Below are 56,713 nucleotides of genomic sequence, written 5' to 3' on the forward strand. Positions count from 1 at the left end.
GTAGGGCCCATGTCCAAACGCGATTATTACGAAGTCCTGGGTGTCGAAAAAGGGGCCGATCAGAAAGAGATCAAGAAGGCCTATCGCCGTCTGGCGCAAAAATTCCACCCTGATCGAAACCCGGACGATAAAACCTCTGCGGAAAAATTCCGCGAAGTGTCCGAAGCGTATGAAGTGCTTAGCGACGGCGAAAAACGCGCTGCCTACGACCAGTTCGGCCATGCGGGTGTTGATGGCCAAGGTGGCGGCGGTGGTTTCGGCGGCGCAGGTGCCGGCGATTTCAGTGACATTTTCGGCGATGTGTTTGGCGATATTTTTGGCGGAGGCGGTGGCCGCCGCCGTGGGCCCAATGCCCCGGCACGCGGTTCCGACCTGCGCTATAACCTAGAGCTGGATCTAGAGAATGCCGTTTCAGGCACCACGGTCGATATTCGTGTGCCGCGGCATATCGAGTGTGACCGTTGTGATGGCGGCGGCGCTGAGCCCGGCTCTTCTAAAGAGACCTGCCCGACCTGCCACGGTCACGGTCAAGTGCGTATGCAGCAAGGCTTCTTTGCCGTGCAGCAAACGTGCCCGACCTGTCATGGCTCTGGTCAGCACATCAAAGTGCCCTGCCATAAGTGTAATGGCGAAGGGCGCGTTCGTGAGACGCGCACGCTGTCCGTTAAGATTCCGCCCGGCGTCGATACCGGCGACCGTATTCGCTTGAACGGCGAAGGCGAAAGCGGCGTGAACGGTGGCCCGCCTGGGGATCTGTATGTGCAGGTGGCGATCAAGCCGCACCATATCTTCCAGCGTGACGGTAAGCACCTGCAGTGCGATGTGCCGATCAACTTTGTTGATGCCGCGCTAGGTGGCGAGCTTGAAGTGCCGACGCTAGATGGCCGCGTGAAGCTGAAGATTCCACCGGAAACCCAAACAGGCAAGCTGTTCCGCCTGCGTGGTAAAGGCGTGAAGCCCGTGCGCGGTGGTATGCCCGGCGACCTGCTGTGCAAGGTGGTAGTGGAAACACCGGTGAAGCTTAACGACGAGCAGCGCGATTTACTGCGCCAGCTGCAAAAGAGCTTCGACGACAGCAATAGCCACAACCACTCGCCGAAGAAAACCGGCTTCTTTGACAGCGTGAAAAGCTTCTTTGAAGATATGAAGCCGTAAAACTGTAATAATGGTAAGCAGTTAGTTGTTTTGTTCAAAAACCCTCGGTTCGCCGGGGGTTTTTGCTGTTTAAGGAATGATAAGCGCAATGGATCACCTTGAAGAAAGGCCCACCATGGGCATTTTGCTGCGGGTACTGTCTGGCTTGCTGTTTACCGGGATGTTGGTGTGTATTAAGGCAGTCAGTGATGAAGTGCCGGTGGGGCAGTCGGTGTTTTTTCGCTCGCTGTTTGCGCTGCTGCCTATTGTTGTTTTCCTTCTGCTGCGGCGTGAGTTCCCCCAGGGGTTGGCTACGCGCCGCCCGCTGGGGCATGCGCTGCGTTCTGGGCTGGGGGCGGCGGCGATGTTTGCCTCTTTTGCGGCGGTGGCGCTTCTGCCCGTCGCTGAGGCAACCCTGTTAGCCCAGCTTACGCCGGTCTTTATGGCGGTGGGTGGTGTGCTGCTGCTTGGGGAGCGCTTCTCGCTTAATCGCGCGGGTGGCGTGGTGCTGGCGCTTGCCGGGGTGGCCCTGCTGATTTTGCCTGGGCTCAATGCCGGTTCCAGTAATGGCCAAGTGGTCGGGTACGCGCTAGGGGCGTTGAGCGCGCTGCTAACGGCAGGTGCTTTATTGACCGTCAGGCGTATTTCGCGCACTGAGACGGCTGCTTCAATCGCCTTCTACTTTATTTTGGTGGCCGCGCTAGCCGGGCTGGCGACGCTTCCGCTGGGCTGGGCCGCGCTTAGTCGGGTGGAGTTTGCGCTTTTAGTGCTATCGGGCCTGTTTGGCGGCGCTGCGCATATCGCGATGACATTAGCGCTACGCTACGCCGAGGCGTCGCGTTTGGCACCTTTCGAATATATTGCCCTGGTGTGGCCCGTGTTCGCCGATTGGGTGCTGTTTGGAATCCCTGTCTCCAGTGGCTTCCTGCTCGCGCTGCCGCTGATGCTATCTGGAGTAGCACTTGCGGCGATGGAGGGGCGACGGCTTAAATGACTATTTCGCCGATAAGCTGCAGCTGCGCGGAAACATGCCGTTCCAGTGTATTGTTAATCGCTGCTTGGTGCTGGTCACTGCGGGCATTACGCTGGTAGGTATTTTATGAATGCTTTTCTGGAGGAGTCATCATGCCTTTATCTCGTGTTGAAATTGTCACGCCTTCCGCCGAGCGTTTGATCAATCGGCTCTGTAAACACTGGGCGCATAAGTTGGACGTCGAGCAAAGCGACCAGCAAGCCACCATTACGTTTGCCACCGGCACCTGCGTCATGGTGGCTGAGGCCGATAAGTTGGTGGTGGCCCTCGAAACCCTGGAAGAGGAGCATCTGGATGAACTGGAGGGGGTAGTCGAGCGCCACTTGGTGCGTATGGCCGGTGACGAAGAGCTGGCGATTGTATGGGAGAACTAGACCACGACGGGTCTGCTATAATCGCGCTGATTTTGAAAACATAAGTCTTACGCACCGAAACCGAGAGCGCAGGAGTTCGCATGACCCGAATTGCCATTGTAGGCGTGGCTGGCCGCATGGGCCGTACGTTGGTAAATGCTGTAGAGCAAGAGGCTGAGGCAACGCTAGCCGGTGGAATTGTGGAGCCAGGCAGCTCCTTGGCGGGCGCTGACATTGGCGAGCTTGCTGGCGTAGGGAAGCGCGGCGTTGTTGCGGTCGATTCGCTCGCGTCGATTGTCGATGACTTTGATGTGCTAATCGACTTCACGGCTCCCCAGGTCACGCTGGGTAACCTGGCGTTCTGCGCAGAGCACGGCAAGCGTATCGTGATTGGCACTACCGGCATGAGCGATGATGAATTGGCTCAGCTCGATAGCTACCGTGACAAGGTCGCCATGGTGTTCGCGCCGAATATGAGCGTCGGGGTTAATTTGACCCTGAAACTGCTCGAAACCGCTGCCAAAGCACTCGGCGATGAAGGCTACGATATTGAAGTGATCGAGTCTCACCACCGCCATAAGGTTGATGCGCCTTCCGGCACCGCGATCAAAATGGGCGAAGTCATTGCCGACAGCCTGGGGCGTAACCTTAAAGAGCACGGCGTGTTCGAGCGAGTCGGGCAGTGCGGTCCACGCACCGACAAAGAGATTGGCTTTGCCACCGTGCGTGCGGGCGATATCGTGGGTGAGCACACGGTAATGTTTGCCACCGAAGGCGAGCGCATCGAAATCACTCACAAGGCCTCCAGCCGAATGACCTTTGCCAAAGGCGCTGTGCGTGCGGCGCGCTGGGTCGCTGGCAAAGAGAGCGGTCGTTACGATATGCAGGATGTGTTGGAGCTGAGCTAGGATCGATAAAGGCGCATTTATCGTTTGCGGGCGAGAAGGGGTGAGAGCCCCTTCTGGGCATCTAAACAGCGAGCCTTAAAACAGGCTGAGGCTCGGCTGCGGCACTTTTTGCTGTCGCTCGAAGGCTTGGCTCCACTCGTAGTGAGAGGTCTCCCGGTAGCGTGAGAATTTAAAATCTTCCGGCGGTGCCGTTGCTTTATTGTCGAGCAGGTCTTTGATCAGCTTGCCGACCGCGTAACCTAAGCTGGCAGGTACGGCGTTGCCCACCTGTTTATATTGCTGCACTAACGGCCCCGCCAACTGCCAGCCATCGGGAAATTCCTGGATTCGTTTGTACTCTTCTATGGATAAGGGCCGGTCTTCTTCTGGATGAGCCAAGTCTGTGGCGGGCATGGCGGGGTGGGTAACCAGGGTGGGAGAGGGTTTGTCCCAGCTTAGGCGCCTCAAAAAGCCCGTTTTGCCGCCGCCGGAAAAATAGGATTTACCCAATGCTTCTTGCTGCAGGGCGGTGGGTAGCGCGCGCCAGTTCTGTCCCGCCTTTAGCTGCCGATAATACTTCAAGCGTTTTTCTGGAAAATTAAGGTGGGTGTGACTCTCCAGGCCCGCGACTGCGTCTTTAAAGGTTTTCCATCTGGGGAGCCCATGGCTACCGTGCTCCGAGTGGGTAGGCTGCAAAAAGGGTGCTGCGCTGCCATCACGTGAGCAGATGATAATGACTCTTTCCCGGGTTTGCGGGGTGCCAAAATTCGCCGAGTTATATAGATTGAAGGAGCATGAGTAGCCGGCTTTCTGCAGTAGGCACAGCACGAAATTAAGCGCTCCGCCTTTCATCTCGTCCAGTGATAGATCGGGGAAGCCAGGGCCGCGTTGGCTATGTGGCCTGTGATCCATCGGGCAGGAGAGCAGTCCGCGTACGTTCTCAATGACCAGAAAGCGTGGCTGTATCTCAATCGCCAGATCGATAAACTTTAGAAAGGCGTTGCCGCGATCATCATTGAATGCCTTTCGTTTGCCCGCGGTGCTAAACGCTTGGCAGGGCGGGCCGCCGACCATCAAGTCGACACTCTCTGCCTCTAGCTGCGCCGCTACTAAAATTTGTGCCGCTGAGTAGTCATTGATATCGCCGAGCAAGGCTGTATTGGGGCGATTGAGCAGAATCGTTTGACGGCAGTACTTGTCGAATTCGCAGGCCAGGCGAATATCAAACCCCGCAGCTTCAATGCCCAGATCCAGCCCCATGGCGCCGGAAAAAAAGCTCAAGGCGACTGGCTTATCCGTGTTGGCGGATGTGTCAAAGTAGGCGGGGTGATCCTGTGCGATGCGCTGCTCGGCTTCCTGCTGATACCGTTGGACGCTTTCAGCATCGACTACCCAGGTGCTACCAATTCTTTCTGCTCTTAGCGTCTGTTTCCGGCACAGGGATCTTGCATGCTGAGGGCTTACCCCAAGCGTTAACGCGGCGTCTTCAATGCTGATGTGGGTACTCAATCTTGTTTCCTTTGCGAAACCTGAGGCAGGTACCTATGGTCGACGCCTAGCGGGTTAGTGTCAATGTGCGCTTAAGGGGGTAGTTTTGGGTCAAGAATTCCTGTAACATTTCAAAAATTTTGGCCGGGTGGCCTGGAAATCCTAGACGGCGCGCTTGTTGCGTTGGCCAGCCCAAAGCCTGCCCCGAGCCCGCTAGCAGTTTTGATGGTTAGCGAGCGGCTCTGAAGGCATCGAACAACAAGCGGGATGAAACCGATTCTTTTTATCGGCTTCGTCCCGCTTTTTTACGACCCCAGTTTTACTAGTGATAGTTGTTATTGGCGATAGTTTTACGTCGTGGATAATCAAGAAATTGCTGAGCCTGCGCCCCACAGGCTCCCACCAGCATGGGAGGATCTTGTTTTGAATAACCCCGCATTGAGCAAACCCGCAATATTGGCCCTGGAAGATGGCAGTGTGTTCCACGGTATCGCCATTGGCGCGGACGGATTAACAAGCGGTGAGGTGGTGTTCAATACGGCCATGACCGGCTATCAAGAAATCCTCACCGACCCCTCCTATACCCGCCAAATCGTTACCCTCACCTATCCCCATATCGGCAATACCGGCATTAACGCTGAAGACGTTGAGTCAGCGTCTATTGCCGCCGCTGGCTTGGTGATTCGCGACTTGCCATTGATGGCCAGCAGCTTCCGCTCTGAGCAGTCGCTTTCAGACTACCTGAAAAGCCAGAACGTGCTGGGCATTGCCGATATTGATACCCGCCGCCTAACGCGCATTTTGCGCGATAAGGGCGCTCAGAACGGGGCGATTCTGGCAGGTGCCGACGCTGAGGGCGATGATGCGGTGGCGCGAGCGCTGGAAGCCGCCAAGGCTTTCCCTGGTCTGAAAGGAATGGATCTGGCCAAAGAGGTGTCGTGTAAAGAGGCTTACGAGTGGTCGGAAGGTGAGTGGACGTTGGGTGAAGGCTACGCCGATGCGACTAAAAGCGAGCGCCCCTACCATGTGGTGGCGTACGACTACGGGGTGAAATTCAACATCCTGCGCATGCTGGCCGCACGCGGCTGCCGTTTAACTGTGGTGCCCGCGCAAACGCCCGCCGCTGAGGTGCTGGCGATGAACCCGGATGGTATCTTTTTAGCCAACGGCCCGGGTGACCCGGAACCTTGTGATTACGCGATTAAAGCCATCCAGGAAGTACTGGAAACCGATATTCCGGTGTTTGGTATCTGCCTGGGCCACCAGCTGCTGGCGCTGGCATCCGGTGCGAGAACCGTCAAGATGAGCCACGGCCACCACGGTGCCAATCACCCGGTGCAGGATTTGGATAGTGGCACTGTGATGATCACCAGCCAGAATCACGGCTTTGCGGCGGATGAAGCGACCCTGCCTGCTAACGTGCGCGCAACGCACCGTTCGTTGTTCGACGGCACCTTGCAGGGAATCGAGCTTACTGACCGCCCGGCGTTCAGCTTTCAAGGCCACCCGGAAGCGAGCCCTGGGCCGCGTGATGTGGCGCCGCTGTTTGATCGCTTCGTCGCGATGATGCAGGCCCGAAGCTAACGCATCGCGCTGCCAGATCGCCCTTTTGTCGCTCATCGTCACCATTTTTTGCGGGAACCGTTATGCCTAAGCGTACCGACATTAACAGTATTTTGATCATTGGCGCTGGCCCGATTGTGATCGGCCAGGCCTGCGAATTCGACTACTCCGGCGCCCAGGCGTGTAAAGCGCTGCGCGAGGAGGGGTACCGGGTTATTTTGGTTAACTCCAACCCCGCCACTATCATGACCGATCCGGCCATGGCCGATGCCACCTACATCGAGCCGATTACTTGGCAGGCGGTGGAAAAGATCATCGAAGCTGAGCGCCCGGATGCGATTCTGCCCACTATGGGTGGCCAGACAGCGCTCAACTGCGCCCTTGAGCTAGAGAAGCACGGCGTGCTGGAGAAGTTCGGCGTCGAGATGATCGGTGCCAACGCCGATGCGATTAACATGGCCGAAGATCGCGATCTGTTCGATCAGGCCATGAAGCGTATTGGCTTGGAGTGCCCGAAAGCAAAAGTCGCCCACACCATGGATGAAGCCTGGGAGATTCAGGCGGAGCTGGGTTTCCCGACCATTATTCGTCCTTCCTATACCATGGGCGGCTCCGGCGGTGGCGTGGCGTATAACAAGGAAGAGTTCGAAGAGATCTGTACCCGCGGCTTCGAGCTTTCCAACAACCACGAGCTGCTCATCGATGAGTCGCTGCTGGGTTGGAAAGAGTACGAGATGGAAGTTGTGCGTGACAAAAACGACAACTGCATCATCGTCTGCGCGATTGAGAACTTCGACCCCATGGGTGTGCACACCGGTGACTCCATCACCGTGGCACCGGCGCAAACGCTGACGGATAAAGAGTATCAGATCATGCGTGACGCCAGCCTCGCGGTGCTGCGCGAGATTGGTGTAGAGACCGGTGGCTCTAACGTCCAATTTGGTATGGATCCCAAAACCGGCCGTTTGGTGGTTATCGAGATGAACCCGCGGGTGTCACGCTCTTCAGCGCTGGCCTCTAAAGCGACCGGTTTCCCGATTGCTAAAATCGCTGCGAAATTGGCGATCGGCTATACCCTGGACGAGCTGCAGAACGATATTACCGGTGGTCAGACGCCGGCATCGTTCGAGCCCTCTATCGACTACGTGGTTACCAAGATTCCGCGCTTCACCTTCGAGAAATTCCCCCAGGCTAACGATCGCCTGACCACCCAGATGAAGTCAGTGGGGGAGGTGATGGCGATTGGCCGCACCTTCCAGGAGTCGCTGCAGAAAGCGCTGCGTGGCCTGGAAACCGGCAACGATGGTCTTGATCCGATCATTACCGATTTCACGCCGGACAACATGGCGATTATCCAGGGCGAGCTGCAGGCCGCTGGTGCCGAGCGTATTTTCTACGTGGCGGACGCCATGCGTTCCGGCATGAGCGTCGACGACGTCTTTGCCCTGACCAATATCGACCCCTGGTTTCTGGTGCAGTTGGAAGATCTGGTGCTGACTGAAAACGCCGTCGCCAAACGCACGCTGGCCGATTTCTCAGCCCGTGAACTCTATCAGCTCAAGCGCAAGGGCTTCGGCGATGCGCGCCTGGCCAAATTGCTGAATGTCAGCGAAAAAGAGTTCCGTCAAACCCGCCAGGCCGCCGGTATTCGTCCGGTTTATAAGCGTGTCGATACCTGTGCCGCGGAGTTTGCCTCGGACACCGCCTATATGTACTCCACCTACGAAGAGGAGTGCGAGGCGGATGTTTCTGACCGTCAGAAGATCATGGTGCTGGGTGGTGGCCCCAACCGGATCGGCCAGGGTATCGAGTTTGACTACTGCTGCGTTCACGCCGCCTTCGCCATGCGCGACGACGGCTATGAGACCATCATGGTCAACTGCAACCCGGAAACCGTCTCTACCGATTACGACACCTCTGATCGTCTCTACTTTGAGCCGGTAACGCTGGAAGACGTGCTGGAAATCGCCGACAAAGAGAAGCCGGTGGGCGTGATCGTTCAGTTCGGTGGTCAAACGCCGCTGAAACTGGCCCGTGAGCTAGAGGCTGCCGGTGTGCCGATCATTGGTACCACGCCGGATGCCATCGACCGCGCCGAAGACCGTGAACGATTCCAGGTGATGATCGACAAGCTGGGTCTGAAGCAGCCGCCCAATGCCACGGCGCGCAGCTTTGCGGAAGCCTTCGATAAAGCCGAAGCGATTGGCTACCCGCTAGTAGTGCGCCCCAGCTACGTGCTGGGTGGCCGGGCCATGGAGATCGTCTACGACGCCTCCGAGCTTGAAAATTACATGACCCACGCGGTGAAAGTCTCCAACGACTCGCCGGTGCTACTGGATCACTTCCTGAGTGCCGCGATCGAGATCGATATCGATGCGGTGTCGGACGGTCAGCAGGTGGTGATCGGCGGCATCATGCAGCACGTAGAGCAAGCGGGCGTTCACTCCGGTGACTCCGCCTGCGCACTGCCGCCTTACTCCCTGCCTGCCGATGTGCAGGACGAGATGCGCCATCAGGTGAAACAGATGGCGGTTGAACTGGGCGTGAAAGGCTTAATGAACGTGCAGTTGGCCTGGCAGGATGGCGAGATCTACGTGATCGAAGTCAATCCCCGTGCCTCGCGTACGGTGCCCTTTGTGTCCAAGTGCATAGGCACCTCGCTGGCGCAGATTGCGGCCCGCTGCATGGCCGGTAAGACCCTGGCTGAGCAGGGCTTTGAGAAGGAGATCGTGCCGCACTTCTATAGTGTTAAAGAGGCGGTCTTCCCGTTCAATAAATTCCCCGGTGTCGATCCGATTCTGTCGCCGGAAATGAAGTCTACCGGCGAAGTAATGGGCTCCGGTGACACCTTCGCAGAGGCCTTTTTCAAAGCCCAACTGGGCGCTGGTGAGGCGATTCCTGCGCTAACTGGCGAGCGTAAAGCGTTTCTCTCTGTGCGCGAACCGGACAAGGCGGGGATTATCGAAGTGGGTCGATCTCTGTTAGCATTAGGCTTTACGCTATGTGCAACACGGGGAACAGCGGCTGCTTTGGAAGCTGCCGGGCTTGCCGTGGAACACGTCAATAAAGTCTACGAAGGTCGTCCCCATATCGTCGATCTGCTTAAGAACGACGAAATCGCCTACATTGTGAACACTACTGAAGGTCGTCAGGCTATTAACGACTCTTCGGTCATTCGCCGTACTGCTCTCTCGCGCAAGGTGCCCTATGCGACCACCTTGGCGGGCGCTAATGCTGTTTGCATGGCGCTTGAGTACGGTAGGGAGATTACGGTGCGGCGCCTTCAGGATCTGCATGCAGGAGCAAGTCAATGAACAAGGTCCCGATGACAGTTGCGGGAGAAAGAAGCCTTCGTGAAGAGCTCGACCACCTGAAAAGCGAAGCTCGTCCGCAGGTGATCGCGGCCATCGCCGAAGCGCGTGAACACGGCGATCTTAAAGAGAACGCCGAGTACCACGCCGCTCGCGAGCAGCAAGGATTCATCGAAGGGCGCATTCAGGAGATCGAAAGTAAGCTCTCTGTTGCGCAAGTGATTGATGTCACCAAACTGCCGAAAACCGGCAAAGTGATTTTTGGTGTGACCGTGTCCCTGATGAATCTGGATACTGATGCAGAGGTGACTTATCGTATCGTCGGCGAAGACGAGGCGGATATTAAGTCTGGCCGTATCTCGGTCACCTCACCGATTGCCCGTGCTCTGATCGGCAAAGAGGAGGGTGATGTCGTGGTGGTTAAAACACCCGGCGGTGACGTGGAGTACGAAGTCGGTAGCGTCGAACACGTGTGATACAAAACGCCCCTTCGATTGGCCTGCATTAGGTCGGTCGAAGGGGCGTTTTAGTGCAGCGGCGCTCTTTTTTAAGTGCGCACCTTAAGTGCGTGTCTTAAGTGAGTGCAGATTAACGGTTAATGTCTGCCGTGGTGGTTCTCGAAGCGGGTAACGTTAGAGAGCTTCGGGTTCACCTGCGGGTTTCTGCGATAGAGCAGTGCCATTTTGCCAATGGTTTGCACCAGGTCTGCACGGCTGTTGGCGATCAGTTCGGCGATCATGGCCGCACGATCATCCCGCTCAGGAAGGGCGAGTTTCACTTTGATCAGTTCGTGATCGGTGAGTGCGCGGTTGAGTTCTGCGAGCAAATTTTCGGAGACGCCGTTCTCAGAAACGGTGACCACTGGGTTAAGATGGTGGCCAATGCTACGAAATGCTTTCTTTTGTGCCTGTGACAAGCTCATGGTATCTTGCGGTATCCCGGTTAGCGCTTAACGCTCCATCTTACGGTGAAACGTCACCGAGTGAAAGCGATCGCGTGAATGCGCCCATCTCTAATTCCAGTGTTAGATTCCCACATGCAGCAAAAGCCCCCGAACCGAAAACATTCTGTCAGCAAGACCAGCAATAACTGGAAGAAGGAGCATTTTGACGACCAGTACGTGAAGCAGAGCTGGCAAGATGGCTACCGCTCCCGTGCCAGCTATAAGCTGATTGAATTGGATGAAAAGGATAAACTGCTGCGCCCTGGCATGACAGTGATTGATCTGGGCGCCGCCCCCGGCGGGTGGAGCCAAATCGCAGCGGAAAGGGTCGGGCCGGAAGGGGTGGTGATTGCCTCTGACATCCTGGAGATGGATGCGCTAGCAGGTGTGGACTTTATTCAAGGTGATTTCACTGAAGAGGCGGTGCTAGAGGCGATACTAAAACGCCTGGATAATCGCCGGGTAGACCTTGTGATGTCGGATATGGCCCCCAATATGAGTGGCATGGCAGCGATTGATCAACCTCAGGCGATGTACCTAGTGGAGCTAGCGTTAGAACTCGCTCGTGAAACGTTGTCACCTGGTGGTCGGTTTTTAGCTAAAGTGTTCCAGGGGGAAGGGTTTGACGCCTATTTGAAAGAGCTGCGCGGCAGCTTTAGTAAAGTGGTGACTCGCAAGCCAGATGCCTCCCGGGCGCGTTCCCGTGAGGTCTATTTTCTGGCCGAAGGGTTTCGCGGGTGAGTCTCCTTAAAATGAGACGCTGACCGCGTGGTTCATAGCCAAGATTTATTAGCGCGATTGCCAGACAGGCATGCGCAACGTGTGTCACATTAGTCGCCATAAGTGCGCGTGACGCAGATGGCCCGAGGCATAAGACGCTTTGGCAATGGTTGAACGCTTGATGTTGATGTAATGTCTTAATACTAAGCTTATGGGTAGAAGGCTTTATGACGCATCAGCGTTTAACTGACAGATTCTTGTAATGAGGGTAGCCCCTTGAACGATATGGCGAAGAACCTGATTCTGTGGTTGGTCATCGCGGCCGTCCTACTGACAGTGTTCAATAATTTCAGTACGGAAAGCGCACCGCAAAACACAAACTACTCTCAGTTTGTGCAGCAGGTGCAAAATCAGCAGGTACGTAGCGTGACCATCGATGGTTACACCATCAGTGGTGAGCGCACGGACGGCTCTCAGTTTCAGACCATCCGCCCTGCGGCGGAAGATCCTAAGCTGATGGACGACCTGCTGAGCAACAATGTAACGGTAGTGGGCAAAGAGCCAGAACAGCAAAGTATCTGGACGCGGCTACTGATCGCCAGCTTCCCGATTCTGCTGATTTTGGGCATCTTTATGTTCTTTATGCGCCAAATGCAGGGCGGAGCCGGTGGTGGTAAAGGCGGTCCGATGAGCTTTGGTAAATCGAAGGCCAAGCTGCTCTCACAAGATCAGATCAAAACCACCTTTGCCGACGTGGCGGGCTGTGATGAAGCCAAGGAAGAAGTCGAAGAGTTGGTCGACTTCCTGCGTGATCCGACCAAGTTTCAGCGTCTTGGCGGCACGATTCCCCGCGGCGTATTGATGGTAGGCCCTCCAGGTACTGGTAAAACGCTGCTGGCAAAATCCATTGCCGGTGAAGCGAAAGTGCCATTTTTCTCTATTTCGGGTTCTGACTTCGTTGAAATGTTTGTCGGTGTTGGTGCATCTCGTGTGCGCGACATGTTCGAGCAGGCCAAGAAGCAGGCGCCGTGCATTATCTTTATCGACGAAATCGATGCGGTAGGCCGCTCACGCGGCGCTGGCATGGGGGGCGGTAACGACGAGCGCGAGCAGACGTTGAACCAGCTGCTGGTTGAAATGGATGGTTTTGAAGCCAACGAAGGCGTCATTGTTATTGCCGCGACCAACCGTCCGGACGTACTTGACCCTGCCTTGATGCGCCCTGGCCGTTTTGACCGTCAGGTCACCGTCGGCTTGCCGGATATTCGCGGTCGTGAACATATTCTGGGCGTTCACCTGCGTAAGGTGCCGCTGGGTGATGATGTAAAACCGCAGCTGATTGCTCGCGGTACGCCGGGGTTCTCCGGCGCTGACTTGGCCAACCTGGTTAACGAAGCCGCTCTGTTTGCCGCACGCCGTAACAAGCGCCTGGTCAGCATGGAAGAGCTGGAGCTCGCCAAGGACAAGATCATGATGGGCGCTGAGCGCAAATCGATGGTCATGACCGACAAAGAGAAGCTCAATACGGCTTACCATGAGTCAGGCCACGCTATTATCGGTCTGGTCGTGCCTTCCCATGACCCGGTCTATAAAGTCACGATTATTCCCCGCGGTCGCGCCCTGGGGGTCACCATGTTCCTGCCGGAAGAGGATCGCTACAGCCTCTCCCGTCAGCAAATCCTGGGGCAAATCTGTTCGCTGTTTGGTGGCCGTATTGCCGAAGAGATGACGTTGGGCCCGAATGGTGTGACAACGGGGGCCTCTAACGACATTAAGCGTGCTACTGAGCTGGCTCACAACATGGTCGCCAAGTGGGGCTTGTCGGAGGAAATGGGGCCGATCATGTACGACGAGGATGAGTCACATCAGTTCCTCGGTGGCCCGGGCCAGGGTGGCGGTAAGATGAAGTCGGGCGATACCACGACGCGTCTTGATAAGGAAGTGCGCAAAATCATCGACGATTGCTACGAGCAGGCGCGCCAGATCCTGACCGATAATCGCGATAAGCTGGATGCCATGGCCGAAGCGCTGATGAAGTACGAGACCATTGATGCCGCGCAGTTGAAGGACATCATGGAAGGTCGTGAGCCGCGCCCGCCGGAAGGCTGGGACGACGGTGACTCATCCGGTGGTGGCACGCCTATCAATGATGATAAGCAGAAGACAAAGGCCGAAGACGATGCCTCTAGCACGTCAGGAAGCGATGCTTCTGGAGGTGGTGATGGCGAAGAGGATGACGACGAGCCACGTCGCCGCCCCTCAGACCCACTAGGCGGCCCTGCTGGCCCATAACCGCCAGTCATCCCCTATGAGCAAAAGGCGCCCCGTCATGGGGCGCCTTTTTTGGTATGCTGTGTACACATCACTGCAATGTTTCTTTTCTTGATCAGGCTGCAGCATGAAATCAATTCTGGATACGTCCTCTTCACGAAGCGTAGAAAATGCTCGCCAACTGCGTTGCGGGCGTCATCTGCTGGATCTCTCCTTTCCCAGGGTAATGGGGATTCTTAATGTCACCCCAGACTCTTTTTCTGACGGTGGCCAGCACGTGGCATTGGATGACGCTTTGCGCCACGCTGAGCGGATGCTGGCTGAGGGGGCGGCAATGATAGACGTGGGCGGCGAGTCGACCCGTCCTGGGGCTACCCCGGTTAGCGCCCAGGAGGAGTTGGATCGGGTAGCGCCGGTAGTGGAAGTCCTGGTGCGCGAACTGGATGCGTTGGTGTCGGTAGATACCAGTTGCCCGACGGTGATACGCGAGGCGAGCGAGCTGGGCGCGGGTATGATTAACGATGTCCGCGCATTAGAGCGCGAAGGTGCCCTGCTGGCCGCAGTAGGGAGTGGCTTGCCTGTCTGCTTGATGCATCGCCAGGGCGAGCCCCAGGATATGCAGCAGGCACCCGCTTATCAGCGTCCGATTGAGGATGAAGTGACAGCGTATTTGGCCCGTCGGGTTGCCGAGTGCGAGGCGGCCGGCCTGCGCCGCAGCCGGCTATTGGTTGACCCTGGTTTTGGCTTCGGCAAAACCGTCGAACACAATCTACGCTTACTCAAATACATGGAGTCTCTGCAATCGCTGGAGCTTCCAGTGCTGGTGGGTATGTCACGCAAAAGCATGATTGGCAAAGTGTTGGGCCGCCCGGTAGAGGAGCGTCTCTCCGGTGGTTTAGCGCTCGCTGCCATGGCAGTGGAGCGTGGGGCAAATATTTTGCGCGTGCATGACGTGGCTGCAACGGTCGACGCAGTCAATATGGCGTGGGCGGTACTACAAGAAGGCTGCGAGCCGCCGCTTAACAAGGAGTTTGACGCATGACAAGGCGCTATTTTGGAACGGATGGCATTCGCGGGACGGTGGGGAAATCACCGATTACCGCCGACTTTATGCTCAAATTGGGCTGGGCGGCGGGACAAGTGCTGCGCCGTGATAAGGGGCGAACGCGGGTGCTGATCGGTAAGGATACGCGGATCTCCGGCTATATGTTCGAGTCCGCCCTGGAGGCTGGGCTTTCGGCCGCGGGAGTCGATGTATCGCTGCTGGGGCCAATGCCCACGCCGGGTATTGCCTACTTAACCCGCACCTTCCGTGCCGATGCAGGCATTGTTATTTCGGCATCGCATAATCCGTTTGATGATAACGGCATCAAGTTCTTCTCCGCCGAGGGTAAGAAACTCCCTGATGAGACGGAAGATCGCATTGAAGCGATGCTGGAGGCGCCGCTGACTACGGCGGAGGCCGCCCAGCTGGGTAAGGCAACCCGTATCGACGACGCCGCGGGCCGCTACATCGAGTTCTGCAAATCGACACTGCCCGATCGGCTCAGCCTTCATGGGCTCAAAATCGTTCTGGATTGTGCTCACGGCGCCACTTACCATATTGCCCCCAATGTGTTTCGCGAGCTGGGAGCCGACGTTACCACCATTGGCTCGGCGCCTGATGGGTTGAACATTAACCAGCAGGTAGGCTCTACCCATCCTGCCGCACTACGCGCTGCCGTTATTCAACAAAATGCGGATTTGGGGATCGCCTTTGATGGCGATGGCGACCGCGTGCTGCTGGTAGACGGCGACGGGCGTGAAGTGGACGGCGACGATATTCTCTATCTGATTGCCCGTGATCGCCGTGAGCGTGGCTTGCTTCAAGGCGGGGTAGTGGGCACGCTGATGTCTAACTTTGGCTTGGCGATGGCGCTGGATAAGCTGGGGATTCCCTTTGAGCGCGCTAAAGTCGGTGACCGCTTTGTGATGGAGCGCATGGCTGCCAATGGTTGGGAGTTGGGTGGAGAGTCGTCGGGGCATATTGTCTGTGGTCATGTGCAGACCACCGGGGATGGTGTCGTCTCTGCGCTGCAGGTGCTGGCGCTAATGATGCGCGAGCAGAAGAGTCTGCCGACACTGTTAAAAGAGCTGGAGAAAGTCCCCCAGGCGCTGGTTAATGTGCGTTTGCCCGCGGGCACCAGCGCCAACGAAGTGATGGCATCTGCGCCACTTCAACAGGCGGTAGCTGCGTTAGAGCACGAGTTAGGCGATGAGGGCCGCGTGTTGCTGCGTCCGTCAGGTACTGAGCCGCTCATCCGTGTGATGGTGGAAGGGCGTGCCCATTTGGATGTCGATCAATTGGCGCGCACCCTGGCCGACCAGGTACAGGCACTGCTTAACTAGCTTCGCCCCACCCGTCAGCACAGAAAACCGGTTCCGTCAGCAGGTTTAGTAAATAAGTTTAGTAAATAGGTTTAGTAAACAGGTTGGGTAAACCCAACCTGTCACTATAACAGCGGTTGTCTTGACAAGGCCGCTCCTATACCATTTCGCTCCACCTTGAGTGAGGAGAGTCGATGCGTACGCCTTTAATCGCCGGCAACTGGAAAATGAACGGTTCCGTGGCGTTGATCAATGAGTTCGGCCAGGCCTTCTCTGCCGCCGTATCGCCAACGAACGTGGATGTGGTTATTATTCCGCCGTTCCCCTATTTGGATGCGGCGAGACATGCGTTTGAAGGGACGGTGCTGTCGTTGGGCGCACAAACATTGAATCCCATTCACTCTGGGGCGCATACCGGTGAAGTCAGTGGTCGCATGCTAAAAGAGTTTGCGGTCTCTTATGTGTTGGTGGGGCACTCCGAGCGACGCCAGCTCTACAAAGAGAACGATGAACAAATTTTAGCGCGCCTTTTGGCAGCCTTAAGTGTTGATCTCAAGCCGATCCTTTGTGTAGGTGAGTCTCTAGAGGAGCGCGACGCAGGCCGCACGATGGATGTAGTGCTTCGTCAAGTGGGCTATGTAATGTCTCGCCTAGAGCCCGATCAGCGCAAGCAGGTCGTGATTGCCTACGAGCCCGTTTGGGCCATTGGCACTGGGCGTACCGCGAGCCCTGAGCAGGCCCAGGAAGTGATGGCAGGCATCCGTGCCTACCAAGCGGGCTTCGATAAGGGGCTCGCTGAGCAACTGCGCTTGCTTTACGGTGGCAGCATGAACGCAAGCAATGCGGCTGAGCTGCTCGCTCAGCCAGATATCGACGGCGGTCTAGTGGGCGGAGCCTCACTCAAGATCGATGATTTTTATGCCATTTGTCAGTCAGCAGGATAACGCCATGCAAGTTGCAATTCTTATGATCCATGTGGTGATTGCGGTCGCCCTGGTGGTACTCATTCTGCTTCAGCAGGGTAAAGGTGCCGAGGCAGGCGCTGCCTTCGGGGGCGGAGCTTCACAAACGGTATTTGGCTCGCGGGGCAGCGGTAACTTCCTGTCGCGCACGACGGCTGTGTTGGCGGCGGGCTTTTTCGCCACCTCGATGGCGTTGGCTTATTTTGCTACCCAGGCAGGCCAAGCGCCAGAAGCCGGGATTCCCGACTCGCGTCTGATCGAGCAGCAGCAAAGCGTTCCAACGCTTGACGACAGGCCAGCAGACGTGGATAATGCCGCGCCAGTGCTAGAGGAAAGCAGCGAGTAAGTAGCTGTCTGTTTTTTAGCCTCCCCTGTTGCCGAAGTGGTGGAATTGGTAGACACGCTATCTTGAGGGGGTAGTGACCGTATGGTCGTGCGGGTTCAAGTCCCGCCTTCGGCACCATCTGTTTTGCTGGTTCACCAGCTTCCCAGAATGTTTCTTTTGTTACCAGAATGCCAATTTTGGCACCTGAGGCGAAAAAGACAGCTTGACGCAAGAAGTTCTTGACGTAAGTAGTGTTTGTGTCTATTATCGTCGACCTAGATTGATGCGGGGTGGAGCAGTCTGGTAGCTCGTCGGGCTCATAACCCGAAGGTCATCGGTTCAAATCCGGTCCCCGCTACCATTTTCTAGTAACGTGTTCTAGATTGTTATTTTGAAGTTATATAGAAAATAACAGTCGTTTCAGGCACAGCCTGTTACATGTTGCTAAGACGGTACTGGAAGTAGTACTTAAGAAATGGTACACAAGGTTTCTTTCAAAAAGCCCCTTCCAGTGAAGGGGCTTTTTGTTAGCAGCTTTTGACTGGCAAGTGCGCTTGTTCGCTGTTCTATTGGCGCCCGCCTTGTTAGTAAGAATATCGTTAGCACGAATACCTTAATAGCGGATGTCGTCCGGAAAAGCGGAGACACATTCCCGAGTAACGCCAATCAGCCACCTAGCTTATCTAATAACTCCTGGCCAGGTGCCTGATGCAACGGCTATAGGAGCTTTGTCTGTGGCCACTAAACACGCTGCGCTTCACGCGCTGATAGAACCTGTTGTTGCTGCCATGGGCTTTGAACTATGGGGCATTGACCATCTTTCCCAGGGCAAAAATTCGCGTCTGGTGATCTATATTGAGCGCGAGAGTGGCGTCAGCGTGGAAGACTGCGCAGATATTAGCCGCCAAGTCAGTGCCGTTATGGATGTAGAAGACCCCATTGCCGGTGAGTACCGGTTGGAGGTCTCCTCGCCCGGTATGGCACGCCCCTTGTATTCCCTGGATCAGTTTTCCCGCTTTCAAGGTCATCACGTCGCGCTGAAACTGCGCACTGCCTTTGACGGGCGGCGCAAGTATCAGGGGCTTTTGGTCGGTGTAGAGGGGGATGAAGTGCTCCTGCAACTGGATGGCGAAGAGTATTGCTTTCCAATTGAGAGTATTGATTCTGCTCACATTGTACCGCAGTTCGACGATTGACCGAGTGGCGGCGCTGCCGGCAGGCTGCCGGGGTGATGCACATAAGGATAGGTTTTCTGGCGAGGCATACGCATGAGTAAAGAAATTTTAATGGTCGTTGACGCGATCTCCAATGAGAAGGGCGTCCCGCGTGATGTCATCTTCGAGGCGGTAGAAGCCGCTCTTGCGAGCGCGTCACGCAAGCGTTTTGAAAGAGAAGAAGCCAATGTGCGCGTGCATATTGACCGTCGCACTGGCGAATACGAAACCTTCCGCACCTGGACGGTGGTGGAAGATGACGAATTCGAAACGCCAGATTACGAAATTAAACAGAGCATTGCCGAACAGCGCGATCCACCGCTGAAATTGGGCGATGTGGTGGAAAAAAGCATCGAAAATGCCTCGTTTGGCCGTATCGCTGCACAAACCGCCAAGCAGGTCATCGTACAAAAAGTGCGCGAAGCCGAGCGGGCCGAGGTGGTACGCCAATATGCCGATCGCGAAGGCGAGCTGGTGGCTGGCATTGTTAAAAAGACCACCCGTGATGGCCTGATCATTGATTTGGGCGAAAACGCTGAGGCGTTCCTGCCGCGCAATGAAATGATTCACGGCGAGCGTTACCGCATGAACGAGCGGGTACGTGCCCTGTTGGTCAAAGTGGATCCAGACGCACGCGGTGCTCAGCTGCAGCTATCGCGGACGTGTCCCGAGCTGATCATCGAGCTGTTCAAAATTGAAGTGCCAGAGATCGCAGAGCAGTTGATTGAGATCAAAGGCGCTGCACGTGACCCCGGTTCACGCGCGAAAATTGCGGTGAAAACCAATGATCGCCGCATCGATCCGGTGGGTGCCTGTGTGGGTATGCGCGGTTCGCGCGTTCAGGCGGTCTCTTCGGAGCTGCAAAACGAACGTGTCGATATCGTGCTGTGGGACGACAACCCTGCACAATTGGTGATTAACGCCATGGCGCCTGCCGATGTTGGGTCTATCCTTGTGGACGAAGACGCCCACGCAATGGATGTGGCGGTGGCGCAGGACAACCTTGCTCAGGCCATTGGTCGGAGTGGGCAGAACGTGCGTTTGGCTTCTGAGCTTACCGGCTGGCGAATTAATGTCATGACCGAAGAGGAAGCGGAGTCTAAGCGCGATCAAGAGATTGATAGCCTGGTGGACTCTTTTATCCAGCACCTTGATGTGGATGAAGATGTCGCTCGCCTGTTGGTGGAAGAGGGGTTCACTACCCTGGAAGAAGTCGCCTACGTGCCGATGGAAGAGATGCTCGAAATCGAAGAGTTCGATGAAGATTTGGTAGAGCAGCTACGCGCACGGGCGAAAGACGAGCTGCTGACGATGGCCATTGCCTCGGAAGAAGCGCTAGACGGTGCCCAGCCAGCAGCTGATCTGCTGGAGATGGATGGCATGGAGCGCCACCTGGCCTTCATTCTCGCCAGCCGCGGCATTGTCACTATGGAAGATCTCGCCGAGCAGTCTGTCGACGATCTGGTCGATATCGAGGAGTTGGACGAAGCGCGCGCAGCGGCACTGATCATGACTGCCCGTGCGCCCTGGTTTGAAGTCGATGACGCATCGGATTCGAACACACAGTAAACAGGTCACGGGCTGAGGAGGGTCAATATGTCAGATATGACAGTTAAAGATTTCGCAGGAAAGGTGGGCCGTGATGTGCCCCGCCTACTAGAACAAATGAAAGAAGCGGGTTTAAAGCACGCTTCTGAAAGTGATGCCGTGTCTGAAGAAGATAAGCAGAAGCTGCTGAGTTTTTTGAAGAAGAGCCACGGTGGTAGCGACACCGCTGAAGCGGGCAAAAACCGCATCACGCTGACACGCAAAACCCGTAGCCGTATCAATACCGGCGAGCGCGGTAAAACCATCGAAGTGCAGGTACGTAAGAAAAAGACTTACGTCAAAAGCGCTGAAGAGGAAAAGCCGAAAGCGCCGGAGCCTAGCTACACCGGCCCGCGCCAGCTAGTGGGCGATATGGCGGAAGCCGAAGCTGAGCGTAAAGTAAGCGATGCGCGTGCAGCTGAAGAAAAGGCGGCTGCGCAGAAGGCCCAGGCAGCTAAGGAAGCTGAAGAGGCGGCGATCAAGAAAGAGGCCGCCGCGAAGAAGCCGGCTGAGGCCAAGCCAAAAGCTGAAAAAGCGCCTGCAACGCCGGATATCCCCGTGCCCGATCTTGAGATCGACGACACGCCTTCCGGTGACGATATGCCGCCAGCGCCGCCGAAAGAGGGCCGCACTGACCGTCGTACCGCTCCGCCCAAGAAGACGGCAGCGAAGAACAAAGGTCGCCGCGACGATGAAGATCGTGGTGATCGTGAAGAGCGCAAACGCGGTAGCGGCAAGAAGGTGAAACGTGCCGAGCAGCGTCGCGGTGGTCGCCGTGGTGGCAACCAGAGCGGCAATGGTAAGCACGCTTTCCAGAAGCCAACTCAGCCCATCGTGCGTGAAGTGTCGATCCCTGAGTCGATCAGCGTGGCGGAATTGGCCGACAAAATGTCGATCAAGGCCAACGAAGTCATCAAGGCCATGTTTAACATGGGCGCTGCGGTGACCATCAACCAAACCATCGATCAGGATACCGCTGCGATCGTGGTGGAAGAGATGGGCCATACGCCGAAGCTGGTGAAGGATGACGCGCTGGAAACGGAAATGCTCGAAGGCATCTCCTATGAAGGCGAAGAGATTACCCGTTCACCCGTTGTTACGGTGATGGGTCACGTTGACCACGGTAAAACCTCGCTGCTGGATTATATCCGTAAAGCGAAAGTGGCGACCGGTGAAGCGGGTGGTATTACCCAGCATATCGGTGCCTACCACGTGGAAGATAACCACGGTGGCGTCACCTTCCTGGATACCCCAGGCCACGCGGCGTTTACCGCCATGCGTGCCCGCGGTGCCAAGGCGACCGACGTGGTAATCCTGGTCGTTGCGGCGGATGACGGCGTGATGCCGCAAACCATTGAAGCGATTGAGCACTCTAAAGCCGCTGAAGTACCCATGGTGGTCGCGGTCAACAAGATCGATAAAGATGGTATCGATCTTGATCGCATCAAGAACGAGCTTTCGCAGCACGGCGTGATCTCCGAAGAGTGGGGCGGTGATACTCAGTTTGTTCACGTTTCCGCCAAGACCGGTGAAGGCATCGAAGAGCTGTTGGAAGCGATCCAGCTGGTCTCTGAAGTGCTTGAGCTTAAAGCCGTACCGTCTGCGCCCGGTAAAGGCGTGGTGGTTGAATCGCGCCTTGATAAAGGCCGCGGCCCGGTCGCTACCGTACTGGTTCAAAACGGTACGCTGAAAAAGGGCGATATCGTCCTGGCTGGTCTGCACTACGGTCGTGTACGTGCGCTGACCAACGAACTTGCCCAGCAAGTCGATGCGGTTGGCCCGGCCATGCCGGTTGAGATTCAAGGCTTGGGCGGTACGCCGGATGCCGGTGATGACTTCATGGTCGTTGCCGACGAGAAGAAAGCCCGCGAAGTGGCTAACTTCCGTCAAGGCAAATACCGCGAAGTGCGCCTGGCGCGTCAGCAGAAGGCCAAGCTGGAGAACATGTTCAGCCAGATGGGCCAAGACGAAGTGGCCAAGGTCAACATCGTCCTCAAAGCCGACGTTCAAGGCTCGCTGGAAGCGATCAAAGGCGCTCTGGAAGAGCTCTCCACCGGTGAAGTTGAAGTCGCCGTGGTCTCTTCGGGTGTGGGTGGTATCACCGGTACCGATGCCAACCTGGCGCTTGCGTCGGAAGCCATCGTCGTCGGCTTTAACGTCCGCGCTGACGCCGCTGCCCGCGAGATCGTTGAGCGTGAAGGCCTGGATCTGCGTTACTACAGCGTTATTTACCAGCTGATCGACGAGGTCAAACAGGCGATGAGCGGTATGCTCGCACCTGAGTGGAAAGAAGAGATCGTCGGTATTGCCGAAGTGCGCGATGTGTTCCGGGCGCCGAAGATTGGTGCCATCGCCGGCTGTATGGTGGTTGAAGGCAGCGTGCACCGTAATAAGAAGATCCGCGTGTTGCGTGATGACGTGGTGATCTACGAAGGCGAGCTCGAATCGCTGCGCCGCTTCAAAGACGATGTGCAGGAAGTGCGCAACGGCATGGAGTGTGGCATCGGCGTGAAGAACTACAACGATGTCCAAGTCGGCGATAAGATCGAAGTCTTCGACCAAGTGAAGGTCGAGCGTAGCCTGTAAGGCTGCGAGGAGCTAAACATGCGCGAATTTAAGCGTACCGACCGGGTAGCCGACCAGCTCCAAAAGGAGCTGGCGGTGCTTATTCAACGTGAAGTGAAAGACCCACGTTTGGGCATGGTCACGGTCAGCGGTGTCACCGTTAGCCGTGACCTTGGCTACTCCGATGTCTATGTCACTTTGTTGGGTGAGCAAGAGCCCGAGCGTATTAAAGAGAATCTGCAGGTGCTTAAGCGCGCTGCCGGTTTTCTAAGAAGCCAGATTGCCAAGCGCATCAAGCTACGTCACGTACCGGAGCTGCGTTTTCATTTCGATGAGAGCGTGGTGCGCGGTCAGCAACTCTCTTCATTGATTGATGAGGCGGTGACGACGGATCGTGCACGCTATCAAGACGATGAGGGTGACAGCGATGCCGAGCAGAGTGAGGAGACTCGCTAGTGGCGCGTCAACGTCGCGGTTTGCCGGTCAATGGCGTACTTCTGCTGGATAAGCCCAAGGGCGTTTCCAGCAACCATGCGCTGCAGCGAGTCCGTCGGCTGTTCCAGGCCCAAAAAGCCGGGCACACCGGTACGCTAGACCCGATGGCAACCGGCTTATTGCCGATTTGCCTGGGAGAAGCGACCAAGTTCTCGTCGCACTTGCTGGAAGCCGACAAGGTGTACCGCACCCGGGTTGAACTGGGGGTGATCACCGATACCGGCGATGCGGAAGGTACGGTAATGGAGCAGCATGAGGTTCCTAGCCTAAGCGTCGATGACGTGGAAGCTGTGCTCAGCCGTTTTCGTGGTGAGATTGACCAAGTGCCGCCGATGTACTCGGCCTTAAAGCATAACGGCAAAAAACTTTACGAGTTGGCCCGTGAAGGCAAGCAGGTAGAGCGTGCAGCCCGGCGCGTAAGCGTGTATGATGCGCGCCTGCTAGCGTTTGAAGGCACTGCTTTCGAGCTGGAAGTAAGCTGCAGTAAAGGCACTTACATCCGCACGTTAGCCGAAGATATTGGCCAAGCGCTTGGCTGTGGCGCCCACATCAGTCAACTACGAAGGCTCAAAACGGGGCCCTTTTTAGCCGACGCGATGTGGACGTTAGAAGCCTTGGAAGCATTGGCCGACCAAGCGGCACTGGAAGCTGAGCTTATGCCCGTGGATGTGCTGGTGGATCATTTGCCGTTACTGGCGGTAGACGACACCGCCCATTCTCGTTTGGCCCACGGCCAGCCCGCTGCTCTCGAAACCGGCGCATTAGCCCCGGACGAAGTAGCCCGACTTTATTACGCCGAGACGTTTATCGGCCTTGGCGTAGTGAAAGGTGCCCAGGAAGTGGCACCAAAGCGACTGTTAAGTACTGTCGCTATCTCGTAAGGCTAGTTGCAAGGAAGCCGCAGCCTACGTGAAAATAGTAAGATGCAAGACGCAAAATAGTAGCTTGAGACTGCAAATATGCGTGGTCTCACCCATTCATTTTTAGGCATATTGCTTACTGGAGATACAGATGGCTTTAACCGCTGAGAAGAAGGCCGAGATCGTCACCGAATACGGCCGCGGCGATAACGATACCGGTTCCCCTGAAGTGCAGGTTGCACTGCTGAGCGCCAACATCAATGGCCTGCAGGATCACTTCAAGACCAACAAGCAGGATCACCACTCTCGTCGTGGTCTGATCCGCATGGTTAACCAGCGTCGTAAGCTGCTGGACTACCTAAAGCGTAAAGATTTCGAACGCTATCAGTCCCTGATTCAGCGTCTGGGTCTGCGTCGTTAAGCGTTAACGGCAACGATTAGAAGCGGGCAGCTCCTTGTGGGCTGCCCGTTTTTTTATGTTTCCTGTTGACAGCAAATAGAGAACTGGTAGCCCTATGGCGCTCCAGCGCCTAGAATGGTTACGAGTCAAAACGACCTAAACGAATAGACAAGTAGATATTGATAATGCTGAAGGAAGTCGCTGTGAATCCGGTAAAGAAAACGTTCCAGTACGGTCGTAGCACCGTCACGCTCGAAACCGGGCGTATTGCTCGCCAGGCCACCGGCGCTGTCATGGTTACCATGGATGACACCGTTGTACTGTGTACCGTGGTTGCTCGTAAAGAGGCTAACCCGAGCCAACCCTTTTTCCCCCTCTCGGTACACTACCAAGAGAAAACCTACGCAGTGGGCAAGATTCCCGGCGGCTTCTTCAAGCGCGAAGGGCGCCCCACTGAGAAAGAGACGCTGACCTCGCGGCTGATTGACCGCCCGATTCGTCCGCTGTTTCCCAAAGGCTTTATGAACGAAGTGCAGGTCGTCTGTACCGTTCTCTCCACCGACCGCAACCACGATCCGGATATCGCCGCTTTGCTTGGCACCTCGGCGGCGCTGAGTATCTCTGGCGTACCGTTTAGTGGCCCGATTGGCGCTGCCCGGGTTGGTTTTAACGAAGAGAAAGGTTACTTCCTCAACCCAACGGTTGAAGAACTGGCCACCTCTGAGCTCGACATGGTTGTCGCCGGTACTGAAAAAGCCGTGCTGATGGTTGAGTCCGAGGCCAAAGAGCTGCTCGAAGACGAAATGCTGGGCGCCGTACTGTTCGCGCACGAAGAGATGCAGGTTGCCATTACGGCGATCAACGAGCTGGTTGCCGAAGCGGGCAAGCCGCGTTGGGAGTGGCAGGCTGCTGAAGAGAACCAGGCGCTGAAAGCCGCCATGGCCGATGCCTTTGAAGCGAAAGTGGGCGATGCTTACCGCATTACCGACAAAATGCAGCGTCAGGATGCGCTGGCTGAGTTGAAAGAGCAGGCGATTGAGCTACTGGCTGCCGACGAAGGCGAGCCGGTGAATGACAAATTCAGTCGCGACGAAGTGAAAGGTGCTTTTGCGGGCCTGGAAAAACGCGTGGTGCGTTCACGGGTTGTCAAAGGCGAGCCGCGTATTGACGGTCGTGACAACCAGACCGTTCGCCCGCTGGCGATCGAAGTCGGGGTGCTGCCAAAAGCCCACGGTTCCGCCATCTTTACCCGTGGGGAGACCCAGGCGATTGCCGTGGCGACGCTGGGTACCCTGCGTGATTCCCAACTGATCGAATCCCTGGAAGGCGAGCGTAAAGACCGCTTTATGCTGCACTACAACTTCCCTCCCTTCTCGGTAGGCGAAGCGGGCTTTATGGGTGGCCCGAAACGTCGTGAAATCGGTCATGGTCGCTTGGCGCGTCGTGGCGTCCAGGCGATGCTGCCATCCGAAGACGCTTTCCCTTACACCATTCGTGTGGTGTCTGAAATTACCGAGTCCAATGGCTCAAGCTCAATGGCTTCTGTGTGCGGCTCTTCGCTGGCCTTGATGGATGCAGGCGTGCCGTTGAAAGCACCGGTCGCCGGTATCGCCATGGGTCTGGTGAAAGACGATGACGGTTTTGCGGTATTGACTGATATCCTGGGTGATGAAGATCACCTTGGCGATATGGACTTTAAAGTTGCTGGTTCTGAAGAGGGCATTACCGCCCTGCAGATGGATATCAAGATCGAAGGCATCAATGAAGAGATTATGGAGCTCGCGCTGCAGCAAGCACTGGCTGCGCGGCTGAGTATTCTCGAGCAGATGAATGTCGTTATCAGCCAGAGCCGTAGCGATGTCTCCGACAACGCCCCGTCCATGGCGACGATCAAAATCGATCCGGACAAGATCCGTGACGTCATTGGTAAAGGTGGCGCAACCATTCGTAAAATCTGCGAAGACACCGGCGCCTCTATTGATCTCGACGATGATGGCACCGTGCGTATCTATGCGGAAGATAAAGCCGCCGCCAAGCGCGCCATCGACACCGTATTGGCGATTACCGCTGAAGCGGAAATCGGCAAGCTGTATCACGGCAAGGTCGTGCGGATTGCTGACTTCGGCGCCTTCGTGAACATCATGCCGGGTACCGATGGTCTGGTTCACATCTCACAGATCGTAGCCGAGCGTGTTAATAACGTGCGCGACTTCTTGAATGAAGGCGATGACGTGATCGTTAAGGTGCTTGATATCGATAACCGCAACCGTGTGAAGCTGTCGATGAAAGAGATCACCGAAGAAGAGAAAGCCGCTTTTGCCGCGGAAGTAGCGGAAACCGAAGCGACGATTTAAATCGCTAGCTAGGTTTCTGATACCGCCCTCGTAGCCTCTGGCTGCGGGGGCTTTGTTTTTGCTAGGTACTGTTTTTTCTAGATACTGTTTTTACTAGGTATTTTTTAAAAGATACTGTTTTTTGGTTAGGTATATTAGCTTTGTTCGCCGGGATTTAGACAGTCAGGGAGCAGCAGATGGAGCAGCAACAAGCGCCGCGATGGTGGGCGGTGGTCGCCGTGATGATCGGCATTTTTTTACTGGTAACCGCAGAGCAGCTGCCGATTGGGTTACTTTCCCAGGTAGCATCAAGCATGGGTGTTACCCCCGGCATGGCAGGCTTAATGGTCACCGTGCCCGGCGTGGTCGCTGCCTTTTCAGCCCCGCTGCTGCCGGTCGCGGTGGGGCGCTTGGATCGGCGCATTATGCTCACGGCATTGATGGCCGTAATGGTGGCCGGGAGTGTGCTCTCGGCATTGGCCAGCAGCTTTATCCTGCTGCTCGCCGCTCGCGTGCTGGTGGGGCTTAGCATTGGTGGCTTTTGGGCGGTGGCGGGCAGCATTGCCCCACGCCTAGTGCCGGAGGCTCAGGTGCCAAAAGCGATGACGATGATTTTTGGTGGCGTTGCGGCGGCCTCGGTGCTGGGTGTGCCACTGGGTACGCTGCTGGGGGATCTAAGCAACTGGCGGGTGGCCTTTGGGGCGCTGGGAGGGCTAAGCCTGTTAACGGCCGTTGCGCTGTGGTGTTGGCTACCGCCGTTACCGCCAAGAGAGCCGGTGCGGCTTAAAGTACTCGCCCAGCAGTTTACAAATCGAGGCGTGCGGGTGGCGGTGTTAACCACGGCTTTTGTGGTGGTTGGCCACTTTGCTGCCTACACCTTTATTAGCCCCATCCTGCAAGAGATCAGCGGTATTTCCCAACGCCATGTGAGCAGCCTGCTGCTGCTTTACGGGGCGGCAGGTATTGCGGGCAATATTGCGGCGGGTATGTTTGCCGGGCGGCACCCCTACCGCGCGGTGCTGGCGATTCCCAGCCTGTTGCTTATCGTCGTCGCCGTGTTCCCGCTGCTGGGTGTTCAGCCGAGCAGCGGCGTCATGTTGCTCATGATGTGGGGCGCGGTGTTTGGCAGCGTATCGGTCAGCATTCAAACCTGGATTATACGCACAGCTCCCAACACCGAAGCCGCCACAGCGTTGATGGCGTTTACCTTCAATATGTCCATTGGCCTGGGGGCTATGCTAGGGGGACGCTTGGTCGATGGCACTAGCCTGCCCATTGCTATGTGGGCCGCATCAGGGTTATTTCTGTTGGGGGCGCTGTTGGTCTGGCGAACACCGTCACGCATCGTGGGGGAGAAGCGTCGTTAAGTGAGCGATAAATAATGCGCAAGTATCTGGCTATGTTGGCTGCTCGCGCAGCCAACTACGCAAATTATCCAAACGGCGATCCTCGCGCAGTGCATCTGGGTAGACTAACCAGAAACCAACATCTGCGTTGACTGGATGTTCGAATACCGACGTTAGTCGCCCCAATCGCACGGCGCTATCGGCCAGCTCGCAGACCACTATCGATACACCCACCCCATCGGCGGCGGCCTGCAGGGTTAATCCGCCGGAATCCACCTGCGTGACCACGGCGGGTTTGAAGGGGCCGCCGGGAAGGCTCTCCATCCAGCGTTGCCATGTCAGGCAGTGGCGGGAGACAAACAGATTGGCCTGGCTGACACGGTCAAGGCGATCGCGATGGGAGCCGGTAGCAAAGCCTGGACGGGCATAAAGATCGATGGTTGCTTCAAAGAGGAGATCGGCCTGTAATTCCGGCCAATGCCCGTTGCCGTACCAGATGCCCACATCGGCCACCCCCGCGGCAAGGTCTACCTCATCCTGCGTAGTGGATATCTCAAGCGAGAATCCACGCCGCTCGAAGGGATACAGGCTTAACCGCGGCGACAGCCAGTTGGTTGCAAATGTAGGTAACATGTTGAGACGTAGCGGCCCGTCACGGCGTTTTTGGCGAAGTGAGTCAACCCCCTTGGCAATCTGCGTAAAGCCTTGTTGCAGGTAAGGTGTTAGCTTGTGCCCCGCGTCGGTAAGCTCAAGACGCGTTCCTGTTCGGCGCAAAAGCACGACGCCAAACAACTCCTCCAGTATGCGCAGTTGGTGACTGACGGCCGAAGGAGTGACCGAAAGCTCCATGGCCGCTTCCTTGATGGAAAGATGCCGCGCCGTCGCCTCAAAAGCGCGTAGAGCATTTAATGGCACAGGAATCCGCATAATCGCTACCCCCACCCTCGAAGGTTGATAAACAGATCATACAAGAAGCCGCGCTGACCACGCTGTAAAAATCGCTGAGCAAAACTCAGCCCAGTTTGAGATTTACTCACTCGTTTTTAAAACATACTGAGGACAGACTGACGATATCGATAATCTGCTACTGGGTGGGTGTCATGCTAAACGCTCTTGATGACCGAGATGGGTTGATCTGGCTCGATGGTGAGCTGCTTCCTTGGCGTGAGGCGCGCCTGCACGTGCTTAGCCATGCGTTACACATGGGGGAGCGGTATTCGAAGGCATGCGTGCCTACGGGCGGCGTGTTTTTCTGGGTGACGCGCACTTGGAGCGTTTAGAGCGTTCCGCCGCACTACTGGACTATCGGCTGCCCTGGTCGCACCGCGAGCTCAGCCAAGCGATTGACGCGGTGCTATGGGCCAATCAGCTAACCGATGCGTATATCCGCCCTATCGCCTGGCGTGGCGCGGATAGTGTGTCTATCGCGGCGCCTCAAGCACGTGTCCATGTGGCGATTGCCGCTTGGGATTGGCCTACGGCGGCGTCCCAGGGGCGGGCAGAGGCAGGTATTCGGCTGCAGTTGGCCCACTGGCGACGCCCGCCCCCTAATACGGCGCCTACTGCCTCTAAGTGTTCTGGATTGTATATGATCGGCACGCTAGCCCGCCATGCGGCCATGGCAGCGGGCTGTGATGATGCGTTACTGCTGGATAGCGACGGCTTAGTCGCTGAAACGACAGCCACTAATCTGCTTTTGGTCAGTGATGGCGTACTGGTAACCCCACTACCGACCTGTTTTCTTGATGGCATCACCAAGCGCTATTTGTTGGATTTGGCACGCCAGAGAGGCCTTCCGGTAGAGGAGCGAGCGGTTACACTCGAGGAACTGCGTGCTGCAACCGAAGTGTTGACTGCCGGCACCTCGGTCGAGCTTCAGCCGGTTGTGGCATTGGTGGAAGATAAGACGAAGACCGAATGGCCCGTTGGGCCTGTTACCCAGCAACTGATTGCGGACTTTCATGCTACCGTCACTGAGGCTACGAACGGTATAGCTGCAAGGCGACAGAACATTGATGCCTGAGCCCATCTATATCAGCGCGGCGGATAGTTATGCGCTGCGTGGGTGGGTATGGCGCCGACAGTGTGATTCGTCGTCTCACCCTGGCCCCGTGGTGATCATAAATACCGCCACCTCGGTGCGCTGTCGCTATTACATGCCCTTTGCTGATTATTTGTATCAGCAAGGGTGGGACGTAGTGACCTACGACTACCGGGGAATCGGCGATTCGCGCCACCATTCGCTGCGCAAGCTCAAGGCCGACTGGATCGACTGGGGGCAGCATGATTTTGAAGGCGTTCTGCGCTACGTCGCCAGGCGTTTTCCTGGTCAACCTATCGATGTGGTGGGTCACTCTGCGGGCGGTTTCGTGATTGGCCTTGCCCAGTCCGCCCATCACGTGCGTCGCATCTTCACCATGGGCGCACAGTATGCCTACTGGCGGGACTACGCCCCCGAGGCTCGGCGATCTATGTTCTTGCGTTGGCATCTAGCGATGCCGCTGTTGGCACTTTTGGTCGGCTACGTACCCGCCAAGCGTCTGGGGTGGATGGAAGATACACCCAAAGGCGTAGCACTGGATTGGGCGCGAATGGGGCCGCGCTTTGAGCACAACGTGCGGCGTAAACGTGAAACACCTGAGGGCAAGCCCGAAGCTGAGATGCTGGTGCGGGGCTTCACGCGTGTGCAGGCACCGATTTTGGCGCTGGGCATTGACGATGACCCTTTCGGCACTCGTCCCGCGCTTGATCGCCTTCTCGAGTATTACAGTCGTAGCGAACGCTATCACCTGCGGCTAGCGCCAACGGCGGTGGGCCAGCCAAGCATCGGTCATTTCGCTTTTTTCCATAAGCGCTTTCGCGACGTGCTCTGGCCACTTGCCGTGGAGTGGCTGCGCACCGGTAATCCGCCCACGACTTTTCCTGGCGAGCTGCGCTATCGACCGCGTAAGGAGACCTGCGATGACAACTAACAAGCCAGCGACCCAACTGCTATTTCTGCCCGGTCTTGGCAATTCTGATGCTGACCACTGGCAGTCACTATGGGCGCTAAAACGGCCTAATAGCCTCCGTTTTCAGCCTGGCTCCTGGGATGAGCCGAATCTCACCGATTGGCTGCAGGCATTGGACACCGCCATTGATGAAGCTGAGGCGCCGGTGTTGCTCGTTGCTCACAGTCTTGCGTGCCTGCTGGTGGCGCACTGGGTTCAGGAGGTCAACAGTAGCGAGGAGAGAGCTCATCGAGTGGCGCAGGTAAGCGGCGCGTTGCTGGTGGCAGTACCTGACCCTGGCGCAAAGGCTTTCCCACCCGAAGCGAGCGATTTCCGCAATGCTCCTGCTCGACCGCTGCCATTTCCAGCGCTGGTTGTCGCCAGCAGTGACGACCCCTATGCGACGACGATCTATGCACGGCAGCAGGCTGCGGCATGGCAAGCCGACTTTGTTGACGTGGGCGCCTGCGGGCATATCAACGCCGCAAGTCAGTTAGGGGAGTGGCCTCAGGGGTGGGCGTTGTTGGAGGCTTTAGCATGAGTTTCCATACGATGACTGCACGCAATGCACTGACCGCGCTCTGGTCACTGGGTGGTCTGCCGACGGAGGCTTTGGATAAGATCACGTTGACTGGCCATGATCCCGTTTTCCCATCCTCGTTTGCTATTGGCGCCACCGCGGCGCTTGCTGCCTGCGAGCGGGGTATTCACGCTAACAGCCCTGCGGGCTGGCCTAACTGGACGCTGTGCACATGACCCGAGTGGCACCGCAAGCGGCCTTGATCGTTCCTGTTCGCGAAGCCGAACCCGTGGTTGGCGAGCTTCGTCAGCGTTATGATGCCACAGCGGCTATAGGCGTGCCCGCGCACATAACGCTACTTTATCCCTTTGTATCACCTAACGAGATTGTCGAGAAAGATCTTCGCAAGCTTAAAGCGATTGCTAAACAAACCACGGCTTTTGAGTTTTGGCTATCGGGTGTGGGACGATTCACGGACACGGTGTATCTTCAGCCAAGCCCTAGCGCTCCTTTTATCTCGCTGATTAAAGCATTCGTCGATGCCTTCCCAGACTACCCACCCTACGGTGGTCTCCATACGGGCAGCATACCTCACCTCACCGTCGCCAGAGAGAGTAAGCCAGAGGCACTCGAACGAATAGAAGATGAGGTGCGTTTGTTGATGGCGAAACAGAGAGCGATTCAGTGTTACTGCAACAGTTTTGCGTTGATCGTGAATACTGAGGGGCGATGGGTGACTCAACAACGATTTTCTCTTGTCGCGTCAGAGACCAATGGCGACTAGTGCCACTTAGCCCGGTAATGATGATGTTTGTAAAACAAGGTCAGGAAATTTGTGTATCCCGAACGGAAAAAGCCCTCGTCAAGTGACGAGGGCTTATATTAATTCTTAGCTAAGCGAGCGAAGGGTCGGTTGTTAAGGCCGCTCGATAGCCAAGGCTACACCCTGTCCGCCGCCGATGCACAGCGTCGCGAGACCTTTCTTGGCGTCGCGGGCGATCATTTCGTGGAGCAGCGTGACCAGTACGCGGCAGCCTGAGGCACCAATGGGGTGGCCTAGGGCGATCGCGCCACCGTTGACGTTCACTTTAGACGTATCCCAGCCGAGCTCTTTGTTGACGGATAACGCCTGGGCTGCAAACGCTTCGTTGGCTTCCACCAAGTCCAGGTCATCCAGACTCCAGCCGGCTTTTTCCAGGCAGCGGCGAGTGGCCGGTGCGGGGCCGATACCCATAATGGCAGGGTCAACGCCAGCGTTAGAGTACGCCGCTATACGTGCCAGTGGCTCTAGCCCCAACTGCTTGGCTTTTTCGGCGGAGCAAAGCATCACCACTGCCGCACCGTCGTTAAGCGCCGAGGCGTTACCGGCGGTAACGGTGCCGTCTTTCTTAAACGCGGGACGCATACCACCAAGTTTTTCCGCGGTGACTTCGCGGGGATTTTCGTCGGTATCGAATACCACCGGATCGCCTTTGCGCTGGGGAATTTCCACCGGCACGATCTGGCCTTTGAACTTACCTTCTTTGATGGCGGCAGCGGCTTTCTGCTGCGACGCCGCGGCGAACTCGTCCATCGCTTCGCGGGTGATGCCGTACTTTTCGGCTAAGTTCTCGGCGGTAATGCCCATATGGTAGTTGTTAAAAGCGTCCCACAGGCCGTCATGCACCATGGAATCAATCGCTTTCCAATCGCCCATGCGCTGACCGTTGCGGGAATTGGGCAGTACGTGGGGCGAAGCGGACATATTCTCCTGGCCGCCGGCCAGAATCAGCTCGGCATCGCCGCAGCGAATGGCCTGAGTGGCGAGATGCAGCGCTTTCAGCCCTGAGCCACACACTTTGTTGATGGTCATGGCCGGTACCGAGTCTGGCAGACCGCCTTTGATGGCCGCTTGTCGCGCTGGGTTTTGGCCAACGCCTGCGGTGAGCACCTGGCCCAGTAGCACTTCGTCAACTTGATCGGGAGCAACGCCGGTGGAGGCGAGGATATCCTTGATCACCAGAGCGCCCAGGTCGCTCGCGGGAATGCCTGCGAGGGAACCACCGAAAGCGCCCACAGCGGTGCGGCGTGCCGCAACAATGACTACTTCTTGCATAAAATGACTCCTGAAGTGATTAACAGACAGTCTGATGCCAGATGCCCGATAGGCCTGCTCTGTCAGCCGTTCTCTTTTATTCGTACTCTATCAGCCGTCTCTTCAGCATAGGGGATGGTGATGCGTTGCGGCAATAAACCTTTATGGGCAAATAAAAACGGGCCAACATGTGGCCCGTCAGAAGAAAGCATTAGAGGCGCTAAGATTAGGCCAGTTGTGATCAGGCCAACTGTACCGGGATAATATTGCTGGTGTGGCTGACGTGGTTACCTTCCTGCAGATACACCAGCGCGGGTTGATGCTTTTCCAGTTCGGCTTCGGAGTAATGAGCGTAGCTGCAGATAATGATCCGGTGGCCAGGGGCGGCGAGGTGGGCCGCAGCGCCGTTGATCGAGATGAGCTTGGAGCCTTCCTCGCCGCGAATGGCGTAAGTGGTGAAGCGTTCGCCGTTCTCGACGTTGTAAATCTGGATCTGTTCATTTTCACGAATGCCCGCCATATCCAGCAGGTCGCCGTCGATGGCGCAGGAGCCTTCGTAGTTGAGTACCGCGTGAGTGACGCGTGCCATGTGCAGCTTGGCTTTGAGCATGATGGTATGCATGTGAGTTCCTATTGTTACCCGTTGTTTGTTTATTCTCTGGCAGCGCTGGCCGGGAGTTGGACAGTGAGGTTGTCGATTAATCGCGCCGGCCCCAGCTTGGCGGCGGCCAGCAGTACCGCATGGCGGGTCGCTAGGTTAATGGGGCCTAGCGTGGTATCGCGCAGTTCCAGATAGTCCAGCGTAAAGCCCGCATCATACAGCGCGGCATGGCCCTGGCGTAGTACCTTTTCGATAGGTTCTCCGCGCGCTAACGCATCGCGAAGCGTACACAGCGTGCGATAAAGCGCAGGGGCGATTGCACGCTCCTCGCTACTTAAATAACCGTTGCGTGATGACAGTGCCAAGCCATCTTCTGCGCGCACGATGGGCACGCCGATAATCTCGATAGGCATGTGCAGGTCGCACACCAGCTTACGAATCACCGCCAGCTGCTGGTAATCCTTCTCCCCAAAGCAGGCGACATCTGGCTGTACCAGATTAAACAGCATGCTGACCACGGTGGAGACACCGTCGAAATGGCCGGGGCGTGAGCCGCCGCACAGCCCTTCACCCACCACGGGCACATGCACGCGGGTCTGTGCGTCCAAGCCGTTGGGGTAGAGCGAGCTGACTGCCGGGGCGAACAGCACGTCGCAACCGGCCTCGATAAGCTGCGCTTGATCGGCATCAAAGGTACGCGGGTAGCCGTCTAAATCTTCGCCTGGGCCAAACTGCATCGGATTGACAAACAGGCTTGCGACCACTATGTCGGCGTGCTGGCGCGCGCAGGCGACCAGCGCCAGGTGCCCGGCATGTAGGTTGCCCATGGTGGGTACCAGGGCAATACGCTGGCCCCGTTGGCGGTAATCTCGCAGCGTGCTGCGTAGCTGATCAATATCTCGCAAAGTGCGCATAGTCGTTTCGTGTCAATAACAAAAAATGGGCGATAGTCGAGCTGTCTTAAAACGGCTGTTAAAAGCGGTTTTTAGAAACGGTGCTTAGAAACAGTGCTCTTGAGCCGGGAAGGCGCGGGTTTTGACGGCTTCGTGGTAATGCTGGAAAGCCGCTTGAATGCTATCAGCCTCAGCCATGAAGTTTTTTACAAAGCGCGGCGTACGGCCATGGGTAACGCCAAGCACATCGTGCATTACCAGGATCTGGCCATCGGTATCCGGCCCTGCGCCAATGCCGATCACCGGTACATCCAGCGCAGCGGTAACCGCTTTGCCCAGGCTGGCAGGAACGCACTCGAGCAGAATCACCGAAGCGCCTGCCTCGACAAGTACTTTTGCGTCATTAATGATGCGTTCCGCATGAGCGGCATCGCGGCCTTGCACTTTATAGCCACCTAGCTGATGCACGGTTTGCGGGGTTAACCCCAGGTGGGCACACACCGGTACGCCGCGACGGGTAAGTTCACGAATGCCATCGGCCATCCACGCTTCGCCTTCCAGCTTGACCAGTTCCGCTCCCGCGCGCATCACGGCACCGGCATCTTCCAACAGGCGCTCGGTGGTGGCATTGCTCATAAACGGCAGATCCACCATCAGCAGGCTGTGGCCTTTGCCACGTGCCGCGCAGCGGGTGTGGTAAACGATGTCGTCAATGGTGACGGGGAGAGTGCTGTTATGGCCCTGTAGCACCATGCCCAGCGAATCACCGACCAGCAGGACATCGATGCCCGCCTGGCTTGCCGCGTGGGCAAAGGAGGCATCGTAAGCGGTTAGGCAACTGAACGTCTCGCCAGCCTGCTTATAGGCCTGCAGCGTGCTTAGGGTGACGGTTTTCATGGCGTGCTCTCATGTTTTACGTGAGGCCGCTGCGACATAGGCAGCCGACCATTATTGATGCTGCATCCCTGCATGCGCGAAGTGGCGTAACCGGTGATTGTTACCTGAATGGGGTGTCGGTGTCGAGATTTGTGTCAAAAGGTAGCGTTAGCCGCACACTAGGCGTTAGATAAGCGTTCCAAGCCTTGGTTTTCAACTTGCTCAAGCCATGTGGATAGCGGCTGTTTGAGAAGGTCTAGAGAGGGGGCGATCTCGGCAAGGGGGAGCAGTACAAAGGCCCGGGCAGTCATTTGCGGGTGGGGGACGCGTAGCCTAGGCGTGTCGATAGTGTCGTTGGCGTAGAGCAGTAGATCCAGGTCGAGGGTACGTGGCCCCCAGTGGCGCTGGCGGCGGCGGCGATGCTGCTGCTCTAATGCCTGAAGCTGATCAAGCAGTGCCAGTGGCGAGAGGCGTGTCTCCAGCGCTGCCACCGCGTTGATAAAGTCCGGCTGATCCTGCGGCCCCACCGGGCGGCTAGCGTAGAGCGATGAGGCTGCCACCAATCGACTTAGCGGTAGCATTGCCAGCTCGTTAAGGGCCTCGCGAACCTGCTCGATGGGCGCCTCTAGATTGCTACCCAAGCCGATATAGGCGAGCTGGTAAGACGCACCCACTACTCTGGTGCACTCGGCTTACGGCGCCGTTTGCGACGGCGATCACCCTGGCTGGCGGGGTCGCCACCCACTTTTTGCAGCAAGCGACGCTGTTCGTGCTCATCGCCGCGCTGAAATGCCGTCCACCACTCGCCTAAACCACTGGGTATCTCGCCTGCCTGTTCGCGTAGCAGCAGCAGGTCATAGCCGGCCCGGAAGCGCGGGTGCTCCCGGGTTTGAAAGGCCTTTTTACCGCGCCGCTGGGGCAGACGCTGCTGTAACTCCCAAATTTCCCGCATGGGAATGCCAAAGCGCTTGGGGATCGAGGTGAACTCTAACTGACGAGAGACCACCTGCTGAGCAGCTGCTTGCAGGGCGGGAATAGGGGGCATGCCCTCTTGCTCCAGCGCTTCCTGACGATGTTTGACCGGTGCCCATAAGAACGCCGCCAATAGAAAGGCCGGGGTAACCGGGCGTTCTTCGGCGATACGTTTATCCGTGTTGGTTAGCGCCTGCTCAATCAGCTCTTCGGCCCAAGCGGCATCGGCCATGGCTTCTTCGGCCTCGGGGAACAGCATACCAAATAGGCCGTAGTGGCTGAGTAGCCGGAAGGTGACCAAACCATGGCCCGACATAAACAGCTTGAGCACTTCATCGAATAGACGCGCTGGGGGAATCTGTAGCAGCAGCGGCGCCTGATCGTACATCGGCGCTTCGGTGGCGGGGTCTAGCGTGAAGTCGAGCTTAGCCGCAAAGCGCACCGCCCGCAGCATTCTGACCGGATCTTCGCGATAACGTGTCGCCGGGTCGCCAATCAGGCGCAGGGTACGGGTCTTGATGTCTTCGGCGCCATTGGCAAAGTCGGTGATGCTAAAATCGGCGATATTGTAGTAGAGCGCATTAACGGTGAAGTCGCGGCGCAGCGCGTCCTCTTCAATATTGCCCCATACATTGTCGCGTAGCAGTAACCCTTCATCGGACTGGTGGGCAATGTGATCGCCATGCTCGTCTTGGGGTTTGCCGCGGAAGGTGGTGACCTCTATGACCTCGCGGCCAAAGCGTACGTGGACAATCCGAAAACGACGGCCAATCAGGCGAGAATTACGAAATAGATCGCGAACCTGTTCGGGAGTGGCGTTGGTGGCGACGTCAAAATCCTTGGGCATCTTGCCAAGCAGCGCATCGCGTATGCAGCCGCCCACTAGATAGGCGTCGTAACCTGCACCGCTAAGGCGATAAAGCACTTTTAACGCGGCATCACTAATATGCTGGCGAGAAACAGGGTGCTCGGACCGAGGGATGTTGCGCGGAGTAAGGGCGCTGGTGCTGCTCTCTTGGGGATCAAGCAAGGTTTTCAATTGCTCCCCCGGGCTGTGTAGGAAACGGGTAAATCCTTTAAACATGCGACGATTTCAACTCGCAGGGTACGAAAAAATGGTCGTAAACATAGTCGTTAGAAAACACTTCAAACGAGTACTGCACATAAACCACGAATGGCTGAGTGTAGCCGACCCTCTATGGCTTGCAAAGAGCGGCTTGCAAAGCACTTGACGCCAGCGCGTGATGCTCACAGCCTTTTGCATCGAGTTTTATAACGGACAGACACGGAAAGGGGAGGCTAAGAGAGCCTCCCCTATTAAGCAATCAATCAGCGTCCGTGCTGCTATTTTTCTTCATGATGGCACATCGCCCTGAATACGCACCGCAGTCGGCAGGCGTGAGGAGCACGGTAGTTCCGACCGCCTCGTATTCAAAACAATAATCCAACCGCGAACTTTTCTCCCCCCGGGGAATTATTATTGGCGCCGGGGTGTACACAATGACAGCTATTGTTGTTGTTAGGATGCCGAGTCACGTTGTACGTCGCGTCCTTATCGGGCCACTTGCTGCTTTTATTGTTGTTCGCTGCGCCTGTGTTGCCTGCGCAAGCAAGTAATGAGACTCAAGCCTGTTGTTTTTATTAGTACCGTTATCTCTACCTGGCCCTGTTGTTCTTGTTGTGGCTCAGGTGGGGGTGAGGTCATGTTGTTTTTATTGGTGACCTACCGCTATGCCCAGTTTGTTTTTCTTACTCAGTAATATTGCAGACGCTGTGCCACCTATTGAATAAATTATAGATTTCAGAAGGTTGGCGTTTTTAAAGTTGCTGAGGAACTTTGCGATGCGCAAAGTGTTACCCCTTTCGTGGCCGTTTGTGCGCGGCGTTGTGTGGGAAGGTAACAGTGCAAACGTGGTGAGAGGCGAGATATTTCTTATTTAAATCAGTGTATTAGACTATGGTCGTAGAGTGCGGATGGCAGGGGGAGTGGGTAGTCATGCCCAGGTGCTTAACCTGGGCGCCGGGCAGTTTTTTTGCGCGGTATACCCAAACGTTGGCGCCGCTCCCAGAGGTTTTTACGACTAATACCCAGTTTTTGTGCCAGTTCGGTCTCACTCATTTGGTCTTGGTGCTCAAGCACAAAGTGCTGGAAGTAATCTTCTAAAGAGAGGTCGTCTTCATTCTCTTCGGCGTTTTTATCCCCGCTACTACTGCTAACGGAGGCATTAACGGGCGATGTATGGGGACGAGGGGTAGCCGGTGCCAGTCCCAGATCATCCGGATGGATCAGATGTCCTTCGGCAAGAATTACCCCGCGCTCAAGGGCATTCTCCAGCTCGCGAACATTGCCCGGCCATGGGTAGTCGCGCAGATCCTGGCGGGCTGCGCGGGATAGGCGCAGGCCCGTGCGCTCGTGACGTTTACACGCTTTGTCGAGCAGGATGTCGGCGATCTCAAGCACGTCATCCTCACGCTCTCGTAGAGGCGGCAGCTCAATCTGCATCACGTTCAGGCGGTAGTAAAGGTCGAGACGAAACTCGCCGGTTTTCGACAGTGCCCGCAGATCACGGTGAGTGGCCGCAATTAGGCGGACGTTAACGTGGCGGGTTTCTACCGAGCCAATCTTGCGGATTTCTCCCTCTTGCAGAACGCGGAGCAGGCGTGCCTGGGCATCCAGCGGAAGCTCGCCAATCTCATCCAAAAACAGCGTGCCGCCATCAGCGGCTTCGACTAACCCAGTGCGCGCAGCGCTGGCGCCGGTAAAAGCGCCTTTCTCATGGCCAAACAGCTCGGATTCGATCAGCGTTTCAGGAATCGCCGCACAGTTGACGCAGATCAGCGGTGCCTTGGCGCGCTTGCTCTGCTGGTGAATAGCGCGTGCCACCAGTTCCTTACCGGTGCCGGACTCGCCGAGAATCAGTACGGTGACATCGGCGGGGGCGGTTTTACTGATGCGGGTGTAGACCTGCTGCATGGCGACGCAGTTGCCGATCATGGTTTGTCGGCTGCCGCCTGCATCGGTGATATCCGGCGGAGGGCTCTGTTGCATGGACTGCTTATGCAGGATCCGCTCAACGGTTTCCAGCAGCTCCGCGTGGTCAAAGGGCTTAGCGACATAGTCCACCGCGCCTAGTTTGAGTGCTTCTACCGCCGAGCGCATGCTCGCATAACTGGTCATGATCAATACCGGTACGGGCACGGCTGCCGCGATCAGCGTCGTGCCCGGTTCGCCCGGTAGGCGCAGGTCGCTAATAATGAGATCGAAACCGGTGAGCTCAAGCTGGCCGGCCTCTTCAGCACTGGCGGCTTCGCTAACCGTATAGTCGTGGCGTTCTAGCAGCCGCTTCAATGCGCTGCGAATAATCGCTTCATCTTCAACAATCAGAATCCTGGGCATGGGTTGGCTGATCATCCTGTAGGTAAAGCGGCAACCATAGCGTAATGGCCGTGCCGCGAGGCTGTCCCGGGGGTGGCGAGGCCACGTCTATTTTACCCTGGTGCTCATTGATAATCTGGTAGGCCAGAGAAAGGCCCAGGCCGGTGCCCTCGCCGGCGGGTTTGGTGGTGGTAAAGGGCTCGAATAAGTGGTCGCGTACCCGTGGGTCGATGCCCTGACCGTTATCGACTATCCGCCACCAGGCAAGCTGCCCTTGGCATCCTGCGGTAATGTGAACTTCTCCTCCCAGACCACAGGCATCCCTGGCATTACTGAGCAGATTGACCATCACTTGCGTTAATCGCTGGGCATCGCCACGCACCACCACATCGTCGGGCGTCTCATTGGTTAGGATAACATCCTCTCCCGAGCGGGCGAGATGGATCAAGTGCAGTGCGTCTTCGCTAATCGATGCAAGCGCCACCGGCGAGGCGGGCAGCGGCACCGACTGGCGCCCCCCATGGGCAAAGCCAACCAGTGAGTTAACGATTTTGGTGACCCTTTGAGTGAGCTGCTGGATTTGGTCGGCGGTCTCCAGCAGGGCAGGATCGTTGGTGTCGTAGCGGAGATTTTGCGCCAGAGATGAGATGCCGGTAATCGGATTACCAATTTCATGGGCGACCCCGGCGGCTAGCTGGCCGATAGAGGCGAGCCGCGCGGCATGCACCAACTCATCTTCCAGCCACTTCATTTCGGTGTGGTCTTCAATCAGGATGACGCTGCCGCCACGGCTGTCATTGCCGCTGAGAATGGCTTTGTGCAGGGTCAGGAAGTAGTCTCGGCCGTGCAGCGCCACCGCTTGCTTGTAGAGCGGGCCTGGCGTGGCATCTAACACGCTGCCCAATAGTCTGGGCCAGGGGGCTGGCAGGCTATCGCGGCGTGAGCCGATCACACTTTCACCGCTAATCCCTGAGAGCTGCGAGAGCGCCTGATTCCACATCAAGAGCTCATCGTCATCGCCCAGAACGCATAGCCCTACAGGCAGATAGGCCAGGGTTTGCCGGTGGTGGCGGCGCAAGCCGTCGAGCTCACGGGCTAGCCCTGTTAGTCGTGAGCGGTAAGCTTCCAGTCGACTCTCGACAAAGTGAATATCGTCGGTTTCTGGGGTGTCGTCATGTCGGTAGGGCAGGTAGCGATCGACGATATCCCGAGCTACTGAAGGCCCCATCAAACCAGACAAATTTGCCTGAATTCGGTCACGCAAGCGGCGCAGGGCGTAGGGGCGGCGCTCCTGGGGCGTTAAGTTGAGCGCTTGCAGGGCCCTGTTCACTTCGCGGCTAGCCGCCTCATCGCCGAGTGCGTGGGCTAAGTGGGTAGAAAAGTCGCTGGCCGTGGCGGCTTCCAGAGGAAAGCGTTTGGAGCGGATAACGGCATCCACCGAGCACGCCTCTGCGGCGGACTGCTCACCTTCAGAAATACGTGTGAACAGCGATATCACAATCAGCAGCAGGATATTGACCGCTAACGATAGCAACGTAACGTTGTACCAAACCGGTGCACCCGTGTCGGTAAGTGGTGTAATGGGGAGCGTCGGCACGGGGAGCGAGAACATAAGCGGCAGCCATAGCCCCCATAGCCACACGCCGACGCCTGCGATCAGGCCAATTACCATGCCTTTACGGTTAGCTCCCGGCCAATAGAGCAGTGCCAGCATACCGGGCAGGCACTGGGCCATGCCGACAAAGGCGGCTAACCCCAAGCCGATAAGGCCATGATGGCGCCCCACCCATTGGTAAAACACCCAGCCGCCGATAATCACCGCGACCACGAGCCCACGGCGTAGCCACAGCAACCAGCCGTAGAGATCACTGCGCGCTTCCGGGGGCCTCGCTACCAGCACAATATGATTCAGCACCATGCCAGAAAGCGCCAGCGCAATCATAATCATGGTGCCGCTGGCGGCGGCTAGACCGCCGATAAACGCCAGTGCGCCCACCCACCAGTGCTCGGTCATTAGGTAGGCGGCATAAGCGGCGATGGGAATGTCCGGGTTGATCGATTGTGCCGCCCACCAAATCAGTGGCACGGGCAGCGCCATGAGCAGCAGAAACAGCGGCAGCGTCCAGCTTGCTTGTAGCAGGGTGTGCCGCGATAGACTTTCTGAAAAACTAATATGAAACAGATGCGGCATCATGAAGGCTGCGGCAAAAAACAGCAGCAGCAGGGTTCGCCACTGAGCAGGGTCAAGTTTGGGCGTCTGTTGTTGGAGGATTGCGCCAGGGCCTTCCAGCCAACGCTGTAAGTCACCGGGGCCGTCAAACACCATCCACATGGCAACAGCCCCTAGTCCCAGCATTGCCAGCAACTTAACAATCGATTCAAACGCGATGGCGCTGAGCAGGGTGTCGTGGCGGCCATGAGACTGGCTGTGGCGGGCGCCGAAAATCACCGCGAAAGCGGCAATCACCGCGCAAAAAAGCAGTGCAACGCTGCCCCCCGCTTGGCTGACAGTGATGATATTGATGGCTTCGCTGAGGGTCTGTACCTGAATGCCGAGCAGGGGCAGTACTGCCAGTAGACTGACCAGGGTGACCAGCGTGCCCGCCCAGCGGGAGCGAAAGCGAAAGGCAAATAGATCCGCCAGCGACGTTAGTTGATAGGTGCGGGTGATGCGCTGGATAGGCACGAGTAGCACGGGGGCGAGCAAGAAGGCACCCGCTGCGCCCAGGTAGTAGGCGAGGAAGCCAAACCCGGCATGGGCAGCCATTTCCACGCTGCCGTAAATCGCCCAGGCACTGGCGTAAACACCCAGGGCAAGGGTGTAAACAATCGGATGGCGGGTAATGCGCACCGGCACCCAGCCGCGCTCTACTGCAAAACCGCAGCCAAACAGTAGCGCCAGGTAGCCTAGCCCCAGTAGTAGGACGCCGACTATCTCAACGTTCATCAAGCTTCCTCTTCTGCTCCAGCCAGAGGGTTAACGCAATTAAACCACCCCAAATCGCAAAGGGCCGGTACCAGGCGGCCTCCGGGGCGCTCCAGCCATTCATCAGTAGCGGAGAGAGCAGATAGCCACCAAACACCAAAAACAGCATGATGCGATAGACGTACATATCAATCTCCTGGTGATGCGGAGGGCGGTATTGAACGGTGCTTCGCTGGGCGCAGTTGTTCAAGTGACCAGTTGGCTACCGCCCAGTGTAGCTGAGTCGCCGGGGGCTCAGCAGCAAGCGCCTGAGGCGGTGCTTGGTCAAGTGCTGCCAGTGCCTGAAAGAGCTGCCGCCGCACCCCGCGCTCATCTTCTGCCAGGGCGGGGGCCAGGTTTTGCTTCGAGAGCTTCTGACCTTCAGCGGTGACAATCAGCGGCAAGTGCAGGTAGCGTGGTTGCGGTAGCCCAAGCGCACCCTGCAACTGGCGCTGCCAGGGGGTGTTATCGAGCAGGTCGAGCCCGCGCACCACATCGGTAACTTGCTGCTCGGCGTCATCGACGACCACGGCCAACTGGTAGGCCCATAGATTATCTTTGCGCTTTAATACCACATCGCCCAGTTCAGCGGGGTCAAACTGCTGCGCGCCGAATAGCCGGTCTTGCCATTGAATAGGGCGCTCGCCAAGGTCGCTGCGTAGCCGCCAGGCCACTGGTTGGGTGGGATCGCAAACGCCATCGCGGCACCAGCCGGGGTAGATATCAAACGCCTGCCACTGCTTACGGGAGCAGCTGCAGGGGTAGGCAATACCGAGTTGGATCAACTGATCCAAGGCAGTTTGATAAGCCGCATCACGGGTGTGCTGCCACATCACACTCCCATCCCACTCCAGGCCAAAGGTTTCCAACTGACGCAGGATCGTGCTCGCCGCGCCATCGGGGCAGCGGGGCGGGTCGATATCCTCAATGCGTACCAACCACTCCCCCTGTGCCGCACGGGCGTCCAGGTAGCTGCCTAAAGCGGCGACCAAAGAGCCAAAGTGCAGCGGGCCTGAGGGCGTAGGCGCAAAGCGGCCACGGTAGCCAATTGAGTCGTTCATTGTAGCGTCGTCCTTGGTGGTTCAGGCAAGCGCTGCCAACAAAAACGGGCACCCTAAGGTGCCCGCGTTCAAGTAGAACGTTGTGTTAGTGCTCAGCCGCCGAGCTGCTTCTCCTTGAGTTCTGCCAAGGTTTTGCAGTCCACGCAGAGGGTGGCGGTGGGGCGAGCTTCTAAACGGCGGATGCCGATTTCAACGCCGCAGGCTTCGCAGAAGCCGTAGTCATCATCATCGATTTTATCGATGGTTTCGTTAATTTTCTTGAGCAGCTTACGCTCGCGATCCCGCGTGCGCAGTTCCAGGCTAAAGCCCTCTTCCTGGGTGGCGCGGTCGGCGGGGTCGGCGTAGTTATTCGCATCTTCCTGCAGGTGGCGTACGGTACGATCCACCTCTTCCATGAGATCCTGTTTCCAATCCAGCAGCAGCTGACGGAAGTGCGCTAGCTGCTGCTCGTTCATATACTCTTCACCCGGCGCTGGCTCATACGGGGTGAAGGACTTGGACGCTTCCGGTTTCTTTTCTGCTACTGGCATGGGACTGCCCCTTACATATGTGACTACTGATCGACCATGAGCGATTGTCACGATCTCACGCCAAAGGGATGCTTGTTTAGCTGAAAAATGGCTGGGTTGCAAGCATAATGGTGAGCTTTCGACGATTGTTTGGCCTTGAATATGACTAGCGCCATGTTTTAGTTAGTTTTTCAATATTTACCACGTTTTAAAAATGAATTGATGAAGGAGCCGTTATGGCCTGGAATTCGCGTGTCGATCACGTTGCCCCTTTTCGGGTCATGCATTTGCTGGAAATGGCCCAGGCGCGGGAAGCCGCTGGCTTTGATGTAATTCACCTGGAGGTGGGCGAACCCGATTTTGCTACCCCTGAGCCAATCATTGCGGCAGGCCAAGCGGCACTTGCCAGTGGCTTTACCCGTTATACCCCCGCGGCGGGCTTGCCCGCGCTGCGCGAGGCCATTGCCGGTCACTACGCGGAGCACTTTAATGCCAACGTAGACCCCGCACGCATTTTGGTAACGCCCGGCGCGTCGGGCGCACTGCTGCTGGCCAGCCAACTACTCGTCGAAAGTGGCTCACGGGTGTTAATGGCTGACCCCAACTACCCCTGTAACCGGCACTTTATGGCCCTGTCGGGCGCCGAGATTGATGCGGTGTCCGTGGGGCGTGATAGCGGCTGGCAGTTGGATGCTGCCCTGATAGCGCGGTATTGGCGTGAAGAGACCAGCCTTGCCATGCTGGCGTCCCCCTCTAACCCCACCGGCCATACATTGAGTGCGCAGCAGCTCTCGGCGGTGCTGGCAGCGGTCGCTGAGCGTGAAGGTGAGGTGATTGTCGATGAGATTTATCAGGGCCTCAACTACGACGATGCGCCGCTATCGGCGACCTCGCTCTCCGCCAACGCCTTTGTGGTCAACAGCTTCTCAAAATATTTTGGTATGACCGGCTGGCGCCTGGGTTGGTTGGTGGCGCCTGAGCATGCGGTAGAGCCATTAACGCGGCTGGCGCAAAATATGTTTCTTGCCGCGCCAACCCCTTCGCAGCATGCCGCCCTGGCGGCGTTTACGCCCGAGTGCCGGGCCATCCTTGAACAGCGCCGTGAAACCCTGAAAGAGCGTCGCCAAGTTCTGCTGGAGGGGCTGGCAGGCTTGGGGCTGGCGCCGGATCTCCCGCCCCAGGGGGCGTTTTATTTGTGGCTGGATATCTCCCGCTACAGCTGCGATAGCCAAGACTTCTGCGAGCGCTTACTGCAGGAGGAGAACGTGGCGATTACCCCGGGTATTGATTTTGCCTTACGTGGCGGTGAACACCATGTGCGCATTGCGTTTACCAATGATGTGGCCCGTCTGGAAGAGGCAGTGGCGCGGATTGCACGCTTTGTGGGCAGGCTGTGATGCTATCTTATCCGGCGTTGGTACCGGGCACGCTGATCAAGCGTTATAAGCGCTTTCTAGCCGATGTGCGTTTGGATGATGGTCGCGAGGTGGTGGCCCACTGCCCCAATACCGGCTCAATGAAGGCGGTGAACGTGCCGGGGTGCCGTGTGTGGCTGTCGCCTAGCGATAACCCTAAGCGCAAGCTGGCCTGGACCTGGGAGTTTATCGAGCTACCCCAAGCCGATGGACAGCTGGCGCTTGCCTCGGTGCATACCGGCCGCGCTAACCGCATTGTGGAGGCGGCGTTAGAGGCGGGTGAGTTAGCGCCCTTGGCAGGCTACGCCACGCTGCGCCGAGAGGTGAAAGTAGCCGATGCCCGGCTAGATTTTATGCTGGACGATCCAGAGCGAGGACGGGCGTATATCGAGGTGAAGCAGGTCACCCTCAAAGAGCAGGACAGCCACGGCTACTTTCCGGACTCGGTCAGTGTGCGTGGCACCAAGCATCTGCATTCGCTGCGTGTGTTGGCAGAGCAGGGTGAACGGGCAGTGCTGCTGTTTTGTGTCGCCCACGAAGGTATTGCTGACGTGGCCGCCGCTGCGCATATTGATGCCACTTACGCGGCAGCCCTGGCGGAGGCCGCTGCCAGCGGGGTGGAAGTGCTGGCCTATGGCATTGACGTGGAGCGGAAGCAGGGGCGCCCCATCGGCGTAGGGTTAACCCGCCACCTGCCTGTGCGACTGTAGATAGTTTGTCTGCGTTGGAATTTAACCAGAGGCCGTGGGTAGTTGTAAGCAAGGGTCTTTCGCCATGGCCGGAAACTATTCCCTTCAATTCCGGCATTCACGCCATCCATGGCGATCAGATGGCGAAAGTAGCGCCCAAGGATGGGTTTACAGCGCCCTTGCGTCAATCTGCCCACGGCATGTCGAGAGCTATACAGTAGTGCCTAGCGATCAATATAAAAACGCTGAATAAAGTTCACCGGCTCGGGGGCTGCGTTGCGGTCGTAGCGCACGCTTAGCTCAAAGCGCATGTTCTCATCGTCGCGCAGGGTAAACGGCGCTAGGTGGTAGGTGGCATCGCCGTCGTGCACGGTGCGAAAGCTGAGCGACTCTTGGGTACCCGTCAAGCCGCTAACGTGACCCTGGACGCTGGCGTTAACGGGACGGGTAGTGCCATCGTCCTGACGTTCGCGAACGCTGACATTGACCAGGCCGCGGTTAGCGCTGCGCTGGAGGTTGTTCGCCTGGGCCACCTCTGGGGTCAAAAAGCTGCTGTTCACCGCGCTGTAGTGAATCTCGTAATCGCCCACGCTAACGAACTGCTCAGCGTGGGCCCCAGTGGCGGCGAACAGTGTGCCGACAAGGGCGGCACCGATCATTAATCTGCGTAACATGGCGTGGCTCCTTGGGTTACGTTTAAACGCGATCAACATCTAGCGGCGGCGAACGCGGAAAATGGCAATTTCACCAAATAGATTGGGCCATAGCCGCGATTTCCAGTGACCTTGATGATCTCCCACGCCCACCGCGCGATCAACAATCACCAAGCCCTTTTCCCGGCATAGATGCTCAAAATCGTTGAACGTGGATAGGTGGATGTTGGGCGTGTCGTACCAGGCGTGAGGCAGTGATTTGGAGACCGGCATATAGCCGCGCAGGCCCAAGTGCACACGGTGGCGCCAGTAGGCGAAGTTAGGGAAGGTGATAATGCCCTCTTCGGCGACGCGCAGCATTTCATCGAGCATCTTGTCCGGGCGGCGTAGCGCCTGCAGCGCCTGGGTCATAATGACCTGATCGTAGCTGTTATCGCAGAAGCTGCTTAAGCCGTCATCCAGGTTATGCTCAATCACGCTGACGCCACGGGCCACGCAGGCGTTAATGCCGTCGTGGTCGATCTCTAAGCCATACCCGGTTACGTTCTTATTATTCGCCAGGGTTTCCAGCAGTTCGCCGTCGCCACAGGCGAGGTCGAGCACGTGGGCGCCTTCGGGCACCCAGTCGTAAATCAATTCTAGATCGGCGCGCATCATGGCGTCTCCTCTGAGCTCGTTGCCACTTTGCCCACTTGATCATCGCCCGCTTCAGCGAGCTTTAGCTCCCGAGCAGCGCGGCTCATAAAGGCGCTGAAGATGGCGTCGTAGCGCGGCGCTGAAAGTAAAAAAGCATCGTGCCCATGGGGTGATTCGATGTTGGCATAGCTGACTGACTTGCCTGCCCGGGTAAGCGCATCGACCAGTTCCCTGGAGCGCGAGGGCGGAAAGCGCCAGTCGGTGGTAAAGCTGACAATCAAAAAAGGGCACTGCGCTGGGGCCAGGGCTTTGGCTAAGTCGCCCCCCTGGGTGGCGGAAGGGTCAAAGTAGTCCAGTGCCTTGGTCATTAGCAGGTAGGTGTTGGCGTCAAAGGCGGTGGAGAAGGTGTCGCCCTGATAGCGCAGGTAGGACTCCACCTGAAACTCGACGTCGAAACCAAAGTTAAGGTCGTCGCTGCGCAGGTCGCGGCCAAACTTGCTGCCCATGGCGTCTTCCGACAGATAGGTGATATGCCCCACCATACGCGCCAGCTTTAGCCCACGTTTGGGCACAGTGTCGTGTTCAGCGTACCAGCCGTCAAAGAACTCAGGATCAGAGCGAATTGCCTGGCGAGCCACCTCGTTAAAAGCGATATTTTGCGCCGAGAGCCGCGGCGTGGCGGCAATTACCACCGCGTTGGCTACCCGCTCCGGGTAAGTCATTGTCCACTGCATGACCTGCATGCCGCCCAGGCTGCCGCCCACCGCGGCGGCCCAGCGCTCAATTCCCAGGTGGTCGGCAAGCCGTGCCTGGCTGGCCACCCAATCGCTCACCGTCACCATGGGGAATTCAGGCCCCCACTGGCGGCCCGTCTCGGGGTTGTGGCTGACCGGTCCAGTGCTGCCGTGGCAGCCGCCCAGGTTATTGAGCGACACCACAAAAAAGCGGTTGGTGTCGATTGCTTTGCCGGGGCCAATATGAGCATCCCACCAGCCGGGCTTGCGGTCTTCTTCGCTGTGATAGCCCGCGGCGTGGTGGTGGCCTGAGAGGGCATGGCAAATCAGCACCGCGTTGGTGCGATCAGCGTTAAGTGTGCCGTAGGTTTCGTAAATCAGCTCGTAGGCGGGCAGCACTTTGCCGCAGGCGAGGGCGAGCGGCGTGTCGAAGCGTGCCACGTGCGGGGTGACCAGGCCGACGGAACCCGCCGGTCGGTCTGCAAACGCATGCGTATCTGAATCAGGCATTGAAGGCGCGAGTCCTGCTAAAAAGTACGTCTAAATGAATCAAGCCGAAGCGATCCACTGCACAAAGAGCTGGCAGACAGCCGTGATCAGAGCCCGACCAGTGCCCCGGAAATGCCCGCCGCACGAATCAGTGCGCCGACCACCAAACTATCGACCAGATTAATGGCGATAAACACCACGATAGGCGAGAGATCAATCATGCCCAACGGGGGGATCACTTTGCGTACCGGCGCCATAATGGGCTCCACCAGCTGCATCACCAGCAGCGCGCCTGGGTGGCTGGCGTTGGGCGCTACCCAGCTTAAGATGATCATCACAATCATGGCGAAGAAGTAGATTTTTAAAATTGCATTCGCCAGAGCCGCTACACCGGCAATCATCAACCCGGCAATGGGGGGCATGCCCACGCCAATTACCATAAAGATGGCGATGATGCTGACCACTTTCAACACAAAGCCTGCCGCTAATGTAGCGAGGTCGAAGCGACCCGCAACGGGGCCTAAAAAGCCTTGAAACAGACCCACCACCGGTTGGGTGATCTTAACCACCGATTGGCTTAACGGGTTGTAGTAATCCGCCCGCGACGCCTGCAGCAGAAAGCGTAGCATGAGTAAAAAGAGGTAAATATTGATGAGGGTATTTACCAGCATTAACCCTGCACTGCCCAATTCATTGCCCATTATTATGTCTCCTTGATGATTCGTCGCTTAACGGCTGTGCTCGCCGAATGGCTGTGTTTAGCTGCCGCTCAATTCCTTGGCCATTGCCTGGGCGCGGTCGGCGCAGGCCTGCATGGCGTCGGCAATGGTGGTGCGCAGTTGTGCCTCTTCCATATGGTGGATAGCACGCTCGGTGGTGCCGCCCGGCGACATAACGTTCTGTTTCAGCGTGGCCGGGTCTTTATCGCTCTGCTGTGCCATCGTGGCGGCACCCAGCGCGGTCTGAATCGCCAGGCGGCGCGCAGTGGCGGCCGGTAGGCCGAGTTTAACCGCGGCTTCCTCCATGGCTTCAAACATCAGGAAGAAGTAGGCCGGGGCGCTACCAGAAACAGCGGTCACTGCGTCTAACAGGGCTTCCTCTTCCACCCACTCGACAATACCTACCGCCTCCATAAGCTGTGTGGCGATCTCGCGCTGGGCATCGCTAACCTTCGCATTGGCATAGAGGCCGCTGGCGCCATAACCGACCAGCGAAGGCGTATTAGGCATGCAGCGAACCATGGCGTTATGACCACCCAGCCACTGGTCGATGGTGTCGGCATAAAGGCCTGCCGCAATCGAGATCACCAACGGCTGCTGTTGTTGAATGCTGTCGCGCAGCGCTTCGCATACGTTGCGCATGATTTGCGGCTTCACCGCGAGCACCACCACATCGGCCTCAGCCACCGCCGCGTTGTTGTCGGTGTCGGTATTGATGCCTAGGCGTTGTTTAATCGCTGCCAGTTCGCTGTCATTCGGTGCGGTGGCAGTAATCGTAGAGGGCTCGACGCCGCTGTCGATTAGGCCGCCGATAATGGCGCTGGCCATATTGCCGGCCCCAATGAAGGTAATCTTATTCGCCATGGTAGGTGTCCCTTAAGTAAAAGTGTTCTACGTAAAAAAGCGGGCTACTTTTCGTCTAAGCCGATGGGCGAGCGCCGAAAATCGCTGTACCTAAACGCACCAGCGTGGCGCCTTCCAGTATCGCCGCTTCTAAATCGTCGCTCATGCCCATCGAGAGCGTATCAAGGGGCGCGTCTGGCAAGCTGCTTTGTAAGGCGGTGAACGCCTCGCGAAGTGCAGCCAATGGCTGGCGCTGGGCGCTGATATCCTTTGCCGGTGCGGGGATCGCCATCAAACCGCGCAGGTGCAAATTCGGCAGCGTGGCCACTTCTTTGGCCAATTCCTCTAACGCTTCGGGCAGCACACCGGCTTTGCTCTCTTCGCGGCTGATATTAACCTGGAGGCAGATATTGAGCGGTGCAAGGTGCGCTGGGCGCTGTTCGCTCAGGCGCTTGGCAATTTTTAGCCTGTCGACGCTGTGCACCCAGTCAAAGTGTTCGGCAACCGAGCGGGTTTTGTTGGACTGCAGCGGCCCAATGAAATGCCATACAATGCCGTCAAGGTCAGTAAGCTCCGTCTGCTTTTCCAGCGCTTCTTGCAAATAGTTTTCACCAAATTCACGCTGACCCAACTGCCAGGCCTGACGAATCATCGCCGCTGGCTTGGTTTTGCTGACCGCCAGTAGCTTGGCGGCATCCTGGGCACGCCCCGCGTCTTCTAATGCGTCACGCAGGCGTTTAAGCGCCTGAGCGTATGAAGAGTCGAGTGACTCGTTAAGCGCGATGTCTGTCATACTCAAGCACCTTACCGCAGCTGGGAAGAGAGATGGATATTACCGAACTGCTAGCATTCTCGGCAAAGCAGAATGCCTCTGACTTGCACCTTTCGGCCGGTTTGCCACCCATGATACGTGTTGATGGCGACATTCGTCGGCTCAATGTGCCCGCTATCGATAATAACGATGTGCGCAAATTGATCTACGACATCATGAATGATCGACAGCGGCGCGACTACGAAGAGCACCTGGAAATTGATTTTTCCTTTGAAATCCCTGGGGTAGCGCGTTTTCGTGTTAATGCGTTCACCCAGGCCCGCGGGGCGGGAGCGGTATTTCGTACCATTCCCAATCAAGTGCTCTCCATGCAAGCCCTGGGGCTCGGTGAGGTGTTCGAGCGTCTGGCGATGTTGCCGCGGGGCCTAGTGCTGGTGACTGGGCCAACGGGGTCGGGTAAGAGCACGACGCTGGCCGCGATGATCGATTACATTAACGATCATCGTTACGAACATATTCTCACCATTGAAGACCCCGTCGAGTTTGTCCACGTCAGCAAGCGCTGTTTGATTAACCAACGCGAAGTGCACCGCGACACCCATAGCTTTGCCGATGCGTTGCGTAGCGCGCTGCGTGAAGACCCGGATGTGATTCTGGTCGGGGAACTGCGCGATCTGGAGACCATTCGCTTGGCGCTGACCGCTGCTGAAACCGGTCACCTGGTGCTGGGAACGCTGCATACCACCTCTGCTGCCAAGACCATCGACCGGATCATCGATGTTTTTCCCGGCGAAGAGAAAGCCATGGTGCGTTCCATGCTATCGGAATCGCTCCAAGCAGTGGTATCGCAATCGCTGCTTAAACGTCAGGGCGGCGGGCGCGTAGCGGCCCACGAAATCCTCATTGCCACTTCTGCAGTGCGCAACTTGATCCGCGAAGACAAAGTGGCGCAGATGTACTCTGCCATTCAAACCGGCGGCAGCCTGGGCATGCAAACGCTGGATGCCGCGCTGTCGCGTTTAGTGAAAGAGGGCACGGTAAGTCTGGATGAGGCGCAGTTGAGTGCAAAGGGAACGTTGGCGATAAAGGATGAATAAGGAGCATAGAGTGCCAGATGCCCGGCTTTCTCCCACCCAGTGGCTGCACCAGCTGCTTGATATTATGGTTGAGCAAAACGCTTCCGATTTGCTGATCTCCGTGGGTGCGCCGCCAAGCCTGAAAATGCCTGATGGGCTGGTGCCGTTAGGTCAGCAGTGCTTAACCCCCCATCAGGTCAACGAACTGGTCACCCATACGCTACCGGAAGGGCTGCGTGAGCGGTTTGCCCGCGAGCGTGAAGCAAATTTCGCGCTAAGCCGCGCGGGTAAAGGACGTTTTCGGGTCAGCGCGTTTCAGCAGCGCAACCAGATGGCGATGGTGGTACGCAGCATCGCGATTGAAATTCCTCGCCTGGAGGCGCTGGGCGTGCCGGAGCAGTTGGCTGAATTAGCCCAGGCCAAGCGCGGGCTGGTTCTGGTGGTGGGGGGCACGGGAACCGGTAAGTCGACGACCCTGGCGGCGATGGTTCAGCAGCGCAACGAAACCGTCGGCGGCCATATTATCAGTATCGAAGACCCGATTGAGTACCTGCATCCCCATAAGCGCGCGATTGTGAATCAGCGTGAAGTAGGGATTGATACCGAGTCCTTTGAGGTGGCGCTTAAAAATACTCTGCGTCAGGCGCCGGATGTGATTCTGATTGGTGAAATCCGCACCCGGGAGACCATGGAGCACGCGCTGACGTTTGCCGAAACCGGGCACCTCTGCTTGGCCACGCTACACGCCAATAACGCCAATCAGGCGCTGGAGCGCATCATTCACTTCTTCCCCCATGAGCGTCATGAACAGATATGGATGGATCTGTCACTCAATCTGCGTGCGGTTGTCGCCCAGCAGTTGCTGCCCACGCTAGCGGGCGGGCGCCGTGCGGCCATTGAGATCATGCTGCAGTCGCCGCGTATCGCCGACCTGATTCGCAAAGGGGAGATAGCCGAGATTAAAGCAGCGATGGCCAAGTCCCGGGATGTCGGGATGCAAACCTTTGATCAGGCGCTGCATGACCTGCATCAGGCGGGGCATATTAGTCGAGAGGTTGCCATGGCCCACGCAGATTCGGCTAATGACTTGCGCATGCTGCTCAATTTCAGCGATGCCAAACAGCGCAATCTTTCACTAGACGAGCAAGTGCCCAGTCATTTGGGGCTGCGCGATGGCGATGATTACTAAAATTGGCTTGGCTTAGCCTAATTAGTTACTCAGCATAAATTACTCAACATAAACTATGCAGCATAAATGCCGCCAAGCACCCGCGCCCCCTGCGCGCCGGTGACCGAGGGCAGATTGCCGGGTAGGTGGTGCAGGCGCTGGTGAGCCAGCCAGGCAAAGGCGCCGGCTTCAATCCAATCTTCAGGCCAGCCGTACGCCGATGGCGAAGTGAGCGTGGCGCGAGGGATGTGATGGGCAAGGCGCTGCATTAAGTAGCCGTTGTGAGCGCCGCCGCCAGCGGTGATCAGCGTTAGTGAACCGTCACTGATCTGCAGTTGTTCAATGCCTTGAGCAACACTGACGGCAGTGAGTTCGGCCAACGTCGCCTGTACATTGGCCGCGGTTTCCTGCCCGCTGAGGTGTTGTTGTAGCCACTCCAGGTGGAATAACTCACGCCCTGTGCTTCTCGGCGGAGGTTGCTGGAAAAAAGGTTCTGATAACAATCGAGCTAATAGCGCTTCATCTATCTTGCCGCTAGCGGCCCAGTCGCCGTCCTGATCAAAGCGACCGCCTTGATGTAGCGAGAACCAGCCATCCAATAAAACATTGGCGGGCCCGGTATCAAAACCAATCACTGGGTCGGTCGGTTGACTGGAAAGCCAGGTCAGATTGGCGAAGCCGCCTAGATTAAGCACCAGCTGATGCGCGTCTGATCGTCCAAATAGCGCCTGATGAAACGCCGGAGCCAGCGGTGCGGCTTGACCACCAGCGGCTAAGTCGCGGCGGCGGAAATCAGCAACGACCGTACAGCCGGTGAGTTCTGCCAGCAAACTAGGGTTATCCAACTGAAGCGTATAGGCCGGGCCGCCGTTGTGGCCTTTAGGGGCGTGCTCGATAGTCTGGCCGTGGCTGCCGATGGCGCTGATCTGCTCCAGTTCTACTGAGAGCGGTGCCAGTAGCTGCTTTACTGCTTGGGCCTGGCATTGGCAGAACGCGTGCTCTGCTGCTGCTAGCTGGGCAAAACTCACCTGTTCCGCATGACACAGCGTGAGCAGTAGGCGATGTAACTCATCCGGCATCGGTTCGGCGTGGGTCGCCAACAGGCGAGGTGGTGAAGCATTGTCGATGGCGATAAGTGCCGCATCGATACCATCCAGGCTAGTGCCGGACATCAGGCCAATATAGTAAAGCGGCGAAGCGGTAGGCGTTTTCATAAGCGAACTCGTACAAAGCGGGGCTAAAGCTAAGCTAAGGCTAAACCAGGGCTCAACCAAGGCGAACGGGCATGGTAACATCGTCGGCTATTTATCACCTGAGCCCGGTATGGGCGGTTCTTTATAGTGGAGAGAGGCAATGAGTGATGTGGATCAGGCTTTAGCGCTGCTGTCGCGGGGTACGCACGAAATCCTGGTAGAGGATGAGTTAAAAAAGAAGCTGGCTTCAGGCCGCAAACTGCGTATCAAAGCGGGTTTTGATCCTACGGCCCCAGACTTGCACCTGGGGCACAGCGTGTTGCTGACCAAAATGCGCCAGTTCCAGGACTTGGGGCACACGGTTATCTTTTTGATCGGTGACTTTACCGGGCGTATTGGAGACCCTACCGGTAAGAACGTGACGCGCAAACCGCTCACCGAAGAGGACGTGAAAGCTAACGCCGAAACTTATAAAGAGCAGGTGTTTAAAATTCTCGACCCTGAAAAGACCGAGGTGCGCTTTAACGCCGAATGGTTTGGCGAGCTCTCCGCTGCCAAAATGATTGAGCTGGCGGCCCAAAGCACCGTTGCCCGTATGCTGGAACGGGATGACTTTGAAAAGCGCTATAAAGCCAATCAATCCATTGCGATCCACGAATTTCTCTACCCTCTGGTACAAGGCTATGACTCGGTAGCCCTTGAAGCGGATGTGGAGCTGGGCGGCACCGACCAGAAGTTCAACCTGCTGATGGGGCGGGAGATTCAAAAGCACTTCGGCCAGGAGCCCCAGGTGGTCATCACCATGCCGCTGTTGGAAGGGTTGGACGGCGTGCAGAAGATGTCGAAGTCGCTAGGCAACTACATTGGTGTCGATGAAGCGCCGGGTTCCATGTTCAACAAGTTGGTCTCCATGCCGGATAGCTTAATGTGGCGCTATTTTGAGCTGCTCTCTTTGAAATCGAACGAAGAGATTGACGCGCTCAAGCAGAGCGTTGAGCAGGGCGCGAACCCGCGGGATATCAAAATGGAGCTGGCCCGTGAGCTAATTGCCCGCTACCACGGCGATGAAGCAGCCGCCAATGCGCACAAGTCTGCGGGTAATCAACTGGCCGATGGCGAACTTCCGGAAGACCTGCCCGAAGTCACGGTCGATTTCGAAGGCAGCGAGCAAGCGCCCATTGCGGCAGTGCTCAATCGAGCTGAGCTTGCGAACAACAGCGCCCAGGCCAAAGATATGCTGGGTAATGGCCGGGTCAAAGTCGACGGCGACGTCGTTGCCAAAGACACCATGCTGGCGACAGGTAAGAGCTACGTTATCCAAGCGGGTAAGAA

52 protein-coding genes and 2 tRNA genes (1 of these 54 running past the window's edge) are annotated in these 56,713 nt (G+C 57.1%); 33 read left to right on the plus strand and 21 right to left on the minus strand.

Going from position 1 to position 56,713, the window contains the following annotated elements:
• Window positions 1–9 precede the first annotated feature (9 nt).
• The 4 genes from dnaJ (at window position 10) to dapB (ending at window position 3,428) form a co-directional block, all read left to right on the plus strand.
• Window positions 10–1,155: a molecular chaperone DnaJ gene (gene dnaJ / locus JI62_RS21905; protein ID WP_088702178.1), complete on the plus strand. Its 1,146-nt coding sequence runs from the start codon at window positions 10–12 to the stop codon at window positions 1,153–1,155.
• Between the two features lie 88 nt (window positions 1,156–1,243).
• Window positions 1,244–2,128, plus strand: coding sequence for a DMT family transporter (locus JI62_RS21910; RefSeq protein ID WP_088702179.1), 885 nt, complete (start codon window positions 1,244–1,246; stop codon window positions 2,126–2,128).
• Window positions 2,129–2,259: 131 nt separating this feature from the next.
• On the plus strand, window positions 2,260–2,541 hold the full coding sequence (locus JI62_RS21915; RefSeq protein ID WP_088702180.1) for a DUF2218 domain-containing protein: 282 nt from the start codon (window positions 2,260–2,262) through the stop codon (window positions 2,539–2,541).
• Window positions 2,542–2,621: 80 nt separating this feature from the next.
• Window positions 2,622–3,428 carry a 4-hydroxy-tetrahydrodipicolinate reductase gene (gene dapB, locus JI62_RS21920; protein WP_088702181.1) on the plus strand — a complete coding sequence of 269 codons (807 nt, stop codon included), beginning with the start codon at window positions 2,622–2,624 and terminating at the stop codon, window positions 3,426–3,428.
• Between the two features lie 75 nt (window positions 3,429–3,503).
• On the opposite strand, the gene JI62_RS21925 is transcribed toward dapB, so the two are convergent.
• A complete protein-coding gene (locus tag JI62_RS21925) occupies window positions 3,504–4,916 on the minus strand; it encodes a DNA cytosine methyltransferase (protein WP_088702182.1) in 1,413 nt (470 codons plus the stop codon).
• Window positions 4,917–5,333: 417 nt separating this feature from the next.
• Here JI62_RS21925 and carA point away from each other — a divergent pair, with 417 nt between their 5' ends.
• The 3 genes from carA to greA all read left to right on the plus strand — a co-directional run bounded on the left by carA (window position 5,334) and on the right by greA (window position 10,245).
• Window positions 5,334–6,479 carry a glutamine-hydrolyzing carbamoyl-phosphate synthase small subunit gene (gene carA, locus JI62_RS21930; RefSeq protein WP_170938621.1) on the plus strand — a complete coding sequence of 382 codons (1,146 nt, stop codon included), beginning with the start codon at window positions 5,334–5,336 and terminating at the stop codon, window positions 6,477–6,479.
• A gap of 62 nt (window positions 6,480–6,541) precedes the next feature.
• Window positions 6,542–9,772: a carbamoyl-phosphate synthase large subunit gene (gene carB / locus JI62_RS21935; protein WP_088702184.1), complete on the plus strand. Its 3,231-nt coding sequence runs from the start codon at window positions 6,542–6,544 to the stop codon at window positions 9,770–9,772.
• Window positions 9,769–10,245, plus strand: coding sequence for a transcription elongation factor GreA (greA, locus tag JI62_RS21940; RefSeq protein ID WP_009287920.1), 477 nt, complete (start codon window positions 9,769–9,771; stop codon window positions 10,243–10,245). Before carB ends, greA begins: the two co-directional genes overlap by 4 nt.
• Before the next feature lie 119 nt (window positions 10,246–10,364).
• On the opposite strand, the gene yhbY is transcribed toward greA, so the two are convergent.
• Entirely contained in the window at window positions 10,365–10,691 is a 327-nt protein-coding gene (yhbY, locus tag JI62_RS21945) for a ribosome assembly RNA-binding protein YhbY (protein WP_022520713.1), read from the minus strand.
• 114 nt (window positions 10,692–10,805) lie between these two features.
• Between yhbY and rlmE the strand changes: the two genes are divergently transcribed.
• From rlmE to JI62_RS22025, 16 genes are all read left to right on the plus strand, one after another.
• Entirely contained in the window at window positions 10,806–11,453 is a 648-nt protein-coding gene (rlmE, locus tag JI62_RS21950) for a 23S rRNA (uridine(2552)-2'-O)-methyltransferase RlmE (protein ID WP_035582941.1), read from the plus strand.
• Window positions 11,454–11,708: 255 nt separating this feature from the next.
• Window positions 11,709–13,724 carry an ATP-dependent zinc metalloprotease FtsH gene (ftsH, locus tag JI62_RS21955; protein WP_088702185.1) on the plus strand — a complete coding sequence of 672 codons (2,016 nt, stop codon included), beginning with the start codon at window positions 11,709–11,711 and terminating at the stop codon, window positions 13,722–13,724.
• 106 nt (window positions 13,725–13,830) lie between these two features.
• Entirely contained in the window at window positions 13,831–14,745 is a 915-nt protein-coding gene (gene folP / locus JI62_RS21960) for a dihydropteroate synthase (protein ID WP_088702186.1), read from the plus strand.
• Entirely contained in the window at window positions 14,742–16,091 is a 1,350-nt protein-coding gene (glmM, locus tag JI62_RS21965; protein ID WP_088702187.1) for a phosphoglucosamine mutase, read from the plus strand. The genes folP and glmM overlap by 4 nt, the downstream gene beginning before the upstream one ends.
• 173 nt (window positions 16,092–16,264) lie before the next feature.
• Window positions 16,265–17,014, plus strand: coding sequence for a triose-phosphate isomerase (tpiA, locus tag JI62_RS21970; protein ID WP_088702188.1), 750 nt, complete (start codon window positions 16,265–16,267; stop codon window positions 17,012–17,014).
• 4 nt (window positions 17,015–17,018) lie between these two features.
• The gene (secG, locus tag JI62_RS21975; protein ID WP_088702189.1) at window positions 17,019–17,378 is read left to right on the plus strand and encodes a preprotein translocase subunit SecG; all 360 of its coding nucleotides are present in this window, start codon (window positions 17,019–17,021) and stop codon (window positions 17,376–17,378) included.
• A 30-nt stretch (window positions 17,379–17,408) separates the two neighbouring features.
• Window positions 17,409–17,495: transfer RNA gene (locus JI62_RS21980), tRNA-Leu, on the plus strand.
• Between the two features lie 146 nt (window positions 17,496–17,641).
• Window positions 17,642–17,718: transfer RNA gene (locus tag JI62_RS21985), tRNA-Met, on the plus strand.
• A 373-nt stretch (window positions 17,719–18,091) separates the two neighbouring features.
• Entirely contained in the window at window positions 18,092–18,553 is a 462-nt protein-coding gene (gene rimP / locus JI62_RS21990; protein WP_088702190.1) for a ribosome maturation factor RimP, read from the plus strand.
• A 72-nt stretch (window positions 18,554–18,625) separates the two neighbouring features.
• On the plus strand, window positions 18,626–20,140 hold the full coding sequence (nusA, locus tag JI62_RS21995) for a transcription termination factor NusA (protein WP_088702191.1): 1,515 nt from the start codon (window positions 18,626–18,628) through the stop codon (window positions 20,138–20,140).
• 27 nt (window positions 20,141–20,167) lie between these two features.
• Complete coding sequence (gene infB, locus JI62_RS22000; RefSeq protein ID WP_088702192.1) at window positions 20,168–22,744, plus strand: translation initiation factor IF-2; 2,577 nt, start codon at window positions 20,168–20,170, stop codon at window positions 22,742–22,744.
• 18 nt (window positions 22,745–22,762) lie between these two features.
• Entirely contained in the window at window positions 22,763–23,179 is a 417-nt protein-coding gene (gene rbfA, locus JI62_RS22005) for a 30S ribosome-binding factor RbfA (RefSeq protein WP_088702193.1), read from the plus strand.
• Window positions 23,179–24,099 carry a tRNA pseudouridine(55) synthase TruB gene (gene truB, locus JI62_RS22010; RefSeq protein WP_088702194.1) on the plus strand — a complete coding sequence of 307 codons (921 nt, stop codon included), beginning with the start codon at window positions 23,179–23,181 and terminating at the stop codon, window positions 24,097–24,099. Before rbfA ends, truB begins: the two co-directional genes overlap by 1 nt.
• A gap of 130 nt (window positions 24,100–24,229) precedes the next feature.
• The gene (gene rpsO / locus JI62_RS22015; RefSeq protein WP_007111823.1) at window positions 24,230–24,499 is read left to right on the plus strand and encodes a 30S ribosomal protein S15; all 270 of its coding nucleotides are present in this window, start codon (window positions 24,230–24,232) and stop codon (window positions 24,497–24,499) included.
• Between the two features lie 164 nt (window positions 24,500–24,663).
• Complete coding sequence (gene pnp, locus JI62_RS22020; protein WP_088702195.1) at window positions 24,664–26,832, plus strand: polyribonucleotide nucleotidyltransferase; 2,169 nt, start codon at window positions 24,664–24,666, stop codon at window positions 26,830–26,832.
• Window positions 26,833–27,008: 176 nt separating this feature from the next.
• Window positions 27,009–28,178: an MFS transporter gene (locus JI62_RS22025; protein WP_088702196.1), complete on the plus strand. Its 1,170-nt coding sequence runs from the start codon at window positions 27,009–27,011 to the stop codon at window positions 28,176–28,178.
• Between the two features lie 30 nt (window positions 28,179–28,208).
• Here JI62_RS22025 and JI62_RS22030 read toward each other — a convergent pair whose 3' ends face one another.
• Window positions 28,209–29,084 carry a LysR substrate-binding domain-containing protein gene (locus JI62_RS22030; protein WP_088702197.1) on the minus strand — a complete coding sequence of 292 codons (876 nt, stop codon included), beginning with the start codon at window positions 29,082–29,084 and terminating at the stop codon, window positions 28,209–28,211.
• A gap of 298 nt (window positions 29,085–29,382) precedes the next feature.
• Between JI62_RS22030 and JI62_RS22035 the strand changes: the two genes are divergently transcribed.
• From JI62_RS22035 to JI62_RS22055, 5 genes are read left to right on the plus strand one after another with little or no spacing between them, the layout of a single operon-like run.
• Window positions 29,383–30,180 (plus strand): aminotransferase class IV, encoded by a 798-nt coding sequence (locus tag JI62_RS22035; RefSeq protein WP_240513331.1) that lies wholly within the window; start codon window positions 29,383–29,385, stop codon window positions 30,178–30,180.
• The gene (locus JI62_RS22040; RefSeq protein WP_088702198.1) at window positions 30,173–31,129 is read left to right on the plus strand and encodes an alpha/beta hydrolase family protein; all 957 of its coding nucleotides are present in this window, start codon (window positions 30,173–30,175) and stop codon (window positions 31,127–31,129) included. The genes JI62_RS22035 and JI62_RS22040 overlap by 8 nt, the downstream gene beginning before the upstream one ends.
• Window positions 31,119–31,688 (plus strand): RBBP9/YdeN family alpha/beta hydrolase, encoded by a 570-nt coding sequence (locus JI62_RS22045; protein WP_088702199.1) that lies wholly within the window; start codon window positions 31,119–31,121, stop codon window positions 31,686–31,688. Before JI62_RS22040 ends, JI62_RS22045 begins: the two co-directional genes overlap by 11 nt.
• Window positions 31,685–31,903, plus strand: a complete 219-nt coding sequence (locus tag JI62_RS22050) for a hypothetical protein (protein WP_088702200.1) — start codon at window positions 31,685–31,687, stop codon at window positions 31,901–31,903. Before JI62_RS22045 ends, JI62_RS22050 begins: the two co-directional genes overlap by 4 nt.
• On the plus strand, window positions 31,900–32,451 hold the full coding sequence (locus tag JI62_RS22055; RefSeq protein ID WP_088702201.1) for a 2'-5' RNA ligase family protein: 552 nt from the start codon (window positions 31,900–31,902) through the stop codon (window positions 32,449–32,451). Before JI62_RS22050 ends, JI62_RS22055 begins: the two co-directional genes overlap by 4 nt.
• A 132-nt stretch (window positions 32,452–32,583) precedes the next feature.
• On the opposite strand, the gene JI62_RS22060 is transcribed toward JI62_RS22055, so the two are convergent.
• The 11 genes from JI62_RS22060 to dksA form a co-directional block, all read right to left on the minus strand.
• Window positions 32,584–33,762 (minus strand): acetyl-CoA C-acetyltransferase, encoded by a 1,179-nt coding sequence (locus tag JI62_RS22060; RefSeq protein WP_088702202.1) that lies wholly within the window; start codon window positions 33,760–33,762, stop codon window positions 32,584–32,586.
• Between the two features lie 220 nt (window positions 33,763–33,982).
• Window positions 33,983–34,363 (minus strand): aspartate 1-decarboxylase, encoded by a 381-nt coding sequence (panD, locus tag JI62_RS22065; RefSeq protein WP_088702203.1) that lies wholly within the window; start codon window positions 34,361–34,363, stop codon window positions 33,983–33,985.
• A gap of 29 nt (window positions 34,364–34,392) precedes the next feature.
• On the minus strand, window positions 34,393–35,256 hold the full coding sequence (gene panC, locus JI62_RS22070; protein WP_088702204.1) for a pantoate--beta-alanine ligase: 864 nt from the start codon (window positions 35,254–35,256) through the stop codon (window positions 34,393–34,395).
• 84 nt (window positions 35,257–35,340) lie between these two features.
• On the minus strand, window positions 35,341–36,132 hold the full coding sequence (gene panB / locus JI62_RS22075) for a 3-methyl-2-oxobutanoate hydroxymethyltransferase (protein WP_088702205.1): 792 nt from the start codon (window positions 36,130–36,132) through the stop codon (window positions 35,341–35,343).
• Between the two features lie 158 nt (window positions 36,133–36,290).
• A complete protein-coding gene (folK, locus tag JI62_RS22080; protein ID WP_088702206.1) occupies window positions 36,291–36,785 on the minus strand; it encodes a 2-amino-4-hydroxy-6-hydroxymethyldihydropteridine diphosphokinase in 495 nt (164 codons plus the stop codon).
• Complete coding sequence (gene pcnB, locus JI62_RS22085) at window positions 36,785–38,167, minus strand: polynucleotide adenylyltransferase PcnB (protein WP_088702207.1); 1,383 nt, start codon at window positions 38,165–38,167, stop codon at window positions 36,785–36,787. The genes folK and pcnB overlap by 1 nt, the downstream gene beginning before the upstream one ends.
• 924 nt (window positions 38,168–39,091) lie before the next feature.
• Window positions 39,092–40,480 carry a sigma-54-dependent transcriptional regulator gene (locus JI62_RS22090; RefSeq protein ID WP_088702208.1) on the minus strand — a complete coding sequence of 463 codons (1,389 nt, stop codon included), beginning with the start codon at window positions 40,478–40,480 and terminating at the stop codon, window positions 39,092–39,094.
• Complete coding sequence (locus JI62_RS22095; protein ID WP_088702209.1) at window positions 40,458–43,406, minus strand: ATP-binding protein; 2,949 nt, start codon at window positions 43,404–43,406, stop codon at window positions 40,458–40,460. Before JI62_RS22095 ends, JI62_RS22090 begins: the two co-directional genes overlap by 23 nt.
• A complete protein-coding gene (locus JI62_RS22710) occupies window positions 43,396–43,572 on the minus strand; it encodes a hypothetical protein (RefSeq protein ID WP_170938617.1) in 177 nt (58 codons plus the stop codon). The genes JI62_RS22095 and JI62_RS22710 overlap by 11 nt, the downstream gene beginning before the upstream one ends.
• A 1-nt stretch (window position 43,573) precedes the next feature.
• Window positions 43,574–44,485 carry a tRNA glutamyl-Q(34) synthetase GluQRS gene (gluQRS, locus tag JI62_RS22100; RefSeq protein WP_088702210.1) on the minus strand — a complete coding sequence of 304 codons (912 nt, stop codon included), beginning with the start codon at window positions 44,483–44,485 and terminating at the stop codon, window positions 43,574–43,576.
• A gap of 92 nt (window positions 44,486–44,577) precedes the next feature.
• Window positions 44,578–45,015, minus strand: a complete 438-nt coding sequence (gene dksA / locus JI62_RS22105) for an RNA polymerase-binding protein DksA (protein ID WP_088702211.1) — start codon at window positions 45,013–45,015, stop codon at window positions 44,578–44,580.
• A 215-nt stretch (window positions 45,016–45,230) separates the two neighbouring features.
• On the opposite strand from dksA, the gene JI62_RS22110 reads away from it, so the two are divergent.
• Entirely contained in the window at window positions 45,231–46,391 is a 1,161-nt protein-coding gene (locus tag JI62_RS22110; protein WP_088702212.1) for an aminotransferase class I/II-fold pyridoxal phosphate-dependent enzyme, read from the plus strand.
• Entirely contained in the window at window positions 46,391–47,119 is a 729-nt protein-coding gene (gene sfsA / locus JI62_RS22115; RefSeq protein ID WP_170938618.1) for a DNA/RNA nuclease SfsA, read from the plus strand. The genes JI62_RS22110 and sfsA overlap by 1 nt, the downstream gene beginning before the upstream one ends.
• Window positions 47,120–47,322: 203 nt before the next feature.
• On the opposite strand, the gene JI62_RS22120 is transcribed toward sfsA, so the two are convergent.
• The 6 genes from JI62_RS22120 to JI62_RS22145 all read right to left on the minus strand — a co-directional run bounded on the left by JI62_RS22120 (window position 47,323) and on the right by JI62_RS22145 (window position 51,965).
• The gene (locus tag JI62_RS22120; protein WP_088702214.1) at window positions 47,323–47,772 is read right to left on the minus strand and encodes a DUF4426 domain-containing protein; all 450 of its coding nucleotides are present in this window, start codon (window positions 47,770–47,772) and stop codon (window positions 47,323–47,325) included.
• 39 nt (window positions 47,773–47,811) lie between these two features.
• Complete coding sequence (gene metW / locus JI62_RS22125) at window positions 47,812–48,405, minus strand: methionine biosynthesis protein MetW (protein WP_088702231.1); 594 nt, start codon at window positions 48,403–48,405, stop codon at window positions 47,812–47,814.
• Entirely contained in the window at window positions 48,405–49,631 is a 1,227-nt protein-coding gene (gene metX / locus JI62_RS22130) for a homoserine O-succinyltransferase MetX (RefSeq protein ID WP_088702215.1), read from the minus strand. The genes metW and metX overlap by 1 nt, the downstream gene beginning before the upstream one ends.
• 86 nt (window positions 49,632–49,717) lie before the next feature.
• Window positions 49,718–50,311, minus strand: coding sequence for a YggT family protein (locus JI62_RS22135; protein ID WP_088702216.1), 594 nt, complete (start codon window positions 50,309–50,311; stop codon window positions 49,718–49,720).
• 57 nt (window positions 50,312–50,368) lie between these two features.
• Window positions 50,369–51,193 carry a pyrroline-5-carboxylate reductase gene (proC, locus tag JI62_RS22140; protein ID WP_088702217.1) on the minus strand — a complete coding sequence of 275 codons (825 nt, stop codon included), beginning with the start codon at window positions 51,191–51,193 and terminating at the stop codon, window positions 50,369–50,371.
• Window positions 51,194–51,248: 55 nt separating this feature from the next.
• Entirely contained in the window at window positions 51,249–51,965 is a 717-nt protein-coding gene (locus tag JI62_RS22145) for a YggS family pyridoxal phosphate-dependent enzyme (RefSeq protein ID WP_088702218.1), read from the minus strand.
• A gap of 32 nt (window positions 51,966–51,997) precedes the next feature.
• On the opposite strand from JI62_RS22145, the gene JI62_RS22150 reads away from it, so the two are divergent.
• Together JI62_RS22150 and JI62_RS22155 are read left to right on the plus strand one after the other, a co-directional pair.
• The gene (locus JI62_RS22150) at window positions 51,998–53,041 is read left to right on the plus strand and encodes a type IV pilus twitching motility protein PilT (protein ID WP_088702219.1); all 1,044 of its coding nucleotides are present in this window, start codon (window positions 51,998–52,000) and stop codon (window positions 53,039–53,041) included.
• Entirely contained in the window at window positions 53,034–54,209 is a 1,176-nt protein-coding gene (locus JI62_RS22155; protein WP_088702220.1) for a PilT/PilU family type 4a pilus ATPase, read from the plus strand. The genes JI62_RS22150 and JI62_RS22155 overlap by 8 nt, the downstream gene beginning before the upstream one ends.
• A 53-nt stretch (window positions 54,210–54,262) precedes the next feature.
• Here JI62_RS22155 and JI62_RS22160 read toward each other — a convergent pair whose 3' ends face one another.
• Window positions 54,263–55,402, minus strand: a complete 1,140-nt coding sequence (locus JI62_RS22160; RefSeq protein WP_088702221.1) for an anhydro-N-acetylmuramic acid kinase — start codon at window positions 55,400–55,402, stop codon at window positions 54,263–54,265.
• Between the two features lie 139 nt (window positions 55,403–55,541).
• Here JI62_RS22160 and tyrS point away from each other — a divergent pair, with 139 nt between their 5' ends.
• A protein-coding gene (gene tyrS, locus JI62_RS22165) for a tyrosine--tRNA ligase (RefSeq protein WP_088702222.1) crosses the window boundary here: on the plus strand, window positions 55,542–56,713 show its 5' portion. 28 nt of this gene lie beyond the right edge of the window; the window shows 1,172 of its 1,200 coding nt (coding positions 1–1,172); the start codon lies at window positions 55,542–55,544; the stop codon falls past the right edge of the window.

The organism is Halomonas campaniensis, from assembly GCF_002211105.1.
Classification (GTDB): domain Bacteria; phylum Pseudomonadota; class Gammaproteobacteria; order Pseudomonadales; family Halomonadaceae; genus Vreelandella; species Vreelandella campaniensis_A.

Bases quoted from the DNA above. Each gene is read 5' to 3' on its own strand.
- dnaJ (WP_088702178.1), top strand. From the start codon at position 10: ATGTCCAAACGCGATTATTACGAAGTCCTGGGTGTCGAAAAAGGGGCC.
- JI62_RS21910 (WP_088702179.1), top strand. From the start codon at position 1,244: ATGGATCACCTTGAAGAAAGGCCCACCATGGGCATTTTGCTGCGGGTA.
- JI62_RS21915 (WP_088702180.1), top strand. From the start codon at position 2,260: ATGCCTTTATCTCGTGTTGAAATTGTCACGCCTTCCGCCGAGCGTTTG.
- dapB (WP_088702181.1), top strand. From the start codon at position 2,622: ATGACCCGAATTGCCATTGTAGGCGTGGCTGGCCGCATGGGCCGTACG.
- carB (WP_088702184.1), top strand. From the start codon at position 6,542: ATGCCTAAGCGTACCGACATTAACAGTATTTTGATCATTGGCGCTGGC.
- greA (WP_009287920.1), top strand. From the start codon at position 9,769: ATGAACAAGGTCCCGATGACAGTTGCGGGAGAAAGAAGCCTTCGTGAA.
- yhbY (WP_022520713.1), bottom strand. From the start codon at position 10,691: ATGAGCTTGTCACAGGCACAAAAGAAAGCATTTCGTAGCATTGGCCAC.
- rlmE (WP_035582941.1), top strand. From the start codon at position 10,806: ATGCAGCAAAAGCCCCCGAACCGAAAACATTCTGTCAGCAAGACCAGC.
- folP (WP_088702186.1), top strand. From the start codon at position 13,831: ATGAAATCAATTCTGGATACGTCCTCTTCACGAAGCGTAGAAAATGCT.
- glmM (WP_088702187.1), top strand. From the start codon at position 14,742: ATGACAAGGCGCTATTTTGGAACGGATGGCATTCGCGGGACGGTGGGG.
- tpiA (WP_088702188.1), top strand. From the start codon at position 16,265: ATGCGTACGCCTTTAATCGCCGGCAACTGGAAAATGAACGGTTCCGTG.
- secG (WP_088702189.1), top strand. From the start codon at position 17,019: ATGCAAGTTGCAATTCTTATGATCCATGTGGTGATTGCGGTCGCCCTG.
- nusA (WP_088702191.1), top strand. From the start codon at position 18,626: ATGAGTAAAGAAATTTTAATGGTCGTTGACGCGATCTCCAATGAGAAG.
- infB (WP_088702192.1), top strand. From the start codon at position 20,168: ATGTCAGATATGACAGTTAAAGATTTCGCAGGAAAGGTGGGCCGTGAT.
- rbfA (WP_088702193.1), top strand. From the start codon at position 22,763: ATGCGCGAATTTAAGCGTACCGACCGGGTAGCCGACCAGCTCCAAAAG.
- rpsO (WP_007111823.1), top strand. From the start codon at position 24,230: ATGGCTTTAACCGCTGAGAAGAAGGCCGAGATCGTCACCGAATACGGC.
- pnp (WP_088702195.1), top strand. From the start codon at position 24,664: ATGCTGAAGGAAGTCGCTGTGAATCCGGTAAAGAAAACGTTCCAGTAC.
- JI62_RS22025 (WP_088702196.1), top strand. From the start codon at position 27,009: ATGGAGCAGCAACAAGCGCCGCGATGGTGGGCGGTGGTCGCCGTGATG.
- JI62_RS22030 (WP_088702197.1), bottom strand. From the start codon at position 29,084: ATGCGGATTCCTGTGCCATTAAATGCTCTACGCGCTTTTGAGGCGACG.
- JI62_RS22035 (WP_240513331.1), top strand. From the start codon at position 29,383: ATGCGTGCCTACGGGCGGCGTGTTTTTCTGGGTGACGCGCACTTGGAG.
- JI62_RS22040 (WP_088702198.1), top strand. From the start codon at position 30,173: ATGCCTGAGCCCATCTATATCAGCGCGGCGGATAGTTATGCGCTGCGT.
- JI62_RS22045 (WP_088702199.1), top strand. From the start codon at position 31,119: ATGACAACTAACAAGCCAGCGACCCAACTGCTATTTCTGCCCGGTCTT.
- JI62_RS22050 (WP_088702200.1), top strand. From the start codon at position 31,685: ATGAGTTTCCATACGATGACTGCACGCAATGCACTGACCGCGCTCTGG.
- JI62_RS22055 (WP_088702201.1), top strand. From the start codon at position 31,900: ATGACCCGAGTGGCACCGCAAGCGGCCTTGATCGTTCCTGTTCGCGAA.
- JI62_RS22060 (WP_088702202.1), bottom strand. From the start codon at position 33,762: ATGCAAGAAGTAGTCATTGTTGCGGCACGCCGCACCGCTGTGGGCGCT.
- panD (WP_088702203.1), bottom strand. From the start codon at position 34,363: ATGCATACCATCATGCTCAAAGCCAAGCTGCACATGGCACGCGTCACT.
- panC (WP_088702204.1), bottom strand. From the start codon at position 35,256: ATGCGCACTTTGCGAGATATTGATCAGCTACGCAGCACGCTGCGAGAT.
- panB (WP_088702205.1), bottom strand. From the start codon at position 36,132: ATGAAAACCGTCACCCTAAGCACGCTGCAGGCCTATAAGCAGGCTGGC.
- pcnB (WP_088702207.1), bottom strand. From the start codon at position 38,167: ATGTTTAAAGGATTTACCCGTTTCCTACACAGCCCGGGGGAGCAATTG.
- JI62_RS22090 (WP_088702208.1), bottom strand. From the start codon at position 40,480: ATGCCCAGGATTCTGATTGTTGAAGATGAAGCGATTATTCGCAGCGCA.
- JI62_RS22095 (WP_088702209.1), bottom strand. From the start codon at position 43,406: ATGAACGTTGAGATAGTCGGCGTCCTACTACTGGGGCTAGGCTACCTG.
- JI62_RS22710 (WP_170938617.1), bottom strand. From the start codon at position 43,572: ATGTACGTCTATCGCATCATGCTGTTTTTGGTGTTTGGTGGCTATCTG.
- gluQRS (WP_088702210.1), bottom strand. From the start codon at position 44,485: ATGAACGACTCAATTGGCTACCGTGGCCGCTTTGCGCCTACGCCCTCA.
- dksA (WP_088702211.1), bottom strand. From the start codon at position 45,015: ATGCCAGTAGCAGAAAAGAAACCGGAAGCGTCCAAGTCCTTCACCCCG.
- JI62_RS22110 (WP_088702212.1), top strand. From the start codon at position 45,231: ATGGCCTGGAATTCGCGTGTCGATCACGTTGCCCCTTTTCGGGTCATG.
- sfsA (WP_170938618.1), top strand. From the start codon at position 46,391: ATGCTATCTTATCCGGCGTTGGTACCGGGCACGCTGATCAAGCGTTAT.
- JI62_RS22120 (WP_088702214.1), bottom strand. From the start codon at position 47,772: ATGTTACGCAGATTAATGATCGGTGCCGCCCTTGTCGGCACACTGTTC.
- metW (WP_088702231.1), bottom strand. From the start codon at position 48,405: ATGCGCGCCGATCTAGAATTGATTTACGACTGGGTGCCCGAAGGCGCC.
- metX (WP_088702215.1), bottom strand. From the start codon at position 49,631: ATGCCTGATTCAGATACGCATGCGTTTGCAGACCGACCGGCGGGTTCC.
- JI62_RS22135 (WP_088702216.1), bottom strand. From the start codon at position 50,311: ATGGGCAATGAATTGGGCAGTGCAGGGTTAATGCTGGTAAATACCCTC.
- proC (WP_088702217.1), bottom strand. From the start codon at position 51,193: ATGGCGAATAAGATTACCTTCATTGGGGCCGGCAATATGGCCAGCGCC.
- JI62_RS22145 (WP_088702218.1), bottom strand. From the start codon at position 51,965: ATGACAGACATCGCGCTTAACGAGTCACTCGACTCTTCATACGCTCAG.
- JI62_RS22150 (WP_088702219.1), top strand. From the start codon at position 51,998: ATGGATATTACCGAACTGCTAGCATTCTCGGCAAAGCAGAATGCCTCT.
- JI62_RS22155 (WP_088702220.1), top strand. From the start codon at position 53,034: ATGAATAAGGAGCATAGAGTGCCAGATGCCCGGCTTTCTCCCACCCAG.
- JI62_RS22160 (WP_088702221.1), bottom strand. From the start codon at position 55,402: ATGAAAACGCCTACCGCTTCGCCGCTTTACTATATTGGCCTGATGTCC.